Source organism: Streptomyces cirratus (genome assembly GCF_014650775.1).
Taxonomy (GTDB): Bacteria; Actinomycetota; Actinomycetes; order Streptomycetales; family Streptomycetaceae; genus Streptomyces; species Streptomyces cirratus.
The window spans coordinates 1-57,671 of sequence record NZ_BMVP01000019.1; the positions used below are offsets into that span (position 1 = coordinate 1).

Annotated in this window: 41 protein-coding genes (1 of these 41 running past the window's edge); 21 read left to right on the forward strand and 20 right to left on the reverse strand. The window is 71.1% G+C overall.

From position 1 onward, the window contains the following. Window positions 1–56: 56 nt before the first annotated feature. From IE207_RS29330 to IE207_RS29350, 5 genes are all read right to left on the reverse strand, one after another. The gene (locus tag IE207_RS29330; RefSeq protein WP_190187351.1) at window positions 57–1,472 is read right to left on the reverse strand and encodes a cytochrome P450; all 1,416 of its coding nucleotides are present in this window, start codon (window positions 1,470–1,472) and stop codon (window positions 57–59) included. A gap of 167 nt (window positions 1,473–1,639) precedes the next feature. After that, the gene (locus IE207_RS29335; RefSeq protein ID WP_190187352.1) at window positions 1,640–3,547 is read right to left on the reverse strand and encodes an ABC transporter ATP-binding protein; all 1,908 of its coding nucleotides are present in this window, start codon (window positions 3,545–3,547) and stop codon (window positions 1,640–1,642) included. Window positions 3,548–3,673: 126 nt separating this feature from the next. Further along, on the reverse strand, window positions 3,674–5,116 hold the full coding sequence (locus tag IE207_RS29340) for a hypothetical protein (RefSeq protein ID WP_190187353.1): 1,443 nt from the start codon (window positions 5,114–5,116) through the stop codon (window positions 3,674–3,676). 69 nt (window positions 5,117–5,185) lie between these two features. After that, window positions 5,186–6,715 carry a helix-turn-helix domain-containing protein gene (locus IE207_RS29345; RefSeq protein ID WP_190187354.1) on the reverse strand — a complete coding sequence of 510 codons (1,530 nt, stop codon included), beginning with the start codon at window positions 6,713–6,715 and terminating at the stop codon, window positions 5,186–5,188. A gap of 131 nt (window positions 6,716–6,846) precedes the next feature. Then, window positions 6,847–8,739 carry an amidohydrolase gene (locus IE207_RS29350; RefSeq protein WP_190187355.1) on the reverse strand — a complete coding sequence of 631 codons (1,893 nt, stop codon included), beginning with the start codon at window positions 8,737–8,739 and terminating at the stop codon, window positions 6,847–6,849. Window positions 8,740–8,908: 169 nt separating this feature from the next. Here IE207_RS29350 and IE207_RS29355 point away from each other — a divergent pair, with 169 nt between their 5' ends. From IE207_RS29355 to IE207_RS29405, 11 genes are all read left to right on the forward strand, one after another. Next, window positions 8,909–9,910: a LacI family DNA-binding transcriptional regulator gene (locus tag IE207_RS29355; RefSeq protein ID WP_190187356.1), complete on the forward strand. Its 1,002-nt coding sequence runs from the start codon at window positions 8,909–8,911 to the stop codon at window positions 9,908–9,910. Between the two features lie 154 nt (window positions 9,911–10,064). Beyond that, on the forward strand, window positions 10,065–12,779 hold the full coding sequence (gene acnA, locus IE207_RS29360; protein ID WP_308433682.1) for an aconitate hydratase AcnA: 2,715 nt from the start codon (window positions 10,065–10,067) through the stop codon (window positions 12,777–12,779). 297 nt (window positions 12,780–13,076) lie between these two features. Continuing rightward, a complete protein-coding gene (ngcE, locus tag IE207_RS29365) occupies window positions 13,077–14,501 on the forward strand; it encodes an N-acetylglucosamine/diacetylchitobiose ABC transporter substrate-binding protein (RefSeq protein ID WP_190187358.1) in 1,425 nt (474 codons plus the stop codon). Window positions 14,502–14,523: 22 nt separating this feature from the next. Continuing rightward, the gene (locus IE207_RS29370; RefSeq protein WP_190187359.1) at window positions 14,524–15,468 is read left to right on the forward strand and encodes a carbohydrate ABC transporter permease; all 945 of its coding nucleotides are present in this window, start codon (window positions 14,524–14,526) and stop codon (window positions 15,466–15,468) included. Between the two features lie 13 nt (window positions 15,469–15,481). Beyond that, complete coding sequence (locus IE207_RS29375) at window positions 15,482–16,408, forward strand: carbohydrate ABC transporter permease (RefSeq protein WP_190187360.1); 927 nt, start codon at window positions 15,482–15,484, stop codon at window positions 16,406–16,408. Between the two features lie 237 nt (window positions 16,409–16,645). Beyond that, complete coding sequence (locus tag IE207_RS29380) at window positions 16,646–17,860, forward strand: ROK family transcriptional regulator (protein WP_190187361.1); 1,215 nt, start codon at window positions 16,646–16,648, stop codon at window positions 17,858–17,860. A gap of 117 nt (window positions 17,861–17,977) precedes the next feature. Next, window positions 17,978–19,090, forward strand: a complete 1,113-nt coding sequence (locus IE207_RS29385) for a sugar ABC transporter substrate-binding protein (RefSeq protein WP_190187362.1) — start codon at window positions 17,978–17,980, stop codon at window positions 19,088–19,090. Between the two features lie 250 nt (window positions 19,091–19,340). After that, window positions 19,341–20,129 carry an ATP-binding cassette domain-containing protein gene (locus tag IE207_RS29390; protein WP_190187409.1) on the forward strand — a complete coding sequence of 263 codons (789 nt, stop codon included), beginning with the start codon at window positions 19,341–19,343 and terminating at the stop codon, window positions 20,127–20,129. A 26-nt stretch (window positions 20,130–20,155) separates the two neighbouring features. Further along, the gene (locus IE207_RS29395) at window positions 20,156–21,445 is read left to right on the forward strand and encodes a sugar ABC transporter permease (RefSeq protein WP_190187410.1); all 1,290 of its coding nucleotides are present in this window, start codon (window positions 20,156–20,158) and stop codon (window positions 21,443–21,445) included. A gap of 253 nt (window positions 21,446–21,698) precedes the next feature. Next, complete coding sequence (dxs, locus tag IE207_RS29400; RefSeq protein WP_190187363.1) at window positions 21,699–23,615, forward strand: 1-deoxy-D-xylulose-5-phosphate synthase; 1,917 nt, start codon at window positions 21,699–21,701, stop codon at window positions 23,613–23,615. Between the two features lie 107 nt (window positions 23,616–23,722). Continuing rightward, window positions 23,723–25,219: an amino acid permease gene (locus IE207_RS29405; protein ID WP_308433683.1), complete on the forward strand. Its 1,497-nt coding sequence runs from the start codon at window positions 23,723–23,725 to the stop codon at window positions 25,217–25,219. A gap of 32 nt (window positions 25,220–25,251) precedes the next feature. On the opposite strand, the gene IE207_RS29410 is transcribed toward IE207_RS29405, so the two are convergent. Further along, window positions 25,252–26,313: an LCP family protein gene (locus tag IE207_RS29410; protein ID WP_190187364.1), complete on the reverse strand. Its 1,062-nt coding sequence runs from the start codon at window positions 26,311–26,313 to the stop codon at window positions 25,252–25,254. Window positions 26,314–26,472: 159 nt separating this feature from the next. Between IE207_RS29410 and IE207_RS29415 the strand changes: the two genes are divergently transcribed. From IE207_RS29415 to IE207_RS29440, 6 genes are all read left to right on the forward strand, one after another. Then, the gene (locus IE207_RS29415) at window positions 26,473–28,071 is read left to right on the forward strand and encodes a hypothetical protein (RefSeq protein WP_190187365.1); all 1,599 of its coding nucleotides are present in this window, start codon (window positions 26,473–26,475) and stop codon (window positions 28,069–28,071) included. Between the two features lie 221 nt (window positions 28,072–28,292). Next, a complete protein-coding gene (locus IE207_RS29420) occupies window positions 28,293–29,474 on the forward strand; it encodes a CDP-alcohol phosphatidyltransferase family protein (protein WP_190187366.1) in 1,182 nt (393 codons plus the stop codon). Further along, the gene (locus IE207_RS29425) at window positions 29,471–33,910 is read left to right on the forward strand and encodes a bifunctional glycosyltransferase/CDP-glycerol:glycerophosphate glycerophosphotransferase (protein WP_190187367.1); all 4,440 of its coding nucleotides are present in this window, start codon (window positions 29,471–29,473) and stop codon (window positions 33,908–33,910) included. The genes IE207_RS29420 and IE207_RS29425 overlap by 4 nt, the downstream gene beginning before the upstream one ends. A gap of 21 nt (window positions 33,911–33,931) precedes the next feature. Beyond that, a complete protein-coding gene (locus IE207_RS29430; protein WP_190187368.1) occupies window positions 33,932–34,699 on the forward strand; it encodes a rhamnogalacturonan acetylesterase in 768 nt (255 codons plus the stop codon). Then, the gene (locus IE207_RS29435; RefSeq protein ID WP_190187369.1) at window positions 34,696–35,412 is read left to right on the forward strand and encodes an Ig-like domain-containing protein; all 717 of its coding nucleotides are present in this window, start codon (window positions 34,696–34,698) and stop codon (window positions 35,410–35,412) included. Before IE207_RS29430 ends, IE207_RS29435 begins: the two co-directional genes overlap by 4 nt. Continuing rightward, on the forward strand, window positions 35,405–36,667 hold the full coding sequence (locus tag IE207_RS29440) for a phosphodiester glycosidase family protein (protein ID WP_190187370.1): 1,263 nt from the start codon (window positions 35,405–35,407) through the stop codon (window positions 36,665–36,667). The genes IE207_RS29435 and IE207_RS29440 overlap by 8 nt, the downstream gene beginning before the upstream one ends. Window positions 36,668–36,759: 92 nt before the next feature. On the opposite strand, the gene IE207_RS29445 is transcribed toward IE207_RS29440, so the two are convergent. The 5 genes from IE207_RS29445 to IE207_RS29465 all read right to left on the reverse strand — a co-directional run bounded on the left by IE207_RS29445 (window position 36,760) and on the right by IE207_RS29465 (window position 43,307). Continuing rightward, complete coding sequence (locus IE207_RS29445) at window positions 36,760–38,889, reverse strand: 3-hydroxyacyl-CoA dehydrogenase NAD-binding domain-containing protein (protein WP_190187371.1); 2,130 nt, start codon at window positions 38,887–38,889, stop codon at window positions 36,760–36,762. After that, window positions 38,886–40,112 carry a thiolase family protein gene (locus IE207_RS29450; RefSeq protein WP_190187372.1) on the reverse strand — a complete coding sequence of 409 codons (1,227 nt, stop codon included), beginning with the start codon at window positions 40,110–40,112 and terminating at the stop codon, window positions 38,886–38,888. Before IE207_RS29450 ends, IE207_RS29445 begins: the two co-directional genes overlap by 4 nt. 206 nt (window positions 40,113–40,318) lie before the next feature. Continuing rightward, window positions 40,319–41,590 carry a ribonuclease D gene (locus IE207_RS29455; protein WP_190187373.1) on the reverse strand — a complete coding sequence of 424 codons (1,272 nt, stop codon included), beginning with the start codon at window positions 41,588–41,590 and terminating at the stop codon, window positions 40,319–40,321. 135 nt (window positions 41,591–41,725) lie between these two features. Beyond that, on the reverse strand, window positions 41,726–42,388 hold the full coding sequence (locus IE207_RS29460) for a helix-turn-helix transcriptional regulator (protein WP_007267191.1): 663 nt from the start codon (window positions 42,386–42,388) through the stop codon (window positions 41,726–41,728). Window positions 42,389–42,650: 262 nt separating this feature from the next. After that, window positions 42,651–43,307, reverse strand: a complete 657-nt coding sequence (locus tag IE207_RS29465) for a DUF3000 domain-containing protein (protein ID WP_190187374.1) — start codon at window positions 43,305–43,307, stop codon at window positions 42,651–42,653. Window positions 43,308–43,398: 91 nt separating this feature from the next. Between IE207_RS29465 and hemE the strand changes: the two genes are divergently transcribed. Continuing rightward, entirely contained in the window at window positions 43,399–44,463 is a 1,065-nt protein-coding gene (hemE, locus tag IE207_RS29470) for a uroporphyrinogen decarboxylase (protein WP_190187375.1), read from the forward strand. Between the two features lie 328 nt (window positions 44,464–44,791). Here the strand turns inward: hemE and IE207_RS29475 are convergent, their stop codons facing one another. Further along, window positions 44,792–46,174: an FAD-dependent oxidoreductase gene (locus IE207_RS29475; protein ID WP_190187376.1), complete on the reverse strand. Its 1,383-nt coding sequence runs from the start codon at window positions 46,172–46,174 to the stop codon at window positions 44,792–44,794. 160 nt (window positions 46,175–46,334) lie between these two features. Between IE207_RS29475 and hemG the strand changes: the two genes are divergently transcribed. After that, a complete protein-coding gene (hemG, locus tag IE207_RS29480) occupies window positions 46,335–47,795 on the forward strand; it encodes a protoporphyrinogen oxidase (protein ID WP_229874129.1) in 1,461 nt (486 codons plus the stop codon). Window positions 47,796–47,818: 23 nt separating this feature from the next. Further along, a complete protein-coding gene (gene hemQ, locus IE207_RS29485) occupies window positions 47,819–48,532 on the forward strand; it encodes a hydrogen peroxide-dependent heme synthase (RefSeq protein WP_190187377.1) in 714 nt (237 codons plus the stop codon). A gap of 113 nt (window positions 48,533–48,645) precedes the next feature. On the opposite strand, the gene IE207_RS29490 is transcribed toward hemQ, so the two are convergent. The 4 genes from IE207_RS29490 to IE207_RS29505 all read right to left on the reverse strand — a co-directional run bounded on the left by IE207_RS29490 (window position 48,646) and on the right by IE207_RS29505 (window position 53,732). After that, complete coding sequence (locus IE207_RS29490) at window positions 48,646–50,268, reverse strand: alpha/beta fold hydrolase (RefSeq protein WP_190187378.1); 1,623 nt, start codon at window positions 50,266–50,268, stop codon at window positions 48,646–48,648. Window positions 50,269–50,394: 126 nt separating this feature from the next. Next, window positions 50,395–51,462 carry a TIGR04222 domain-containing membrane protein gene (locus IE207_RS29495; RefSeq protein ID WP_190187379.1) on the reverse strand — a complete coding sequence of 356 codons (1,068 nt, stop codon included), beginning with the start codon at window positions 51,460–51,462 and terminating at the stop codon, window positions 50,395–50,397. Next, window positions 51,459–52,823: an MbnB/TglH/ChrH family RiPP precursor modification enzyme gene (locus IE207_RS29500; RefSeq protein ID WP_190187380.1), complete on the reverse strand. Its 1,365-nt coding sequence runs from the start codon at window positions 52,821–52,823 to the stop codon at window positions 51,459–51,461. The genes IE207_RS29495 and IE207_RS29500 overlap by 4 nt, the downstream gene beginning before the upstream one ends. A gap of 135 nt (window positions 52,824–52,958) precedes the next feature. Next, window positions 52,959–53,732 (reverse strand): aminoacyl-tRNA hydrolase, encoded by a 774-nt coding sequence (locus tag IE207_RS29505; protein WP_190187381.1) that lies wholly within the window; start codon window positions 53,730–53,732, stop codon window positions 52,959–52,961. A 71-nt stretch (window positions 53,733–53,803) separates the two neighbouring features. Here IE207_RS29505 and IE207_RS29510 point away from each other — a divergent pair, with 71 nt between their 5' ends. After that, window positions 53,804–54,478 (forward strand): AIM24 family protein, encoded by a 675-nt coding sequence (locus tag IE207_RS29510; protein ID WP_190187382.1) that lies wholly within the window; start codon window positions 53,804–53,806, stop codon window positions 54,476–54,478. A gap of 35 nt (window positions 54,479–54,513) precedes the next feature. On the opposite strand, the gene IE207_RS29515 is transcribed toward IE207_RS29510, so the two are convergent. From IE207_RS29515 to zapE, 4 genes are all read right to left on the reverse strand, one after another. Further along, window positions 54,514–55,407 (reverse strand): polysaccharide deacetylase family protein, encoded by an 894-nt coding sequence (locus IE207_RS29515; protein ID WP_190187383.1) that lies wholly within the window; start codon window positions 55,405–55,407, stop codon window positions 54,514–54,516. Between the two features lie 18 nt (window positions 55,408–55,425). Beyond that, window positions 55,426–56,310: a PPK2 family polyphosphate kinase gene (locus IE207_RS29520; RefSeq protein ID WP_190187384.1), complete on the reverse strand. Its 885-nt coding sequence runs from the start codon at window positions 56,308–56,310 to the stop codon at window positions 55,426–55,428. Window positions 56,311–56,529: 219 nt separating this feature from the next. After that, complete coding sequence (locus tag IE207_RS29525; protein ID WP_190187385.1) at window positions 56,530–56,955, reverse strand: OsmC family protein; 426 nt, start codon at window positions 56,953–56,955, stop codon at window positions 56,530–56,532. An 88-nt stretch (window positions 56,956–57,043) separates the two neighbouring features. Further along, window positions 57,044–57,671 carry the 3' portion of a cell division protein ZapE gene (zapE, locus tag IE207_RS29530; RefSeq protein WP_373304790.1) on the reverse strand. It continues 431 nt past the right edge of the window, so 628 of the gene's 1,059 nt are visible here — the last part of the coding sequence; its start codon lies beyond the right edge, outside the window; it ends in the stop codon at window positions 57,044–57,046.

Here is a 57,671-nt window from a genome sequence, read left to right on the forward strand (position 1 = left end):
GAAAGCATTACCAACCAGCACAACAAGCAACCCGGCGAACCTTCCCGGTCACAGCACTAGGGGGTGTCCGGCGCCCGTCGGCGCAGCCGGCAGCGGGCCGGGCCGTCCGCGCGCAGGGTGATGCCGACGCCGACTGGCACCTCGTGGTCAACGGCCTCGAACTCGTACTCCCGCAGCATCACCGCGAGCGCGATCACCGACTCCAGCATGGAGAAGTGCTGCCCGATGCAGGCGCGCGGTCCGCCGCCGAAGGGGAACCAGGCGTAGCGCGGGCGGGCGGCCTCCGCCTCGGGGGTGAACCGGTCCGGGTCGAAACGCTCGGCGTCGGGCCAGTAGGCCGGGTGGCGGTGCGTGACCCAGGGCGCGAGGATCACGTTGGCGCCGGCCGGGACGCTCAGTCCGCCGATCTGGCTCGCGGCCACGGCGCGGCGGCCGATCACCGGGGCCGCGGGGTAGAGCCGCATCGCCTCCTTGAGCACCTGGGTGAGGTACGGCAGCCGGTCGAGGTCGGCGGCCTCCGGCTCCCGGTCGCCCAGCACGCGGGAGATCTCCTCGTGGGCCCGCTGCTGCTGCTCGGGGTGACGGGCCAGCAGGTGCAGGGTGAAGGCCAGGGAGGTGGCGGTCGTCTCGTGACCGGCGAGCAGGAAGACCAGCACCTGGTCGCGCAGCTCGGCGGCGTCGAAGGCGGCGTCGTCGGCGCTCTGCGCGGCGGCGAGCAGCGTCAGCAGATCCTCGCCGGTCCGGCCGTCGGCACCGTCCTCGCCGTCCCGGCCGTCCCGCCGCTCGGCGATGATCCGGTCGCAGACCGCGTACAGCTCCTCCATCGCGGCCGCCGCCCGCCGGTTGCCCGGCGTGGGCCAGCTGCGCGGGATGTTGGCGGGGGAGTAGCCGCGCCGCAGCACGTACTCGGTGATGACGGGGAAGGACCGGTCGATGACGTCGACGGTGGCGTCCACATCGGTGCCGAACAGGATCCTGGCCACCGCGCGCAGGGCGAGGCGCATCATCTCGGCGGAGACGTCGACGACCCCGTCCGCGGCCTTCCCCCAGGCGTCGAGCGTCGCCCGGGTCTCGGAGACGACGGCGCTCGCGTAACCGTCCACCCGGCGGCGGGTGAACAGTGGCTGGACCAGTCGGCGCTGGCGCAGGTACTCCTCGTCCTGGCTGGTCAGCAGGCCGTTGCCGAGGGACTCCCGGACCTCCTGGTAGAAGGGGTTGTCCTTGCGGAAGTTGGCCGATTCCGATGCCAGCACCTGCTGCGCGCCCTCCGCGGAGAAGACGCAGTACAGCTCGGTACGCAGCCCGGGCGGCCCGGCGCTGACGCGCACGACGTCCCCGTGGCGCTGCTGGGCGCGCAGGTAGGTGCCGAGCGAATCCGAGGTCAGGTCGAACAACGACCCCAGCAACGGCGCCCCGGCCAGCACCGGGACCTCCGTACCCGCCCGTGTCCCCGTCGTACTGTCCACTGCCATGTCCGCCCCCCAGACCTCGTCCCGAACCCCCGAGTCTGCCCCTCCCCCCGCCCACCCGCCTCCCCCCACTGGCCGAATCCCGCCCCGTCCGGCGCCCGAAGACCATCAGTGCGGGCCGTCGGCCCTCCGGGCAGGCGCCGGTGCCCGAACTGCGAGCGGCGTCGCGCTCATGCGGTCTTCTCCTTCGCGGCGCGCTGGGCCGGGACGGTGCGGTCGTTTTGCAGCTCGAGGAGTTCGCGGAAGAGCCCGGTGGTCTTGGACAGCTCGTCGAAGGTGCCTTCCTGGACGACCCGGCCGTGGTCGAGAACGACGATGCGGTCCGCGACGGCGACATTGGCGAGGCGGTGAGTGACCAGGACCACGGCGCGGTCACGGGCGGCGTGACGCAAGTTGGTGAAGATGCGGTGCTCGGCGCGGGGGTCCAGGGCGGAGGTGGGTTCGTCGAGGACGAGGAGGGCGGCGGGGCGGTAGAAGGCGCGGGCCAGGGCGACGCGCTGCCACTGGCCGCCGGAGAGTTCGGCGCCGTTGAGCCACTCGCGGGCGAGGAGGGTGGACAGACCGGCGCGGAGTTCTCGTACGACTTCGTCGGCACCGGCCGCGGCGGCGGCTTCCCAGACGTCGTTCTCGTCGTCACTGCGGGGCTGCCCGAGGGTGATGTTGTCGCGGGCGGTCATCGGCCAGCAGGAGAAGTCCTGGGGTACGAGTGCGACGTGCTTCCAGGCCGCCTGGGGGTCGAGCGCGGTCGTGGGGTGGCCGTCCCAGGTGACGGTGCCGGTGGTGGGGAGGTGGAGGCGGGTCAGGAGCTTGGAGAGGGTGCTCTTGCCGGATCCGTTCTCGCCGACCAGGGCGACGATCTCGCCGGTGCGGACGGTGAAGTCGATGCCGTCGAGGGCGTTCTTGTCGGCGCCTTCGTAGCGGTACACGAGGTTGTGGGTGCGGATGTCCTTCGGGGGGCCGGGGATGACGTCGCCGGCGGCGAGGCGGTAGTCGCCGGTCTCCTCCAGGAACCTCGACCAGTCGTCCATGTACATGCCGGTGCGGAAGATCATGGCTGCGTTGCGGACGACGCCCTGGACGGAGCCGGTGACGGTGCGCAGCGCGAGGACGGCGGTTCCCGCCGCGGCGACGGTGAGGTGGCCGCTGGCGAGGAGGGCGACGAGGACGCCCCAGACGACCGCGGAGGCGAGGCCGCCGCCGAGGGCGCCGAGGAAGGCCATGCGGGCGCCTTCGGTGACGGCCTCGCGGTGGACGGCGGTGACCCGGTTGGTGAGTTTGCGGTACTTGCCGAGGAGGAACGGCGCCATCGTGCCGGCGCGGATCTGGTCGGCCGAGTGCCGGTCGGCGAGGTGCCAGCGCAGGACGCCGATCATGCGGCTGTGGCCGGTCATCTTGACGGCGGCGACGTAGGTGACGCGGGCGCTGTGCACCTGGGCGACGCCCTGGGGGAGGCTGGCGAGGACGAGGAACGGCAGGAGCAGGGGGTGGAGGGTTCCGAGGACGACCGCGCCGGCGAGGAGGGAGACGAGCGCGGCGAGGAGGTCCTGGCCCTCTTCGATGATGTCCTTGGAGACGACCGCGCCGCGTTCGGCGTTGTCCCAGCGGTCCTTGAAGCCGGGACTGTCGTAGGCGGCGAGTTCGCTGCCGGTGGCCGCGCCGAGAAGCATCAGCTCGTACTCCTGCTGGAGCAGGGGTGTGATGCGGGAGGTCAGCCACGTGATGGCGATGTAGAGGGTGGCCCGTACGCCGGCCGCTGCGGCGAGCACGGCGACGGAAGGCCACGCCTCCCACAGCCTGTCGGTGATGTTCCCGGAGGAGATGAGCGCGGTGATCGTGGAGGTGGTCGCGAAGAGGCCCATGGCCGCCGCGATGCCGGAAACGACCTGACAGACCAGGAGCCCGGCCACCGAGGCCCGGTCGACGCGCCAGGCGATCGACAGCGACCGCTTCATCAGGTGCGGCAGGCGCCGGGCCATGTGACGTAGCGTGATGTACTTCGCCGCCTCCCAGCGGGAGTCGCCGTCCCACGCGAAGTCGATCTCTTCGTCCGCCTGTTTTCCGCTGTCCTTACTGGTCATCGGATGCGCCTCCGTGAGTGGTGAGGAGCGTCAAGACTCGGTCCGGAACGGGCGGTTCGGAAGACCTGCGCCCGGCGATCACTCGAAGGTGTCACCGGGCGCAGTCATGCGTGGCAGGGGCCCCGACTAGGGGTTCTTCGGGGCCGACAGCGAGGCGTAGGGGACCGACGTGAGACCGGAGACGTACTGGTCGATCCCGTAGCGGTCCGACCCCTCGGCGTTCGCCGAGAGGCGGCCCTTGGAGTTGAACGGGGAGATCAGGAACGTGATGCCGCTCGTCGTCTTGTCGAACCAGCGGGCCGAACTCATGTAGCGGGGTCTGCGCGTCACGTTGATGATGTTGTTGTTGTGGCGAATCCGCGCATGGTGTAAGACGTATTCGTAGCAGGGGGCGGCCGAGCAGTCGAAGAACCTCTCCGACTTCTGACGCCACGAGTAGATCGGGTTGACGAACTCGGGGCCGATCTTTCCGCGGTCCCCTCTCATGAAGATGACGCTCATGGCCGCCGAGACGAGGTCGTACCGCGCGTCCGTGGGGATCTGGACCACTCGCTCCGTGGTGAAGTCCGTTCCTGCGGCCATCCAGGCGCCTTCCGGGATGACCGGTCCGGTGTCGATGACCCGCGCAGCCGTGGGCTGGACGTGGAGTTCCGTGTCCAGCCCGCTCTCCGTGTCCGCCCGCCACTTGTCCCGGTCGAGCTCGCTCTTCTTCGCGTCGAAGACGGATTCCCGCCCCCACACCCAATAGATGCTGTTGGCGACATAACCCGGAACGGCCCCCTCGTTCTTCACGTGGAGCTTCACCGGAAGATAGGTCAGGGGGAGTTCCGGATCCGGTCTCGGCGTCCCGAAGGTCGCCTCGGTCTTGACGTGGACGAGCGCGGCATGGGGCTGGTAGACGGCCGAGTAGGCGAAGTTGGCCGAGGCCAGCAGGGCGGTGGCGGTCACGCCCGCCGTGAAGCTCTTCGGATAGGGGATGCCCTTCCAGGCCCGTGCCCGCCAGATCGTCCACGCCGCCCACAGCGACCAGAGGGAGAGGGCGAGGAACACCGGCAGGTACGGCGTCCACTCCCTCTCCTGGAACCACACGGCCAGCAGCAGGCCCTGCGTCGCCACCGCGATGAGTACGCCCGCCACCACCGTCGCGCCCGAGTACCGCAGCGTCCGCTTCCCCCAGAAGTCGAACACCGCGACCGCCGCGACGGCCTGCACGGCTCCCGAGAGCACGAGCAGCACTCCGGTCAGACGTCCCGAGAAGGTCAGCGCCCCCAGCGCGTCCACGATGCCGATGTCGGCGAGCAGGAGCGCGCAGACGAGCAGCCCGGCGGCCAGCAGCGCGATCGTGGCGCGGCGGCGGCCCGCGCGGCCGGGCCAGGAGGTGCTGTCCGCCCCGCGCCAGGACACGGCGGCCCGGTCGTCCAGGTCCATGTCGCCCGGCAGCCCCGCGCGGCGCAGCTGCCTGCGCAGATCACGCTGCGACCAGGCGCTGCCCGCCGGTGCGCCGTCGATGGTGACCTGACGCAGACCGCGCTCGTCGGGCGCCTGCACCACCACCCTGCGCCTGGTCATGCCCCCAGGCTCACTTGTCCGCCGCAGGAGCGCACCCGGGGTTGCTCCGATCGCCCCTGCGGTCTGCCCTTAGATGTCGCGGAAGATCTCGATCTGTGCGCCGACCGAGTTGAGGCGTTCCGCCAGTTCCTCGTAGCCGCGGTTGATGACGTAGACGTTGCGCAGGACCGAGGTACCCTCGGCGGCCATCATGGCCAGGAGGACGACCACCGCCGGGCGGAGGGCGGGCGGGCACATCATTTCCGCCGCGCGCCAGCGGGTGGGGCCCTCGACCAGGACGCGGTGGGGGTCCAGGAGCTGGAGGCGGCCGCCGAGGCGGTTGAGGTCGGTCAGGTAGATGGCCCGGTTGTCGTACACCCAGTCGTGGATCAGGGTCTGGCCCTGGGCGGTGGCGGCGATGGCCGCGAAGAACGGGACGTTGTCGATGTTCAGCCCGGGGAACGGCATCGGGTGGATCTTGTCGATCGGGGCTTCGAGCTTCGACGGGCGGACCGTCAGGTCGACCAGGCGGGTGCGGCCGTTGTCGGCGGTGTACTCCGGGGAGCGGTCGTGGTCGAGGCCCATCTCCTCCAGGACCGCCAGCTCGATCTCCATGAACTCGATCGGCACCCGGCGGATGGTCAGCTCGGACTCGGTGACCACGGCCGCGGCCAGCAGGCTCATCGCCTCGACCGGGTCCTCGGAGGGGGAGTAGTCCACGTCGACGTCGATGTTCGGGACGCCGTGGACGGTGAGGGTGGTGGTGCCGATGCCCTCGACCTTGACGCCCAGGGTCTCCAGGAAGAAGCAGAGGTCCTGGACCATGTAGTTGGAGGAGGCGTTGCGGATGACGGAGACACCGTCGTGCCGGGCGGCGGCCAGCAGTGCGTTCTCGGTGACCGTGTCCCCGCGCTCGGTCAGGACGATCGGGCGGTCGGGGCAGACGCCGGCGGCGACCTGGGCGTGGTAGATGCCCTCGGTCGCGGTGATCTCCAGACCGAAGCGGCGCAGGGCGATCATGTGCGGCTCGATGGTGCGGGTGCCGAGGTCGCAGCCGCCGGCGTAGGGCAGCCGGAACTGGTCCATCCGGTGCAGCAGCGGACCCAGGAACATGATGATGCTGCGCGTCCGGCGCGCCGCGTCCGCGTCCATGGCGTCCATGTCCAGACGGGCCGGCGGGACGATCTCCAGGTCCACGCCGTCGTTGATCCAGCGGGTGCGGACACCGATGGAGTTCAGGACTTCCAGGAGGCGGTAGACCTCCTCGATGCGGGCGACGCGCCGCAGCACCGTTCGGCCCTTGTTGAGCAGCGAGGCGCAGAGCAGCGCGACGCACGCGTTCTTGCTCGTCTTGACGTCGATGGCACCGGAGAGGCGGCGGCCGCCGACGACCCGCAGGTGCATGGGTCCGGCGTAGCCCAGAGAGACGATTTCGCTGTCGAGGGCCTCGCCGATTCGGGCGATCATCTCAAGGCTGATGTTCTGGTTGCCGCGTTCGATCCGGTTGACGGCGCTCTGGCTGGTGCCGAGCGCGTCGGCGAGCTGACTCTGTGTCCAGCCCCGGTGCTGACGGGCGTCACGGATGAGCTTGCCGATGCGTACGAGGTAGTCGTCTGCCATGGGTGCACCGTATCTCAGATATGAGATGGGGGCCGAACGGGGTGTGGCGGACGGGTGTTGCCCACCGTGGCGCGGGAGGCCGGTCGGCTGACCCCGGGTCAGCCGACCGGCGCCGCGTGCCCGGTGCGCGCTCAGTGCCCGCAGGCGTGGTGCCGGCCGCCGTGGACCGCCGCGTACGAGGCCGGCCGCGGGGCCGACCGCGCCCGTTCGGCGCGGGCCGAAGCCGCCCGGCCCGACGTGGACTCCGCGTCGTGCACGACGCGCCCGCCGACCAGGGTCATGCGTACGCCCGTGTCGCTTATGTCGGACACCGGGCAGCGGGTCACGTCCCGGTCGAGCAGCACCAGGTCGGCCGCCTTGCCCGCCTCCACCGTGCCGGTCAGCTGCTCCTGGCGCAACTGCCAGGCGGTGCCCGCGGTGTGCATCCGCAAGGCCGAGTCCCGGCTCAGGCCCTCCAGCTCCCGGTACAGCCCGCCCTCGCCGAAGGCGCCCTGCCGGTCGATCGCCGTCCGCAGCTGGTTCCACACCTGTAGGACGTCCACCGGCCAGTCGGAGCCGCCCGTCAGCCGTGCGCCCGCCTTCTCGATGCTCCGTGCCGGGTACATCCAACGGTGGCGGCGGGGCCCGATGTAGGGCAGCAGCGCCTCCATCGTCCACGTGTCGCGTGAGGCCCACTGGAGCTGCATGCAGACGGCGACGCCGAGCCGCGCGAAACGGGGCAGATCGGCCGGATCCACTATCTGGAGGTGGGCGATCGCATTGCGCGCGTCCCGATGCCCCGTCACCCGTCTGGCGTACTCGTATCCGTCCAAAGCGGTACGGACCGCCCGGTCGCCCAGGCCGTGGGCGTGCATCTGCCAGCCGGCCGCGTTGAAGGCCGCGGTCAGCCGGCCGTAGTCCGCCGCCGAGGTGTACAGCTCCCCGCGGTTCGAGGTCGGTTTGCCCGCTCCGTCCAGGTACGGCTCCAGCAGCGCCGCCGTTTGCGCCGGGTACTCGATGACCCCGTCCAGGAACACCTTCACCATCCCGAACCGGAGTCCCCGTACCCCCTCGAACTCCCGCCGCAGCCCCCGGGCGTACGCCAGCGAGGCCGCCGGGTCCTTCGCCTGCTCCGCCTCCAGCCGGATGGCGGGCACGATCCGCTGCGGCAGCCTCCCCGCCGCCGACAGCGCCCGGTACAGCTCCAGCTCGTGCCGGCCGACCAGGGCGTCCATCATGGTCGTGACCCCGGAGGCCGCCGCCAGCTCCAGCACCTTCGCGCAGGCCGCCACCAGTTCGGCCGTGGACGGCTCCGGCAGGTGCCGCTTCACCAGGGCCTGGGCGTCGTCCTTGAGTACGCCCGTGGGCTTGCCGTCGGCCCCCTTGACCACCTTGCCGCCGACCGGGTCGGGGGTGGCCGCGGTGATCCCGGCGATGTCGAGGGCCCGCTGGTTGGCCCACAGGTTGTGCCCGTCCCCGCCGACCAGCACGACGGGGCGCCGCGTGCGCAGCGCGTCGAGCATCGTGTGGTGCGGACTGGTCCCCGTGGGCAGCAGCCCGACCGGGTTCCAGTCCTCGACGACCAGCCAGCCGTCGGGCTCCGAGGCCGGCCCGCCGGTGTCCGCGAGGAACCCGGTCAACAGGGCGGTGAGTTCCGCCACGGTGGTCTCCGCGCTCGCCAGCGAAGGGCGCAGCGACCGTTCCCCGGCGCCCAGCGGGTGGACGTGCCCGTCGTGGATGCCGCTCATCACGGTGTTGCCGCGGGCGTCGACCACCTCGGTGTCCCGGCCCACGTGCCTGCGTACGCAGGCGTTCGAACCGGTGGCCAGGATCTTGCCGTCCCGGCCAACCGCGACGGCCTCCACCGGCGCGCCGCCCGACCTGCCCGTGAACACGCGGGCGTTGTGGAGCACCAGGGCGGCGGAGCCCCGGCCCCCGGAAGGCCCGGAGGAGGCCGACGCGGCGCCCGCGCCCAGCAGCGTCGCGGCCGAAGCGGCTCCGGCGGAGGCGAGGAGTCCTCGTCGGGACAGGGGGGAAGGGGTCATGGCCACTCCAGACATCGGTAAGGCGGCTGCGGTGCGGTGCCGGCACGTGGCGTGGACACTGGGTGATTAACCCGTTAACCAGAACCCGCCCCGGGCAACGGATTCCGCACCCCGCCGCACTCGCCCGCCCGCACTCCCCGCCCCCGCACCCCGCCCGTACCATGACCCCGTGCCCGGCCCCGGACCGACCATCGCCGACATCGCGCGCGCCGCGGAGGTCTCCACCGCGACCGTCTCGCACGCCCTCAACGGCACCGGCCGGCTCGCCGACGGCACCCGCCGCCGCGTCCGCGAGGTGGCGGCCGGCCTCGGTTACGGCTCCCGGCGCGGGCCCCGCACCCGCACCCTCGGGCTGGCGGTGACCACGTACGCCGGCTCCGCCTGGGACTTCGTCGGCATCGCCTACTACTCCCGGCTGCTGACCGCCGCGACCTCCGCCGCCCACGCCCACGGCTACGCCCTGACCACCCTGCCCGCCGACCGCGGCGGCGAGCCGCTGTGGCACACCCTCGCCGTCGACGGGATGCTGCTGCTCGACAGCCCGGCCGGGGACCCCGTGCTGCGCGCCCTGCGAGCCCGCGGCCTGCCGTTGGTCTTCGACGGCCGCCCGGCGGACCCGTGGCCCTCGGACATATGGGTGGACAACGACCACGCGACCACCACCCGAGAGGTACTCGACCACCTCGCGACCTCCGGGGCCCGGCGCGTCGCGCTGCAGTCCGGATACGGCCGGGAGTTCTACACCGGGGCCGTCACCTCCGCCTACGAACAGTGGTGCGCGCGGCGCGGCGCGGACCCGCTGGTGATCCCCTTCGATCCGGATGACCGTGCAGGTCACGCCTTCGACGGGGCTTTCGGCGCGCCCGTCCGGCCCGACGCCGTCTACTGCGTGTACGACCCGGGCGGCCGGCAGGCGCTGGCCGCCGCCGCGCGCCACGGCATCCGCACGCCCCACGACCTCCTGCTGGTCTGCGCCAGCGAGGATCCGTCGTACGCCCGCAATGATCCGCCCGTGACCACCGTCACCCTGGAGCCGGAGCGGATCGCCGTCCGGGCGGTGTCCGCACTGGTGGCACTGATCGAATCCGGGCAAGCGGAACCGCCCGGCCAGCTGACGGTGCCGGCAGGACTGAGGGTGCGCGCCTCGTCCCTTCCCCCGGACATGTACTAGAGTTATCTCGACATCGAGATATCTGCCGAAGGCGTACCGCAGCCGCCCCCGCTAGTAAGGGTTACCTAACTTAGCCCTACCTTAGCGGAATGGCCATGGGGCGTGGCGGCAGGATGCGGTTATACGCGCGAAATCATGCATGAAGGAGACTGTCGTGTCGGCGAACAGCTTCGACGCCCGCAGCACGCTGCAGGTGGGCGACGAGTCGTACGAGATCTTCCGGCTGGACAAGGTCGAGGGCGCGGCCCGCCTTCCCTACAGCCTGAAGGTCCTGCTGGAGAACCTGCTCCGTACCGAGGACGGCGCGAACATCACCGCCGACCACATCCGGTCCCTCGGCAACTGGGACTCGCAGGCGCAGCCCAGCGAGGAGATCCAGTTCACGCCGGCCCGTGTGATCATGCAGGACTTCACCGGCGTCCCCTGCGTCGTCGACCTCGCCACCATGCGCGAGGCCGTGAAGGCCCTCGGCGGCGACGCGTCGAAGATCAACCCCCTGGCCCCGGCCGAGCTGGTCATCGACCACTCGGTCATCGCCGACAAGTTCGGCACCAACGACGCGTTCGCCCAGAACGTGGAGCTGGAGTACGGCCGCAACAAGGAGCGCTACCAGTTCCTGCGCTGGGGCCAGACCGCGTTCGACGAGTTCAAGGTCGTCCCCCCGGGCACCGGCATCGTCCACCAGGTCAACATCGAGCACCTGGCCCGCACGGTCATGGTCCGCGGCGGCCAGGCCTACCCCGACACCCTCGTCGGCACCGACTCGCACACCACCATGGTCAACGGCCTGGGCGTGCTGGGCTGGGGCGTCGGCGGCATCGAGGCCGAGGCCGCGATGCTCGGCCAGCCGGTCTCCATGCTGATCCCGCGCGTCGTCGGCTTCAAGCTGACCGGCGAGCTGCCGACCGGCACCACCGCCACCGACCTCGTGCTGACCATCACCGAGATGCTGCGCAAGCACGGCGTCGTCGGCAAGTTCGTCGAGTTCTACGGTGAGGGCGTCGCCGCCACCTCCCTCGCGAACCGCGCCACCATCGGCAACATGTCGCCGGAGTTCGGCTCGACCGCCGCGATCTTCCCGATCGACGACGAGACGCTGAAGTACCTGCGCCTGACCGGCCGCGACGCCCAGCAGGTCGCGCTCGTCGAGGCGTACGCCAAGGAGCAGGGTCTGTGGCTGGACCCGGCCGCCGAGCCCGACTTCTCCGAGAAGCTGGAGCTCGACCTCTCCACGGTCGTCCCCTCCATCGCCGGCCCGAAGCGCCCGCAGGACCGCATCGTCCTCGCGAACGCCGCCGAGCAGTTCGCCGTCGACGTGCGCAACTACGTCAGCGACGACGAGGAGGCCGGCAAGGAGTCCTTCCCGGCGTCCGACGCCCCGGCGTCCGCCGACGGTGTGCCGACCAAGCCGACCCTGGTCACGCTGGCCGACGGCACCTCGTTCGAGATCGACCACGGCGCCGTCACCGTCGCCGCGATCACCTCCTGCACCAACACCTCGAACCCCTACGTCATGGTCGCCGCGGCGCTCGTGGCGAAGAAGGCGGCCGAGAAGGGCCTGACCCGCAAGCCGTGGGTCAAGACCACCCTGGCCCCGGGCTCGAAGGTCGTCACCGACTACTTCGACAAGGCCGGCCTGACGCCGTACCTGGACAAGCTGGGCTTCAACCTGGTCGGCTACGGCTGCACCACCTGCATCGGCAACTCCGGTCCGCTGGACGAGGAGATCTCGAAGGCGATCAACGAGGCCGACCTCGCGGTCACCTCGGTGCTCTCGGGCAACCGCAACTTCGAGGGCCGCATCAACCCCGACGTCAAGATGAACTACCTGGCCTCCCCGCCGCTGGTCGTCGCGTACGCCATCGCGGGCTCCATGAAGGTGGACATCACCAAGGACGCGATCGGCATCGACACCGAGGGCAAGCCGGTCTACCTCCAGGACATCTGGCCCTCCGAGGCCGAGGTCAACGACGTCGTGGCGAACGCCATCGGCGAGGACATGTTCAACAAGTCCTACCAGGACGTCTTCGCGGGCGACGCCCAGTGGCAGGCGCTGTCCATCCCGACCGGCAACACGTTCGAGTGGGACCCGCAGTCCACCTACGTCCGCAAGCCCCCCTACTTCGAGGGCATGACGATGGAGACCACCCCGGTCTCCGACATCACCGGCGCCCGCGTGCTGGCGAAGCTGGGCGACTCGGTCACCACCGACCACATCTCCCCGGCCGGTGCGATCAAGGCCGACACCCCGGCCGGCAAGTACCTCACGGAGCACGGCGTCGAGCGCCGCGACTTCAACTCCTACGGTTCCCGCCGCGGAAACCACGAGGTCATGATCCGCGGTACGTTCGCCAACATCCGCCTGCGCAACCAGATCGCGCCGGGCACCGAGGGCGGCTTCACCCGCGACTTCACCGTCGAGGGCGCGCCGGTCTCCTTCATCTACGACGCCTCGCAGAACTACCAGGCCGCCGGCATCCCGCTGGTCATCCTGGCGGGCAAGGAGTACGGCTCGGGCTCGTCCCGCGACTGGGCGGCCAAGGGCACCGCGCTCCTCGGCGTCAAGGCCGTCATCGCCGAGTCCTACGAGCGCATCCACCGCTCGAACCTGATCGGCATGGGCGTGCTCCCGCTGCAGTTCCCCGAGGGCGCCTCGGCGGCCGCGCTGGGCCTCACCGGCGAGGAGACCTTCTCCTTCACCGGTGTGGAGGAGCTGAACAACGGCACCACCCCGCGCACCGTCAAGGTGACCACCGACACCGGTGTGGAGTTCGACGCGGTCGTGCGCATCGACACGCCCGGTGAGGCGGACTACTACCGCAACGGCGGCATCATGCAGTACGTGCTGCGCAACCTGATCCGCGGCTGAGTCCCCCAGCGGCACCCGAGGGCCGTATCCCCGTCAAGGGGGTACGGCCCTTCCGCTTTTTCCGGGCCCGGGACAGGTTTCGGGGAGGTCTCAACTCGGAAAAGCTGACAGACAACAGTGTGCATGATCTTGCTCACACGAGCGGAAGTGGACTATACCTGTGGCCGTCCGGATCACCGCGTTACGAGCGGCAACGGACCGGGGGACGGCGGGGGACCGGCGATGATGTCCGTATGCGCGGTGACCGTCGCGATTTCCGGCCTCCTTCACACTTCTGACGAAGGCGAGGACAAGAGCATGGGATCCACTGGTGAGGGCTTCGGCCGCCGTGACCTGATCAAGCGCTCCGCGGCACTGGGACTGATCTCGGTACCCACGATGAGCTTCCTGTCCGCCTGCGCCTCCGGCGGCGACACCACGACGAAGGGCCCCGCGAAGGGGGCCGTCTCCAAGGAGAACCCCTTCGGCGTGGCCAAGGGCGGCAAGATGGACGTCGTCGTCTTCAAGGGCGGCTTCGGCGACGACTACGCCAAGGCGTGGGAAGCCGCCTTCGACAAGAAGTGGGGCACCACCAGCACCCACCTCGGCACCCAGGAGATCACCGGCAAGCTCCAGCCGCGCTTCAACGGTGGCAACCCGCCGGACGTCATCGACGACTCGGGCGCCCAGCAGATCAAGGTCGACGTCCTCGCCAAGGGCGGCCAGCTCGCCGACCTCACCCAGGTCCTCGACGCGCCCTCCCTGGACGACCCGGCCAAGAAGGTCCGGGACATGCTGATCCCCGGCACCGTGGAACAGGGCACCCAGGGCGGCAAGTTCGTCGCCCTGTACTACGTCTACACCGTCTTCGGCTTCTGGTACTCCGGCAAGCTCTTCAAGGAGAAGGGCTGGAGCGAGCCCAAGACCTGGGACGAGTTCCTGGCGGTCTGCGCGAAGGCCAAGGAAGCCGGCATCGGCGGCCTCGCCCACCAGGGGAAGTACCCGTACTACATCAACGTCGTCATCATGGACCTGATCGCCAAGAAGGGCGGCCTGGACGCGATGAAGGCGATCGACAACCTCGAACCGAACGCCTTCGAGGGCAACCCCGCCGCCCTCGCGGCGGTCGAGGCGGTGTACGAGGTCGTCGAGAAGGGCCTGCTGATGCCGGGCACCAACGGCCTCACCCACACGGAGTCCCAGACGGCCTGGAACCAGTACAAGGCCGCCTTCATCCCCTCCGGCTCCTGGCTGGAGAACGAGCAGCTCAAGCAGACCCCGGAGGACTTCGACATGAAGTTCCTGCCGGTCCCGGTGCTCGCCGACAGCAAGCTGCCCTTCGAGGCCATCCGGGCGGGGGCGGGCGAACCCTTCATCGTTCCCGAGAAGGCCGCCAACAAGGCCGGAGGCCTGGAGTTCCTGCGCTCGATGCTGTCACGCGAATGGTCGACCGTCTTCGCCCAGCAGGCCAACTCCCTCACCGTCGTCAAGGACGGCGTGGACCCCGGCGTCAAGCTGCGCCCGGGCACGCAGTCCGCGGTGGCGGCGGTCAAGGCGGCCGGGACCAACACCTTCAACTACCTGTACCCCGACTGGTACAGCGAGATGGACACCGAGATCCAGAACGCGTCCAATGAGCTGATGGCCCAGCGGATCCAGCCAAAGGAATGGATCAAGCGGGCCCAGGCTGCGGTAGACAAGGCTGCCAAGGACCCGAACGCGAAGAACAACCGCCGCAGCTGACGTCACGGACGGGACGGACACCATGAGCCACGTTGCCCGCGGCACAGGACGGGGCGGTTTCATCACCGGCTTCCTGATCCTGCCGCTCGCGCTGTACCTGACCTTCGTCATCTGGCCCTACATCCAGACGTTCGGCTACTCCTTCACCAACTGGTCGGGTCAGTCGCCGACGTTCCAGTTCGTCGGCCTGGACAACTACGCGGCGCTGATGAAGGACGAGGTCTTCCGCGGCGCCCTGTGGCACAACCTGCTGCTCCTGGTGTTCGTCCCGGTGATCACCATCCTGCTCGCGCTGTTCTTCGCCTTCATGGTGAACGCGGGCGGCCGCAGCGGCGCCGGCGGGGTGCGGGGCGTGCGCGGATCGGGCCTCTACAAGATCGTCTACTTCTTCCCGCAGGTCCTCTCCCTCGCCATCCTCGCCGTGCTCTTCGGCGCCGTGTACCGCAGCGACGCGGGCGGCCTGCTCAACGGCTTCCTCACCAAGCTCGGCGTCGTCGACCCGGCCCACCCCGTCGAATGGCTGAACGAGCCGAACCTGGTGCTGTGGTGCCTGCTCATGGTGGTCGTCTGGCACGGAGTCGGCTTCTACCTGGTGCTCTTCTCCGCGGCCATGCAGTCCGTCCCCCGGGACATCTACGAGGCAGCGCTGCTGGACGGCGCCGGCCGGGCCCAGACCTTCTTCAAGGTCACCCTGCCCCTGCTGTGGGACTCGGTACAGACCGCCGCCGTGTACCTGGGCATCGCCGCGATGGACATGTTCGTCCTCGTGTCCACGATGACCTCGGGCCAGTTCGGCGGCGGCCCCGACCACCACAGCGAGGTCATGGCGACCGTGCTGATGCGCAACTTCCTCTACTTCGGCAAGAGCGGATACGCCTGCGCCATGGGCGTGGTCATGCTCGTCCTGACCATGATCCTCTCCATCGTCACGCTGCGCGCCACCCGCCGCGAGCGCATCGAGTTCTGAGCGGGAGACACCGATGACCACAGTGACCAAGGCCCCCGGAGAGGCCGCCGCCGAGCGGCCCGGCGGCGGCCGCCGCGCCAAGGAGGGCGGCAAGGGCCCCTCCGACGGCACGGTGCTCAACGTCTTCTCGCACGGCTTCCTGGCCGTCTGGGCGATACTGATCGTCCTGCCCCTGATCTGGCTCGCGCTCGGCTCCTTCAAGACCGACTCGCAGATCGGCGGCTCGGCCCTCAGCTGGCCCTCACACTGGCACTTCGACGCCTTTTCCCGCGCCTGGGACAAGGGCATCGGCGACTACTTCGCCCACACGCTGATCGTGCTGGTGTTCTCCGTCCCGCTGACCATGCTGCTCGGGTCGATGGCGGCGTACGTGCTGGCCCGCTACCCCTTCCCGGGGAACCGGGTCGTGTACTACTTCTTCGTCAGCGGGGCGATGTTCCCCGTCTTCCTGGCCCTCGTCCCGCTCTTCTTCATGGTCAAGCGCCTCGACATGCTCAACACGTACCAGGGCCTGATCCTCGTGTACGTGGCGTACTCGATGCCGTTCACCGTCTTCTTCATGCACTCGTTCTTCCGGACGCTGCCCACGGCGGTCCACGAGGCGGCGGTGATCGACGGGGCCTCCGACACCCGGATCTTCTTCCAGGTCATGCTGCCGATGGCCAAGCCCGGTCTGATCAGCGTGGGGATATTCAATGTCCTGGGCCAGTGGAACCAGTACATCCTGCCCTCCGTGCTGATGCAGCCCCAGAGCGGATCGGACCCCGAGCGCTACATGCTCACCCAGGGCCTGATCCAGCTCCAGTACCAGATGGGCTACGAGACGGACCTGCCGGTGCTGTTCGCCGGCGTGACGATCGCGATGATCCCGATGCTGGTGGTCTACCTCTCCTTCCAGCGCCAGATCCAGGCCGGCCTGACCTCCGCCACCCTCAAGTAGGGCTGCCGCCCCGCCGGCCCCCGCAGGGCCCGTGACACGAAATGAACGGCCTTCTATCAGCCAATATGGCCGATAGTGGCCGTTTCGTGCTGTGTCAGCCTCTTGACGTGTGAGGGGCCAAAGGCTCGACTTAAGGTTCACAAGTTGGAGAGACGCCGGTGTCTCGGAGCACCCAGCCCTGATCGCCGGCCGGGGGGCGACGGCCGGCCGTCGCTTATGGGCAGGAGTGGATGAGTCGTGCAGACTCCGGGATCGCAGTCGTCGCTGCATCGCGCGAACCTCGAACGCGTCGTGCGGGCCGTCCGGCTCGCGGGTTCACTGACGCAGGCGGAGATCGCCCGCGCCACCGGACTGTCGGCGGCCACGGTCTCCAACATCGTCCGTGAACTCAAGGAAGGCGGGACCGTCGAGGTCACCGACACCTCGGCGGGCGGCCGGCGGGCCCGCAGCGTCTCGCTCAGCGGGGACGCGGGCATCGTCATCGGCGTGGACTTCGGCCACACCCACCTGCGGGTGGCCGTGGGCAACCTCGCCCACCAGGTGCTCGCCGAGGACTCCGAGCCGCTGGACGTGGACGCCTCCTGGACCGAGGGCTTCGACCGCGCGGAGGCGCTGGTCGGGCGGCTGATCGCGGGCATAGGGGTGGGCCGCGACAAGGTCATCGGCGTCGGCCTCGGCGTCCCCGGCCCCATCGACGTCGAGTCCGGCACGCTCGGCTCCACCGCGATCCTGCCGGGCTGGGCCGGAATCAACCCGCGCCAGGAGCTGTCCAGCCGTTTGGGCGTACCGGTGTACGTGGACAACGACGCGAACCTGGGTGCGCTCGGCGAACTGGTCTGGGGGAGCGGCCGGGGGGTCAAGGACCTCGCCTACATCAAGGTCGCCAGCGGTGTCGGCTCCGGTCTGGTGATCAACGGTCAGATCTACCGGGGACCCGGCGGCACGGCGGGCGAGATCGGGCACATCACCCTCGACGAATCGGGCCCGGTCTGCCGCTGCGGCAACCGCGGCTGCCTGGAGACGTTCACCGCCGCCCGGTACGTCCTGCCCCTCCTACAGGGCACCCACGGACCGGAGTTGACGATGGACCGGGTCGTGGAGCTGGCCCGCGGGGGCGACCCCGGCTGCCGTCGGGTCATCACGGACGTCGGCCGTCACATCGGCAGCGGCGTGGCCAGCCTGTGCAACCTGCTGAACCCCAGCCGGGTGGTGCTCGGCGGCTCGCTCGCCGAAGCCGGTGAACTGGTCCTCGCCCCCATCCGTGAATCAGTGGGGAGGTACGCCATCCCCAGCGCGGCACGGCAGCTCTCGGTGCTCACGGGTTCCCTGGGCGGGCGCGCGGAAGTGCTCGGCGCCCTGGCTCTCGTGCTGAGCGAGATGGGTGATTCGACGCTTTTGGCAGAAAATGGAATCGGAGTACGGGCTCCCGCCCTGATGTCTTCAGTTAGATAACGGATGGCACCGTTGTCATCTCGTTAAGGATTCACTCCTTGACGGCAAACTGCGGCCGGGGTTGACTCGCATCCACCTCGGCCGCACTGTCGCGGCCTCGTCAGGGAGGTTCAACCAATGAACACTCGTATGCGCAGAGCCGCTGTTGCCGTTGCCGCCGGCGCGATGGCCGTTTCCCTCGCCGCATGTGGGAGCGCGAAGGAGTCCGGCGACAAGGCGAAGGAGTCGGGCCCGGCCAAGGGCGACGCGATAACCGTCGGCCTGCTCCTTCCGGAAAACCAGACGGCCCGTTACGAGAAGTTCGACAAGCCGCTCATCGAGAAGAAGGTCGCCGACCTCACCGGCGGCAAGGCCAAGGTCGTCTACGCCAACGCCAAGCAGGACGCGACCACGCAGAACTCGCAGGTCGACACGATGATCACCAACAAGGTGGACGTCCTGATCGTCGACGCGGTCGACGCCAAGGCCATCGCCGGCTCGGTCAAGAAGGCCAAGGACGCCGGCATCCCGGTCGTCGCCTACGACCGCCTCGCCGAAGGCCCGATCGACGCCTACACCTCCTTCGACAACGAAGAGGTCGGCAAGGTCCAGGGCAAGGCCCTGCTCGACGCGCTGGGCGACAAGGCCAAGGACGGCCAGATCGTCATGATGAACGGCTCCGTCACCGACCCGAACGCCGCCCTGTTCAAGAAGGGCGCGCACTCCGTCCTCGACGGCAAGGTGAACATCGGCAAGGAGTACGACACCAAGGAGTGGAAGCCGGAGAACGCCAACACCAACATGGCGGGCGCGCTCTCGGCGCTCGGCAAGGACAAGGTGATCGGCGTCTACTCCGCCAACGACGGCATGGCCGGCGGCATCATCACCGCCCTCAAGGCGGCCGGTCTGTCCCCCCTCCCGCCCGTGACCGGCCAGGACGCGGAGCTCGCGGGCGTGCAGCGCATCGTCGCGGGTGAGCAGTTCATGAGCGTCTACAAGCCGTACGCGCCGGAGGCCGCGGCCGCCGCCCAGATGGCCGTCGCCCTCGCCAAGCACGAGAAGATCGCCGACATCGTCAACCAGAACGTCGACAGCCCGACCACCAAGGGCGTCCCGTCCGTGCTGATCCCGGTCGTCTCGCTCACCAAGGCCAACATCAAGGACACCGTCGTCAAGGACGGCGTCTACACGCTCGACGAGATCTGCACCGACAAGTACGCGGCCGCCTGCACGAGCATCGGCTTGAAGTAAGCGGGCCGAAGGCCTGAGGCAAGCGGGCCGGAGTGAACCGGCCCGAGCAGTCGGCCTGAGGTGAAGGCCCCCGTCGCCCGAAAGGGACGACCCCACGCCTGTCCGGCGCCCCGCCCCCTTTCCCCGCCATCCGCGGGGCGCCGGTACAGAAACGTTTCGTCCGTAATTTTCTGAGGGCTCCGGCCCCCATTGCCCCATTCGCGTTCCTGCTCTTTTGCACGACATCCCCGCCGGTCAGGCGGCGAAGGAGATGGTTCATGTGTCCGCTGCGCCCGTGTTGGCGTTGCGAGGGGTCTCGAAGCGGTTCGGCGCCGTTCAGGCCCTGACCGACGTAGAACTCGAGATCCACTCCGGTGAGGTGGTCGCCCTCGTCGGTGACAACGGCGCCGGCAAGTCCACGCTGGTCAAGACGATCGCCGGCGTGCACCCCATCGATGACGGGGTCATCGAGTGGGAGGGACGCCCGGTCTCCATCACCAAGCCCCACGACGCCCAGAACCTGGGCATCGCGACGGTCTACCAGGACCTCGCGCTGTGCGACAACATCGACGTCGTCGGCAACCTCTTCCTCGGCCGCGAGCTCAAGCGCCGCGGCATCCTCGACGAGGTGGAGATGGAGCGCCGCGCCCGCGAGCTCCTGACCACCCTGTCCATCCGGATCCCCAGTGTCCGGATCCCGATCGCCTCGCTGTCCGGCGGTCAGCGCCAGACCGTGGCGATCGCCCGTTCGATGCTCGGCGAGCCCAAGCTCGTCATCCTCGACGAGCCCACGGCGGCCCTCGGCGTCGAGCAGACCGCCCAGGTCCTCGACCTGGTGGAGCGACTGCGCGAGCGCGGCCACGCCGTCATCCTCATCAGCCACAACATGGCCGACGTGAAGGCCGTCGCCGACAAGGTGGCGGTGCTGCGGCTGGGCCGCAACAACGGCGTCTTCAGCGTCGCCGACACCTCGCAGGAAGAGATCATCTCCGCCATCACCGGGGCCACGGACAACGCCGTGACCCGCCGGGCGGCCCGCACCGGGGAGGCCCGCAAGTGAGCACCCAGAACCCTGCCGCCGATCCGCTGGGCAAGGGCCCCGCGGACCGGACGGAGCACGTCGACCCGGTCAACCCGGCCGCCGCATCGGACGCCATCCCGGCCGTCGACCCCCGCCTGCTCGTCCGCGAGCAGGGCCTCTCCGGCTACCTCAGCGAGTTCGGCCGCAAGATGAAGGCCGGTGACCTGGGCTCCATCCCGGTCGTCCTCGGCCTGATCATCATCTGGGGCATCTTCCAGGGGCTGAACGCGAACTTCCTCTCCCCGGAGAACCTCACCAACATCGCCATCACGATGGTCGCCACCGGCATGATGGCCGTCGGCATCATCTTCGTGCTGCTGCTCGGCGAGATCGACCTCTCGGTCGGTTCGGTCAGCGGCGTCTCGGGTGCGATCGTCGCCGTCCTCGCCGTCACCCACGGCGTGAACGAATGGCTCGCGATCCTCGCCGCCGTCGCGGGCGGTGCGCTGATCGGCGCCCTCCACGGCTTCTTCTTCGCCCGGATCGGCGCCCCGGCCTTCGCCGTCACCCTGTCCGGCCTGCTGTTCTGGTCCGGCGCGATGCTGCAGATCCTCGGCAGCAACGGCACCATCAACCTCGACTCCGAGGGCGTCGTCGGGAAGCTGACGACGTACTTCTTCTCCGACGTGGCCGCCGGCTACGGACTCGCGGCGGTCGCGGTGGCGGCGTACTTCCTCGCCACCTTCTTCGACAACCGCCGCCGCCAGGCCGCGGGCGTCCCCTCCCGGCCGCTCGGCGAGATCGTGCTGCGCACCTGCGTGCTCGCGGTGTTCACCTTCGGTCCGGCCGTGGTGTTCAACCAGTACAAGGGCCTGCCCCTCGCCGTGGTGCTGTTCCTGGTCGTCCTCGTCGGCACGGACTTCGTGCTGCGCCGCACGACCTTCGGGCGCAACGTCTTCGCGCTCGGCGGCAGCGTCGAGGCCTCCCGCCGCGCGGGCATCAACGTCACCGGCATCCGCATCGCGGTCTTCGCCATCGCGGGCACCTTCGCCGCCGTCGGCGGGCTCTTCTGGGCCTCCAAGATCGCGGCCGCCAACCAGAGCGCCGGCGCCGGCGACCTGCTGATGAACGTGATCGCGGCGGCCGTCATCGGCGGCACCAGCCTCTTCGGCGGCCGCGGCCGGACCTGGAACGCCCTCCTCGGCGTCATGGTCATCACCTCGATCCAGTACGGTCTGGCGCTGGAAGGCATCGCGACGCCGATCCAGTACATGATCACCGGTGCGGTCCTGCTGGCCACCGTGGTCATCGACTCGGTCACCCGCAAGACCCAGAAGACGGCGGGACGCGCCTGACGGCGGTGCCGCAGGGTGTGACCCGGCGGTAAGAACCGTCACAGTGCCCGGTGCCACTTCGCGTGGTGCCGGGCACACGTGCGTACATATGTGCGCACGCCTGTGCGGGTATGCGCCCGTTTGGGATGTGTGATTTCCCGGGGGTGTGTACAGGTATGACAAAGGCGTGGCCGTCCCGGTACCGCCCGATGATGCTCGTCGCGAGCGGAACATTAGACTCGACAGACCAGCAAGCAACTGCAAGGAGGCACGGGTGCTGCTGCCCCGCATCAAGGGACCGCGCGATCTGGACCGGCTCAGCCAGGAGGAGCTCTCCCAGCTCGCCGACGAGATCAGGTCCTTCCTCGTCGACGCCGTCTCCAAGACCGGCGGGCACCTCGGCCCCAACCTCGGCGTGGTCGAACTGACGATCGCCTTGCACCGGGTCTTCGACTCGCCGAAGGACAAGGTCCTCTTCGACACCGGCCACCAGGCCTACGTCCACAAGCTGCTCACGGGCCGCCAGGACTTCGGCGGCCTGCGCACCAAGGGCGGCCTGTCCGGCTACCCCTCGCGCGCCGAGTCCGAGCACGACGTGATCGAGAACTCCCACGCCTCCACGGTGCTGGGCTGGGCCGACGGCCTCGCCAAGGCCAACGAGGTGCTCCGGCGCCAGGACCACCACGTCGCCGCCGTCATCGGCGACGGCGCGCTGACCGGCGGCATGGCCTGGGAGGCGCTGAACAACATCGCCGCAGCCAAGGACCGCCCCCTCGTCATCGTCGTCAACGACAACGAGCGCTCCTACGGACCCACCATCGGCGGCCTCGCCAACCACCTGGCCACCCTGCGCACCACCGACGGCTACGAGCGCTTCCTGGCCCGCGGCAAGGAGCTCCTGGAGCGCACCCCGGTCGTCGGCAAGCCCCTCTTCGAGACCCTGCACGGGGCCAAGAAGGGCCTCAAGGACTTCATCGCCCCGCAGGGCATGTTCGAGGACCTGGGCCTCAAGTACATCGGCCCCATCGACGGCCACGACATCGAGGCCCTGGAATCGGCACTCCAGCGCGCCAAGCGGTTCAGCGGCCCGGTCATCGTGCACTGCCTCACCCAGAAGGGCCGCGGCTACACCCCGGCGCTGGAACACGAGGCGGACCGCTTCCACGCGGTCGGCGTGATCCACCCGGACACCGGCCTGCCCGTGAAGACCGCCGCCGCCAGCTGGACCTCCGTCTTCGCCGACGAGATGGTCAAGCTCGGCCACGAGCGCGAAGACATCGTCGGCATCACCGCCGCCATGCTCCACCCGGTCGGCCTCAACAAGTTCGCCGAGGCCTTCCCGGACCGCATCTTCGACGTCGGCATCGCCGAGCAGCACGCCGCGACCTCCGCGGCCGGCCTCGCCACCGGCGGGGTCCACCCCGTCTTCGCGGTGTACGCCACGTTCCTCAACCGCGCCTTCGACCAGGTCCTGATGGACGTGGCCCTGCACAAGTGCGGCGTCACCTTCGTCCTGGACCGCGCGGGCGTCACCGGTGACGACGGCGCCTCCCACAACGGCATGTGGGACATGTCCATCCTCCAGGTCGTCCCGGGCCTGCGCCTCGCGGCCCCGCGCGACGCCGAGCAGCTGCGCGCCCAGCTCCGCGAGGCCGTCGACGTCAAGGACGCGCCGACCGTGGTGCGCTACTCCAAGGGCGTCGTCGGCCCGGCCGTCCCGGCCGTCGGCCGGATCGGCGGCATGGACGTGCTGCGCACCCCCGCGCCGGAAGTCACCCGGCCGGACGTACTCCTCGTATCGGTGGGCGCGCTCGCCCCGATGTGCCTGGAGATCGCAGCCCTGCTCGACAAGCAGGGCATCTCCACCACCGTGGTCGACCCCCGCTGGGTCAAGCCCGTGGACGAGGCGCTGGCCCCGCTCGCCGAGCAGCACCGCGTCGTCGTCACCGTCGAGGACAACGGCCGTACCGGCGGTGTGGGCGCCGCCGTCTCGCAGGCCCTGCGCGACGCGGGTGTCGACGTACCGCTGCGCGACTTCGGCATCCCGCAGCGCTTCCTCGACCACGCGCTGCGCAAGGAGATCCTGGCCGAGATCGGGCTCACCGCGCCCGACATCGCCCGGCAGGTCACGGGCCTGGTGGCCAAGTTGGACGGCCGCTACGACAGCGAGCCGGCCGCCACCGTCGACTGACGGAGCGGCCGCGCGCGGTTGCGGGTGACGGGCCGGGAGATCACCCTTGAAGGGGTGGGCCTCCCGGCCCGTTCTCGTGTGCCTCGTTACCCGCCGGAGGTGCGTCGGTGAGCAGGAACCTGAAAAGCCCCTTCCGGACCAAGACGGTGGAGCAGTCCATCCGTGACACGGAAGAGCCGGAACACGCGCTCCGCAAGTCGCTCTCCGCCTGGGACCTGACGGTCTTCGGGGTCGGCGTCATCATCGGCACCGGCATCTTCGTCCTCACGGGCATCGCGGCGCGGAACAACGCCGGACCCGCCACCGCCCTCGCCTTCGTCGCGGCGGGCATCGTCTGCGCCCTGGCGGCACTGTGCTACGCGGAGTTCGCCTCCACCGTGCCGGTGGCCGGTTCGGCGTACACCTTCTCCTACGCCTCGATCGGCGAGTTGCCCGCCTGGATCATCGGCTGGGACCTCGTACTGGAGTTCGCCCTCGGCACCGCCGTCGTGGCGGTCGGCTGGTCCGGGTACGTGCGTCACCTGTTGAGCACGAACCTCGGCTGGGACCTGCCCGCCGCGCTGTCGGGGCCGGACGGGGGAGGCACCTTCGACCTGTTGGCCTTCCTGCTGGTCCTGGTACTGACCGCGATCCTCGTCGTGGGGACGAAGCTGTCGGCCCGGATCACCGCGATCGTCGTCGCCATCAAGGTGACGGTGGTGCTGCTCGTCATCGTCGCCGGGCTGTTCTTCATCAAGGCGGACAACTACAAGCCGTTCATCCCGCCGGCCCAGGCACAGCCCCCGGGGAGCGGTTGGAAGGCGCCCCTGGTCCAGCTGATCTTCGGCTACGCCCCCACCAACTTCGGCGTGATGGGCATCTTCACCGCGGCCTCTCTCGTCTTCTTCGCCTTCATCGGCTTCGACGTCGTGGCGACTGCGGCGGAGGAGACCAAGAACCCCCAGCGGGACATGCCGCGCGGCATCATCGGTTCGCTGATCATCTGCACGGTGCTCTACGTCGCCGTGACGCTGGTGGTCACCGGCATGGAGAAGTACACGCAGATGTCGGCCACCGCCCCGCTCGCCGAAGCCTTCAAGTCCGTGAACCAGCCCTTCTTCTCGGGCGCCATCAGCCTCGGGGCCTCCGTCGGCCTGATCACGGTGTGCATGATCCTGCTACTCGGCCAGACCCGTGTGTTCTTCGCGATGAGCCGTGACGGACTGCTGCCCCGCTTCTTCTCCGTCACCCACCCGCGGTACCGCACGCCCTACCGGGCGACCATCACGCTCGGCGTGATCATCGCCGTCGTCGCGGGCTTCACGAGCCTGGAGAAGCTCGCCGAACTGGTCAACATCGGTACGCTGTTCGCGTTCGTGGTCGTCGCGCTCGGCGTGATCGTCCTGCGCCGCACCCGTCCGGACCTGCACCGGTCGTTCCGGACGCCGTGGGTGCCGCTGGTGCCGATCCTGTCGATCGCCGCGTCCGTCTGGCTGATGCTCAACCTGCCCGCGGAGACCTGGCTGCGGTTCGGCATCTGGATGGTCGTCGGCTTCGTCGTCTACTTCCTGTACAGCCGGCACAACAGCCGCCTCGCCCGCGCCGGCCAGGACGCGGAGTTCTAGTCGGCACGGGGGCCTGCGGGCGCGGCGCCGGTTCAGCCCTTGGCGGGGGAGTCCTTCGCCGCAGCGGGGATCTTCTGGTCCGCGCGCAGCGCGTCCCACAGCTGGGTGGCCTGCGGCTGGGCGACGATCACCCGGTTCGGGTCGACCTTGTCGTAGGCCACCGGCAGCATGATGGTCTCCATCGTGGCCGGGTCGACGCCCTTCATGCTCTGCGCGAAGTCGGCGAGGGAGGTCAGCGAGGCGAGCTGGGAGTCGGTGGTGAGCGACTTGGTGCCGGCGTCGGCGAGCTTGTAGAGACGCGCCGGGTTGCCGAGGGCGTCCTGGTTCTTCAACTCGGCCAGCATCGCCAGCATGAACTTCTGCTGCAGGCCTATGCGTCCGAGGTCGCTGCCGTCGCCGTAGCCGTAGCGGGTACGGACGAACTTGAGCGAGTCGGTGCCGTTCAGCCGGTGCGTTCCGGCGTCCAGCTTGAGGCCGCCCTTGGCTCCGCTCATCGGCTTGTCGAGGGTGACGGTGACCCCGCCGAGGGCGTCGACCAGCTCCTTGAAGCCGGCGAAGTCCACCTCGACGAAGTGGTCCACGCGGATCCCGGAGAGCTGTTCGACGGTCTTGACCACGCAGGCCGGACCGGCCACCGAGTAGACGGAGTTGAACATGACCCGGTTCGCGGGCGGCACCGTGGCGCCGTCCGCGTTCTTGCACTCGGGCCGGCTGATCAGGGTGTCGCGGGGGATGCTGACCGCGGTGGCCTTGGACCGGCCCTCGGGTATGTGGACGAGCATCGCGGTGTCGGAGCGGGCTCCGCTGACGTCGCCGTGGTCCAGGTCCGCGTTGGCGCCGGCCCGTGAATCGGAGCCCAGGACCAGGACGTTCTGGGCGTTCTCGACCACCTTGGGCGGACGGTTGTCGCCGATCGCCCGGTCCAGGTCGACGCTGTCGATGTTGCCGTTGAGGTGGCTGTAGGCCCACCAGCCGGCGCCCGCGGTGCCCAGGATCAGTACGGCGGCCACGAGCAGGACGATCTTCAACACTCGGCGCTTGCGCGGGCGCGCCCCCCGGTCCGCGGTCCGGCGGGTGGCGGTGTCTTGGGTCATACTGCTCGAATCCTCGGGGGGCCTGGGCCGGACGTCCGGATGCCGCTGCACTATAAGCAGATTTCTGAGTCGAACGGGAGAGCGCTTATCGTCCTCCTGGTCGGTCGTGAAGCGGAAATCCCGGAGTCCGCGAGGCGCCAGGTAGGAGGAGAGGAAGCCGTGGCCCGAGCAACCAGACGCCGTGCCCGACGCGGTGAGACGTCCCGCGAACCGCTGCCGGGTACCGACTCGCGGCCGGGTCGCGCGGCGCCGGTGGCGATCGTCGTGGCCGGCCCTGCGGATGCCGTTCCCTTCATCCGCTCCGAACCGGTCGGCTCCGTGATCGAGGTCGTCTGCCTCGACGGCGGCGGCGACGCCGAGCACCGCGCGTTGGAAGCGGCCGTCACCCAGGCGCGCAGACGCGGCTGCGTCTTCCCCGGAGAACCGTTCTTCCTCGATGCCGAGGCGGGCAACCTCACCGGCCAGATCCTCGACACCCTCCACGACATCGGGCCGCTGCGCGTGCGGACCCTCGATCCGGATCCCGTTCACGACGACATCGACCGGGAACGCAAGCTGCCCATCGTCAACGAGCCGCAGGCGCGCGGCCAGGTGGCCCGCAGTGCGCTCAGGGCCGCCCGCCGCTACCAGTTGGCCGTCGGCACCCCGGTCTTCGTCGACTGCCGCAGGGCCGGAGCCGAGAACGGCCTGCCTGCCGAGGCGTGCACCCGCTACCCGCTGCCCACCCGGTGGCTGATGGCCGGGACGGACGGCCGCCTGTCCGCCTACCTGCCCACGGCTGCCGGCGTGGTCCGCTGGACCGAGGGCGCCACCGAGTCGGAGGGGTGGCGGGGCCCGGAGCTGCTCGAGGGCCCGGAACTGATGCCCGGGCTGACCGTGCTCCGGGGTCCCGAGGGCTACGCGCACCTGATCGGGCTGAGCCGGACCAAGCGCAAGGAGGGCGGGTTCGCGGTCGAGGTGGTCTGTGCGACCCAGTACCAGACGGGCCGTCCGGTCGGGCCCTGGACATCGATCGGCAACCCCAATGGCGCGAGCTGGCAGAAGGCCCGCGAAGTCGGCTTTCCGGCGGCCACCTTCGACGCTGCGGGCTCCCTGCACCTCTTCGTCCGCAATTTCGGGCACAGCGTCAGCGCGCGGAGGCAGTCCCCCAAGGGCGCCCTCAGCGGCTGGGAAACGCTCGGGGGAATGCGGACCGCCGACGAACTGGCCGCCTTCCCGGCCGCCGACGGCGGGGTGCACATGGTGGCGAGGGCGCGCGACGCCCGGGCCGCGGTGCACTGGTACCGGCGGGACGCGGCCTCGGGATGGGCGGAGGACCGCCGGATACCGGTGAGCCCGTACCCGGGGAGCCTCTCCGCGGCCCCCGAGGCCGGTGCGGTCCGCTTCCGTTACGCCGGCAGCAACGAGGTCTGCGTCTGGTGGCCGGGTGCGCAGGCGCCGATCGGCCTCGGCGGGCCGGACGGGGTCGGTCCGGTCGACGGGGTGACGGGCGCCGACATCCAGGGGTGGGGCTGCACGGTCCTCGTGCGCGGCGGCGCCGGGGGAGTGGCGGCCATCGGCGCACACCCGGACGGGCGGCCCGACACGGGCGTGTGGTGGGCGGAGTCCGGAGAGCCCTCTTTGGTTCCGCCGGCGGCCGCGTTCGACAGCCGGGGCCGTGTGGTGATCACCACAGTCGGAGCTGACGGGAGACTGCGTGTGGCCCGGCAGCAACTGGGACCTTCCGGCCTGGAGTTCACTCGCTGGGAGGTTCAATAAGGGACGTTCTGGTGGTTCGCACGGGGTGTGGTGTCAGTAGTTGTCATCTTGCGCTCTGGCTGGTGTCACACGTGACTTGTTATGGTCGTTCAGCGCCCTTTATCTAAAACATAGGTGAACGTTTGGCGTCACGGTGGCGGCGCCTGCTGTCGCCCGTGCTCGTGGTTCGAGCGTTGGCGTCCCTGTAGGCCAGGTTCGACGCCGTCGACGACTGAGGGGTTATGTCCAAGCTGTCACTAAAGGCCGTCCAGAAGCTGACCTGCAAAAAGCGGGACGCCTGGTGGACGGTCCTTCTGGTCGACCCGGTGGCGACCCGCCTCGTCTGTCTGTTCGCCCGTTGGAACTTCGTGACGCCCAACCGTGTGACCTGGGCGGCGCTCTACGTGGGCCTCGGCTCGGCCTGGTTCTTCCTCCAGGGCGACTGGCTCTCCCTGTGCATCGGCGCGGGCCTCTACCACGTCAGCTTCATCCTCGACTGCATCGACGGCAAGCTCGCCCGCCTCAAGGGCAACGGCACCATCTTCGGCGGCTGGCTCGATTACGTCTTCGACCGCATTCGCGTGCTCTTCTGCGCGCTGGCCCTCATGGGCGGCCAGTTCCTGATCCACGACGAGGAGATCTACCTCCTCGCGGCCCTCGCCGTCATCTTCCTCGACATGCTCCGCTACGTGGACGCCCTCCAGATCTACAAGATGCGCATGTCCATGCGGAACAAGATCGAGGCGGTCACCCTCGCCCGCCAGGCGGAGCAGGGGCTCGAAGAGGAGGAGCGGAAGGTCGTCTTCATCGAAGACCTGCTGCGGGAGAACCCCCTGGGCGAGGCCGACGCCCTCAAGCGGGAGAAGGCCGAGGTCGACCAGGCCGAGGTCATCGACCTGCACCAGCAGTTCCGCGAGCGCTTCCCCTGGTACGCACGGGTCCGCCACGCCCTGGTGCAGAGCCGCATCCGGCCGCACCTCATCAGCGGCATCGAGTTCCAGATGTTCATCTTCATCATCGGCCCGGTCATCGGCCACGTCCTGTGGACCACCGCCGTGTCGGCCGTGCTGATGGGCGCCTTCGAGCTCGTCATCATGTTCAAGTTCTGGCTCTCCACCCGCGACTTCACGCGCACGATGGAACGGCTCGACCCGGGCAACACCCCCTCGCGCGCCGGTTCCATCGCCCCCCACCTGCACGCCGGACGCCACCGTCGCCGCGGCGAGGACGACGCGCGCGCGATGCGCGCCGACCAGATGTTCCCCGCGCCCGAGCCGTACGAGGACCCCGGCTTCCAGCCGTACCCGCGGCCCTACACGGACGAGTACACGGGCGGCGTCACCGACACCATGCAGCTGCACAAGATCCCGTCCCAGCCGTCGCCGCGACCTGACTACGCCGAACCGGAGCGCCACCCCAGATGAGCTTCCCGGTCGACACGTCGCAGTACCGCGTCACCATCGTCATCCCGGCCTTCAACGCGAGCGCCACGCTCGCCCGGGCGCTCCAGTCGGCGCTGGCCCAGACGCACCGCGGCATCGAGGTGCTCGTCGTCGACGACTGCTCCACCGACAGCACCCTCGGGGTCGCCCGCCAGTTCGCCGGCCAGGACGGCCGGGTCCGCGTCATCGAGCGACCGCACAACAGCGGCGGCTGCGGCGCCCCCCGCAACAACGGCATCGAAGCCGCCTCCGGCCAGTTCGTGATGTTCCTCGACGCGGACGACGAGCTTCCGCTCAAGGCCGTCGAGACGCTGCTCTCCTCCGCCCTCAGGACGGGGTCCGAGGTCACCGCCGGCCGTGTCGTGCGCATCAACCTCGCCACCGACGAGATCACCGTCTGGCAGCCGCAGCTGTACCCCGCCGAGCAGACGGGGGCCGGCCTGAGCGCCATGCCGGAGCTCTTCGAGGACCCGATCGCGGCCGGCAAACTGTACCGCCGGGACTTCCTCGACAGCTTCGGCATCCGCTTCCCCGAGGGCGTCTTCTTCGAGGACACGTACTTCTCCACCGTCGCGAACTTCCACGCCCGGTCCCTGACCATCCTCCCCACCCCCGTCTACCGGTGGATGTGGGAGCGGGAGTCGGACCAGCCCTCGATCACCAACCGGCGGGGCGAACTGCGCAGCATCCGCGACCGCATCCTGGTCCACCAGTACACCGACAGCTTCCTGCACAGCGTCGGCCGCCCGGACCTGCTGGCCCGCAAGGCTGCCAAGTTCCTCTCGCACGACCTGCGGCTCTACACCCCCGAGCTGCGCACCGGCGACCGCGCCTACCACAACGGTTTCCTGGCCGCCGTAGCCCCGTACCTGCGCACGCTCGAACCCGCCGCCTTCGAGCTGTGCGGACCCATGGAGCGGGTGCGTGCCTTCGGTCTGATGCACGGCCGGGTCGACATCGCGGTCTCGGCCTCCGACTACATGCGCCGCCGCAGCGTCATCAGCTCCGACATCGTCGAGCGGGACGGCCGGGTGTTCTGGTCGGAGTCGCTGCTCGGCCACCCCGACGCCGAGCGGTTCCTCGAGGTCACCGAGTTGGAGCTGACCGGCCGCAAGCTCGCCGACGCCCGCCTGTACAACCAGGCGGTGTCGGTCGAGCTGGTCGACGGCGAACTGCACATCTCGGGCGCGATACGCAACCAGTTCGGCCGGTTCCGCCCCGACGACAAGGTGGAGCTCATCGCGGTGCTGCGGCGCCGCAGCACCAAGACGGACCACCGCTTCCCCGTCGGCGGCGTGGAGATCGACGCGGACTGGATCCGCTACCACAGCACCGTGGACCTCGCCTCCGCCGTGGACAAGGCCGACCAGGCGGGCCACTGGAACTTCTTCGTCCAGCTCCGCCACGACGGCGAACGCGCCTCCACCGCCCTGAACATCAGCGGTCTCGACGTCACCGGCCTGCGCCACCCCGGCAAGGCCGGAGTCCTCGAGGTCTACGAGACCGTCAGCGGCAACCTGGGCCTGCGCCCGGAGACCGAGCGACGGCAGGCCACCACGTCCGAGCGGGGCACCCCCTGGCTGTGGTGGCAGGACGTCGCCCCGGCCGTCCCCGTCGCACCGCCCGAGCAGTACGAGGCCGCGATCGTGGTCCAGTGCCACAACGACGAGTACCACCTGCGCGAGTTCCTCTCCTCGCTCGTCGCGCAGCGCGCCTTCCCCGGCACCCAGGTGGTGTTCGTCGACGACGGGTCGAGCGACAGCACCCCGCAGCAATTGGCGGCCTTCACCGCCTACTACCGCAACGCCGTCGTCGTCACCCAGCACCGCCTCGGCGTGCGCACCGCCTTCGACCACGGACTGCGGTACGTCGCGGCCCCCTACGTGATGTTCGCGCGCGCCCGGGACATCCTCGGCGAGGACTCCGTCGGCAGGCTGCTCACGGCGGCCCGCCGGGTCCGCGGTGCCGACGTGGTCGTGGGCCAGGCGGACAACTTCCCCGGCCCGTGGCGCGGCGCGGACGAGCCGTGGCAGCGGTACTTCAGTGCCAAGCAGCCCGTCCGCAGACTGTCCGACGCACCGTACCTCGTCTTCTCCACGCTGCTCGGCGGGAAGCTCTTCAAGACCTCCCACGTCCGTGCGCACGGCTTCCGCTGCGGCCCGGGCCCCGGCCCCGAGGACGACTGGTTCACCGTCCCGGCCGTGCTGTACGCGAAGTCGCTGACCGTCGCACCGGACGCGCGCTTCTTCGAACGCGAGGAGCAGAAGCAGGACTCGCTCTTCGACCACCCCTGGAACGACCCCGTCAAGGCGGTGGACCGGGTCCGCCTGGCCGCGTACGTCCTGGACTCGGTCCACGGTGCCCCGGCCCGCGTCGTGCGCCTGGCCCAGCGCTTCGTGGTCCGTACGACCCAGCCCTACGTCCGCAACATGCACAGGATCATGAGCAGACCGGAGCTCGCCGCGGTCCTGCCCCTGCTGAGATCCGTCTACGGCCAGATCCCCGACGACGTGATCCTCCAGTACGCCACGCACCCCCAGTCCAAGGTCCAGCACCACGCGATCGTCACGGGCAACCTCGACCTCTTCGCCGACCCGCTGGGCAAACCCGACTACCTGCCCACCCTCTTCCTCGACGAAGAGGGGATGTACCGCAGGCTCGCGAGCGACCCGGTGGCGACCAAGCTGCTGCGCGTCCAGCGGGCCGGCGCCGTCCTGGAGACGTTCGCCTGGAACGACGACGGGATGCACTTCGAAGGGCTCCTCGTCTTCTCCGGCGTGGACATCGACACCGCCTTCACCAACCGCATCCAGCTGGTGCTGTCCGACGGGGAGCGGGAGGTGACCATTCCCGTGGAGCAGGTCTACCGGCGCGACCGCTGGCGTACCCGCAAGAACCAGGACTGGCTCTCCGGCTGGCGCGCCACGGTCCGCCCGTCGGCGCTCGACACGCTGCGCAACGCGGAGCTGACCTTGACCATCCGCGTGCTCAACGGCGAACTCCACCACGACATCCACCTTGCGGCCCGGCAGATGCTGCACCGCTTCAAGGGGGTGCACACCTCGGGACGGCAGCGCTTCGTCCTGTCGATCGACGAGGACGAACAGGTCACCGTCCGCTGGGTACGCGGCTTCCTGGCCCGGCGCAAGGACAAGCTGCGCCGGCTGGGCCGGGAAGTGCGCAACTCGCTCCCGGGCCGCCCCGGCTGGCGCACCCGCCTGATGTACTGGCTGACCTACCCGTACCTGCACGGCCGGGGCATATGGATCATCGGCGAGCGCGAGGACACCGCGCAGGACAACAGCTACCACCTGTTCAAGTGGATCCGGCAGAACCGGCCCAAGTGCAAGATCTACTACTCCATCAACGGAGACTCCCCCGACTGGGACAAGGTCGCCCGCTACGGGCAGGTCATCGACCGGCTGTCGTGGAAGCACCGCGCGTACCTGCTCCACGCGGAACGCCTGATCAACGCCTACGACCTGGAGGCCTACCTCGGCTTCCCGGGCCTGCACAAGCGCGCCTTCCTGCGGGGCTACGGCGACCTGCTGCGCTACAAGCGGGTGTTCCTCCAGCACGGTGTCGTCTACAACGACGTCGTCGCCTCGATCCACGGCCAGGCCACCAATGTCGACATGGTGCTGACCACGGGGCGCAGCGAGCGGTCCTACTACGCCGAGCACTGCGGCTACGGATACGAGCGCGTCGCGGCGACCGGCCTGCCCCGCTTCGACGCCCTGGAGCCGGTGCCCGGGCTGCGACGGGTGCTGGTCATGCCGACCTGGCGCCGGGACATCGTGGCACCGTCCTACAACAGGGCTGCCAAGCCCGAGATACCGTTCCCCGCGTCCGAGTACTACCGGTTCTTCTCCTCGCTACTGCGCAACGAGCGGCTGCTGAAGGCGCTCCAGTACTACGGCGTCGAGCTGGAGTTCATGCCGCACTACGAGATCCGGCCCTACCTCGGCCACTTCAAGATCGACCACCCGTCGATCACCGTGTCCTCGACCGGCCGGGACGTGCAACTCGCGATGCGCGAGTGCTCGATGCTGGTCACCGACTACTCGTCCGTCTTCTTCGACGTGGCCTACATGGGCAAGCCCATCGTCTACACGAACTTCGACGACGAGTCCTTCTACAGCAAGCACTACAAGCGCGGCTACTTCGACCTGGCGCGCGACGGCTTCGGTCCGGCCTGTCGTACCGTCGACCACGCGGTCGACGAGATCATCGCGGTCTTCGAGCGGAACTTCGAGGTGGAGCCCCGGTACCTGCAGCGCGCCGCCGAGTTCTTCGTCCTGCGCGACACCTCGAACTGCGAGCGTGCCTACCAGGTGATCGAAACGATGGATGCGAACGCCGTGGGTGACCAGCGGGCGCAGTTGTACCTCGGAGCACGCGGCTTCGGGGAGTTCTGAGAGGTACGTGACAGTCGCACCATGACGTCGGTATTCCTGGCGGGCGAATCCACTGTGTGCGGTCGCCAGCGCAGCAGGGCCCCCATGGCCGGTTGGGGCCAGCCCCTGCCCCTGTTCCTCCAGGGGCCCGAGGTGATCAATTGCGCCCGGGCCGGGGCGAGCAGCACGAGCTTCGTGCAGCGCGGGCGCCTGGGGTGGATCCTGGAGCACATCGCCCCCGGCGATCTGCTGCTGATCTCCTTCGGCCTCAACGACATGAAGCCGGGGGAGGACCTGTTCGCCGCGCCCTTCGACGGGTTCCAGTCCAATCTGCGGCACTACGTGGACGAGGCGCGGGACCGCGGCGCGCACCCGGTGCTCGTCACTCCGCACGAGCGGCGGGTGTTCGACCGTTTCGGCAACATGCGCCGACCGCTGCACCTGTACCCGGCCGCGATGCGCGAGGTGGCGGTGCGGCTGTCCGTGCCGCTGATCGACCTGAACGAGTGGAGTGTCGCCTGGTGGCGGCAGGCCGGCCCGGAGGGAACCAGGGCGATATTCCTCCACCTGGCACCGGGGGAGCACCCCAACTACCCCGAGGGCGTGGCGGACAACACCCACCTGCGGGCCGCCGGCGCGATCGAGTGTGCCCGCTTCGTCGCGAGCGAGATGCGGGCACGGCTCCTGCTGCCGGCCGCCTGCTTCCGGAATCTGGAAACGGCCTTCGACCCCGACCAGGCCGTGGAGTTCCCCGACGACGCAGCCTTCGCGTACCTGACCAAGACCCGGACCACGGGAGGCAGGCGATGAGCGGCTGGTACCCGCTGGTCCGTGCCTGGGTCGCGCAGGGCCCGTACGGGGGTGTGCTCGACCTGGCGGCCACCGCCGATCCGGGGCTCGCGCTCGTACCCGGGCAGCGGTTCCAGCTCGTCATGACGGTGACGCCCAGTGGCGGGGCCTACCGGACCTACGGCTACCTCCTGGGCGAGGACCTGGGCGACGCGGTGGTCCTGGAGGACATGCAACAGCTGCGCCGGCTGCCCAACGGCCGCTACGCCGCCTTCGCCCCGGAGACCCAGGCGATCACCGCCACCTGCGTGGTCAGGGTGCGGGACGACGCCCCGGACGGCTCCGTCGTGATGCCGCGCGTCGTGGTCGGCCTCATGACCGCCCAGGGCGAGAAACTCGTCCCGTCCGCGGGCATCGAGGACCGCGGCTTCCACGTGCGCCGCCGGGTGATCCCCGGCCGGCCCCTGTTCCTCGCCCCGGGCGGACACCTCACCCTGCCCGGAGGAACCGCCGACGGGCTGAGACTGAGCGCGGTCTCCCCCGCCCGTCGCGGAACGCTCAGCTGCGCCCGCGACGGGTCGGTCACCTACCAGGCGCCCGCGTCCTTCCAGGGATACGACCGGTTCACCTGCACCTACGAGGACCTCGCGGGGCACACCCATCCGTCCGAGGTGATCATCCACATCGGTGACCTCGGCATGTCCCCAGGGGCGCTGAATGTCTTCCATGGCTAGAAGGACCGCCCTGGCGGTCGTGCTGACGACGGCCCTCGCCGTGACGGGCTGTTCGGGCCCGGCGGGCACCCCGGCCGGCCGGGACTCCGCGGACGAGCAGGCTCGCGACGTCTCCTTGCCCCGGGGCGTCTCGTACAGCGCGATCGTCCGCGAACTCGACGGACGCTCGCCCTCGCACATCCACGTGCTGACCATCGCCCCCACCACCCGGGCCCGGGTGGTGGGCCTGCACGGCGGCGGCCTCGCCCGCGCCGAGACGGTACGGAAGATGGCCGCGTCGGCCGGGGCGCTGGCAGCCGTCAACGCCTCCTACTTCGACATCCACACCGGCAAGTACTACGGCGGCTACGAAGGCGATCCGCTGGGCCTCTACGCCGAGGGCGGCAAGCTGCTCAGCGAGGCGACGAACGGCCGGCCGGCCCTGCTCCTCGGCTACACCGGCGGCCGGCTCGATGCCCGCGTCGACGAGATCACCACCGACGACCAGGTGACGTCGGACGACGGTGAAAGCCAGGAACTGGACGGTTTGAACCGGGTCCCGGGCCGCGTACTGGGTTGCGGAGGGGTCGGCGGCGACCGGCTGTCCGACACCGAAGAACCGATGCAGGAGCCGTACGGCGGGCTGTGCACGGACACCAGCGAGCTCGTGGCTTTCACGCAGGAGTGGGGCGCCCGGACTCCGCCCGGCCCCCCGGGCAGCCTGGAGGCGGTGCTCGACGCCGACGGGCGGGTGGTGAGCGTACGCAAACCGGCCGGGGGGAACCTGCCCAAGAACGGCAGCACGCTCTACGGGATCGGGTCCGGCGTCGACTGGCTGCGCGCCCACGCACCCAAGGGCAGTGTGATCACGCGCTCGGTGCGGATGAAGGACCCGACGGGGCAGGTGGTGCCCGGGCCCGTCGAGACGGCGGTCGGTGGACGCTACCGGCTGCTGCGTGACGGGGCGTCGGCGCTCGGGGAGGACGCCGCGCTCACCAGGAGGGCCCCGCGCACGGCGGCCGGAGTCACCGCGGACGGCACCCTCCTCCTGGTGACGATCGACGGCCGGGAATCCGGAGTGAGCGCCGGGGCAACGCTCGGCGAGGCCGCCGACCTCATGGCCTCGCTCGGCGCCGAGAACGCCGTCGGCCTCGACGGCGGCGGATCCACGACCGTGGTCGTGGGCGGGAAACTACGCAACAGGCCCCGGGAGACCGAAGGGCAACCGGTCACGGAACGGCCCGTGGCCAACGCACTGGCGCTCTTGGACCACTGAGAGCCCGGCGCCGACCACCGACAACGGCCGATGCCGCACCACTCCCCGCCGGGGTGGTGCGGCATCGGCCGTTTCGCGCGACGGGTGACCCGTTACGCCGGGACGCTCGCCAGGCCGGGGGCGAGGAACTTCTTGCCGTTCACCCGCTCGGAGACGCCCTCGCGGTCCAGGTACGGCGTGATGCCGCCCAAGTGGAAGGGCCAGCCGGCGCCCGTGATGAGGCAGAGGTCGATGTCCTGGGCCTCGGCCACGACACCCTCCTCCAGCATCAGGCCGATCTCCTGCGCCACCGCGTCCAGGACGCGGTCGCGCACCTGCTCCTCGGTCAGGACCGAGTCGCCCTGCACCAGGAGGGCGGCGACCTCGGGGTCCAGCTCCGGCTTGCCGGAATCGTAGACGTAGAAGCCGCGCTTGCCGGCCTCGACGACCCTCTTGAGGTTCGGGGAGACGGTGAAGCGCTCCGGGAAGGAGCGGTTCAGGGTCTCGGAGACGTGCAGACCGATCGCCGGGCCCACGAGCTCCAGCAGCACCAGCGGCGACATGGGCAGGCCGAGCGGCTCGATGGCCTTCTCCGCGGTCTCCACCGGGGTGCCCTCGTCGATGACGTTCTGGATCTCGCCCATGAAGCGGGTCAGGATGCGGTTCACGACGAACGCCGGGGCGTCCTTGGTGAGGACCGCGGTCTTCTTGAGCTTCTTGGCGACACCGAAGGCCGTGGCCAGCGAGGCGTCGTCGGTCTGCTCACCGCGGACGATCTCCAGCAGCGGGAGGATCGCGACCGGGTTGAAGAAGTGGAAACCGACCACGCGCTCCGGGTGCTGGAGCTTGGAGGCCATCTCCGACACCGACAGCGAGGAGGTGTTGGTGGCGAGGATCGCGTGCGCCGGGGCGACCGCCTCGACCTCCGCGAACACCTTCTGCTTGACGGACATCTCCTCGAACACGGCCTCGATGATGAAGTCCGCGTCCGCGAAGCCCTCGGCCTTGTCCAGGACACCGCTCACCAGGGCGGTCAGGCGGTTCGCCTTGTCCTGGTTGATGCGGCCCTTGCCGAGCAGCTTCTGGATCTCGGCGTGGACGTAGCCCACGCCCTTGTCCACACGCTCCTGGTCGATGTCGGTGAGGACCACCGGAACCTCCAGGCGGCGCAGGAACAGCAGCGCCAGCTGCGAGGCCATCAGGCCCGCGCCGACCACGCCGACCTTGGTGACCGGACGGGCCAGCGACTTGTCCGGAGCGCCGGCCGGGCGCTTGGCGCGCTTCTGCACCAGGTTGAAGGCGTAGATGCCCGAGCGCAGTTCGCCGCCCATGATGAGGTCGGCAAGAGCCTTGTCCTCGGCGTCGAAACCGGCCTGGAGGTCGCCGTCCTTGGCGGCCGCGATGATCTCCAGCGCGCGGTAGGCGGCCGGGGCGGCGCCGTGCACCTTGGAGTCCGCGATGAAGCGGCCCTTGGCGACGGCCGCGTCCCAGGCCTCGCCGCGCTCGATCTCGGCGCGGACGACCTCGGTGGTGCCGTTCAGGACGTTCGCGGTCCACAGGAGCGACTGCTCCAGGAAGTCCGCGCCCTCGAACAGGGCGTCGGCGATGCCCAGTTCGAAGACCTGCTTGCCCTTGAGCTGGCGGTTCTGGTTCAGCGAGTTCTCGATGATCACCGAGACCGCGCGCTCCGCGCCGATCAGGTTCGGCAGCAGTGCGCAGCCGCCCCAGCCCGGAACCAGGCCGAGGAAGACCTCGGGCAGGGAGAAGGCCGGGATGGCCTTCGAGACGGTGCGGTAGGTGCAGTGCAGACCGACCTCGACGCCGCCGCCCATCGCCGCACCGTTGTAGTACGCGAAGGTGGGGACGGCCAGGGCCGACAGCCGCTTGAAGACGTCGTGGCCGCCCTTGCCGATGGCGAGCGCCTCGTCGTGGTTCTTGAGGAGCTCGACACCCTTGAGGTCGGCGCCGACCGCGAAGATGAACGGCTTGCCGGTGATGCCCGCGCCGACGATGGAGCCGGCCGTGGCCTCCTGCTCGACCTGGTCGATCGCCGCGTTCAGGTTGGCGAGGGACTGCGGGCCGAAGGTGGTCGGCTTGGTGTGGTCGAAGCCGTTGTCCAGCGTGATGAGCGCGAAGCGCCCGGCACCGAACGGCAGGTCCAGGTGGCGTACGTGCGCCTGGGTCACGACCTCGTCCGGGAACAGCTCGGCCGCGCCCTTGAGGAGCTCAGTGGTGGTGCTCACTTGGCGTCTCCCTCGGAGGTGAAGTGCGGGTTCTCCCAGATGACCGTCGCGCCCATGCCGAAGCCGACGCACATGGTCGTCAGGCCGTAGCGGACGTGCGGCTGCTCCTCGAACTGGCGGGCCAGCTGCGTCATCAGGCGCACGCCGGAGGAGGCGAGCGGGTGGCCGAACGCGATCGCGCCGCCGTACTGGTTGACGCGGGCGTCGTCGTCGGCGATGCCGTAGTGCTCCAGGAAGGCGAGCACCTGGACCGCGAACGCCTCGTTGATCTCGAACAGGCCGATGTCGGAGATCGACAGACCGGCCTGGGCGAGGGCCTTCTCGGTGGCCGGGATCGGGCCGTAGCCCATGACCTCCGGCTCGACACCCGCGAAGGAGTACGAGACCAGGCGCATCTTGACCGGGAGGTTGTTCTCCCGGGCGAAGTCCTCGGACGCGATGATCGCGGCGGTGGCACCGTCGTTGAGACCGGCGGCGTTGCCCGCGGTGACCCGGCCGTGCGTACGGAACGGGGTCTTGAGCCCGGCCAGGTTCTCCAGCGTGGTGCCCGGGCGCATCGGCTCGTCGGAGGTGACCAGGCCCCAGCCCGTCTCGCCCGCGGCCTCGTTGGTGTTGCGCACCGAGATCGGGACCAGGTCCTGCTGGATCTTGCCGTCGGCGTACGCCTTGGCGGCCTTCTCCTGCGAGCGCACGGCGTACTCGTCGGCGCGGAGCTTGGTGATCGTCGGGTACCGGTCGTGCAGGTTCTCGGCGGTCATGCCCATGAACAGGGCGGACTCGTCGACCAGCTTCTCGGAGACGAAGCGCGGGTTCGGGTCGACGCCCTCACCCATGGGGTGGCGGCCCATGTGCTCGACACCGCCGGCGAGGGCGACGTCGTAGGCACCGAAGGCCACGCCGCCCGCGACGGCGGTCACGGCGGTCAGCGCGCCGGCGCACATGCGGTCGATCGAGTAGCCCGGGACCGACTGCGGGAGGCCCGCGAGGATGCCGGCCGTGCGGCCCAGCGTCAGGCCCTGGTCGCCGATCTGCGTGGTCGCGGCGATGGCGACCTCGTCGATCTTCGCGGGGTCCAGGTCCGGGTTGCGGCGCAGCAGCTCCCGGATCGCCTTCACGACGAGGTCGTCGGCGCGGGTCTCGTGGTAGATGCCCTTCGGGCCCGCCTTGCCGAACGGGGTGCGGACGCCGTCGACGAAGACGACGTCCCTGACGGTACGAGGCACGTTGGCTCTCCTCCAGGTGCGGGGTGGCACTGCTGCGCGTGGCGGCGCTCACTGAGCGGGCGCTCACCCGGCCCATGCTACTTGTGAGTAACCCATGTGGACAGCCCCGGGCCGCGGAGCGGCGAAGGTCACACCGCCCCGCCCGGTCCGGCGCGGAGCGGGCACGCGAAAGCCCCCGGCGCGGGGCCGGGGGCTTCGGTGGGTGATCAGGCGGTGGCGGCGAGGGCCTCGACCAGGGACGGGGTGACCTGCTCGACCTGCCACGGGCGGGCGCCGTAGCCCGCCAGGGCCTCGGCGACCGTCTCCGGCTCCAGCCGCTGCGGGGGCTCCCAGCACAGCCGGCGGACCGTGTCCGGGGCGATCAGGTTCTCCTGCGGCAGGTTCAGCCCCTCCGCCAGCGCGGAGACGGCGGCGCGGGCCGCCGACAGCCGCGCGGCGGCGGCCGGGTCCTTGTCCGCCCAGGAACGCGGCGGCGGCGGGCCGGCCGGGGTCGCCCCCGGCTGCGGCAGCTCGCTCTCGGGCAGCGCCCGCGCCCGGTCCACCGCGGCCATCCACTGCTCCAGCTGCCGGCGCCCCATCCGCTGTCCGAAGCCGGGCAGCGCGGACAGCGCGGTGGCGTTGGCCGGCAGCGCCAGGGCGGCCTCGACGATCGCCGCGTCCCCCAGTACCTTGCCGGGCGACACGTCGCGCCGCTGGGCGATCCGGTCGCGGGACTCCCACAGCTCCCGTACGACGGCCATCTGCCGACGCCGGCGCACCTTGTGCATGCCGGACGTCCGGCGCCACGGGTCCTTGCGCGGCGGGGCGGGCGGCGCGGAGGCGATCGCCTCGAACTCCTGGTGGGCCCATTCCAGCTTGCCCTGCCGGTCCAGTTCCTTCTCCAGCGCGTCGCGCAGGTCCACCAGCAGCTCCACGTCGAGCGCGGCGTAGCGCAGCCACGGTTCGGGGAGCGGGCGGGTGGACCAGTCGACCGCGGAGTGGCCCTTCTCCAGCACGTAGCCCAGCACGCCCTCGACCATCGCGCCCAGCCCGACCCGGGGGAAGCCGGCCAGCCGGCCCGCCAGCTCGGTGTCGAACAGGGAGGTGGGGGTCATGCCTATTTCACGCAGGCACGGCAGGTCCTGGGTGGCGGCGTGCAGGATCCACTCGGTACCGCTCAGGGCGTCGCCCAGCGCGGACAGGTCGGGGCATCCCACCGGGTCGATCAGCGCCGATCCGGCGCCTTCGCGGCGCAGCTGCACGAGGTAGGCGCGCTGGCCGTAGCGGTATCCGGAGGCGCGTTCCGCGTCCACGGCGACGGGGCCGGTGCCCGCGGCGAAGGCCGCGACCACCCGGGCCAGGGCATCGTCGTCGGCGACCACCGGGGGGATCCCCTCGCGGGGCTCCAGCAAGGGAATCGGCGCCTTGTCGACGTCGTCCGGGGGGCCGCCCCCGGTGGTGGTGCGCAGGTCTGCTGCGGTCTCTTGGGCGTCGGTCACCGCTCAAGGGTATCCGTGGATGTGACGCGCCCGTCGCCGGAACGTTCCGTCGACGGGCGCGGGAGTGGAGCGGGGTGTGGCGCGGACGTTTCCCGGGGGTTCCCCGGGACGTCGCCCAGGAGCCTCCGGGCGGGGTCAGTGGATGATCCCGGTCCGCAGGGCGACGGCGACCATCCCGGCCCGGTCGCCGGTGCCCAGCTTGCGGGCGATCCGGGCGAGGTGGGACTTGACGGTCAGGGCGGACAGGCCCATCGATACGCCGATGGCCTTGTTGGACTGGCCCTCCGCGACGAGGCGCAGGACCTCGACCTCGCGGCCGGAGAGCTCGCGGTAGCCGCCCGGGTGGCTCGGGGCACCCGGGGGGCGGCGGTGCATACGGGCGGCCGCGGCGCCGATGGGGGCGGCGCCGGGACGGGTGGGGAGCCCGATGTTGGTCCGGGTGCCGGTGACGACGTAGCCCTTGACTCCGCCCGCGAGGGCGTTGCGTACGGCGCCGATGTCGTCGGCGGCGGACAGGGCCAGGCCGTTCGGCCAGCCGGCGGCGCGGGTCTCGGAGAGCAGGGTGAGACCGGAACCGTCGGGCAGGTGTACGTCGGCCACGCAGATGTCGCGCGGGCTGCCGACGCGGGGGCGGGCCTCCGCGATGGACGACGCCTCGATCACATCACGTACTCCGAGGGCCCACAGATGACGGGTCACGGTGGAACGGACGCGCGGGTCGGCCACGACGACCATGGCCGTCGGCTTGTTCGGGCGGTAGGCGACCAGGCTTGCGGGCTGCTCGAGAAGAACGGACACCTAGGCCTCCTGGGGGAGTGGCGGGGCGTCCGGCTCGGGGAAGGAAGCCGGTGCGCACCGTGCTGATGGTCACTGACTCCTTCGGCACGTCACCCGCCCGGCTTTAGGGAATGATCACGATTTGGTGAGTAACAATTCGGGCAATTCGGACGCATGATCGATCAAGCGATGATCAGAAGGCCGCAACGGGCGCCCTGTTCTGACACCGGTTCGACGCCGAGGCGGCCGCCGGGAGCCTCGCGTGCGGCCGTACGGCCCTTCCTTACGGGTGGTGCGGGCCGCGCCGCTGTGGCAGGGAGACAACGCCCGTGCCCGAGTCCGTCGGACCCACCGGCGGCAGCCCGGCGATCTGGCACAGCAGCTCGCACCAGGCCGACAGGTGCGCCGCGGTGTCCGGTACCCCGCCCACCCCCTCGCGGGGCGTCCAGGAGGCCCTGATCTCGATCTGGGTGGCGGGACGCCGCTCCGCGAGACCGCCGAAGTAGTGCGAGCTCGCCATGGTCACGGTGCCGCTCGCCTCCCCGTACGTCAGCCCGCGCGCGTCCAGCGCCCCCGTCAGCCAGGACCAGGAGACCTCCGGCAGGAGCGGGTCCGCGGCCATCTCCTGCTCCAGTTCCGCCCGTACGAGCGTCACCAGCCGGAAGGTGCCCTGCCAGGCGTCGTGCCCCGCCGGATCGTGGAGCAGGATCAGCCGGCCGTCGGCCAGGTCGTCCTCGCCGTCGACGACCGCCGCCTCCAGGGCGTAGGCGTGCGGGGCCAGCTTCCGGGGCGGCTTCGTCGGGTCGATCTCGATGCCCGTCCGCAGCCGCGCCTTCCTCAAGCCGTCGACCGCCCGCCGGAACGGGAGCGGGACGGAGCTCTCCTCCGCGCTGTCCATACCGTCAGCGCCATCTGAAAATCGTCCCTGAGCCGCAGCCATGCGGGGAAGACTAGGCGGAACGAGCGCCCGTGCGGCGCAGGGACACCCGCACCGGGCCGGGCACTTCTTCATACGTGCGAAGATTCGGGTCGTGAGCGCCATTGACCGCCCGACGGGCCAGCCGAGTCAGACGTACGATTCCGCCTTCCTGAAGGCGTGCCGGCGCGAGCCGGTGCCGCACACCCCGGTGTGGTTCATGCGGCAGGCCGGGCGCTCCCTCCCCGAGTACCGCAAGGTGCGCGAGGGCACGGCCATGCTGGAGTCCTGCATGCGCCCCGACCTGGTCACCGAGATCACGCTCCAGCCGGTGCGGCGCCACGGCGTGGACGCGGCGATCTTCTTCTCCGACATCGTGGTGCCGCTCAAGGCCATCGGCGTCGACCTGGACATCAAGCCGGGCGTGGGCCCGGTCGTCGCCCAGCCGATCCGCCGCCGCGAGGACCTCGCACAGCTGCGCGACCTCACCCCCGAGGACGTCTCGTACGTCACCGAGGCGATCGGCATGCTCACGGGTGAACTCGGCTCCACGCCGTTGATCGGGTTCGCCGGCGCGCCTTTCACCCTCGCGAGCTACCTGGTCGAGGGCGGCCCGTCGAAGAACCACGAGCACACCAAGGCCCTGATGTACGGGGACCCGCAGCTCTGGGCGGACCTGCTGGACCGGCTGGCGGAGATCACCGCCTCGTTCCTCAAGGTCCAGATCGAGGCCGGGGCCTCCGCGGTCCAGCTCTTCGACTCCTGGGTCGGCGCGCTGGCCCCGGCGGACTACCGCCGCTCGGTGATGCCCGCTTCGGCGAAGGTCCTGCAGTCCGTCGCCTCGTACGGAGTCCCGCGCATCCACTTCGGCGTGGGCACGGGCGAGCTGCTCGGCCTGATGGGCGAGGCCGGGGCGGACGTCGTGGGCGTCGACTACCGGGTCGCGCTCGACGAGGCCGCCCGCCGGGTCGGCCCCGGCAAGGCGCTCCAGGGCAACCTGGACCCGGCGGTGCTGTTCTCCACCGAGGACGCGGTGCGGGGCAAGGCGGACGAGGTCCTCGCGGCCGCGGCCGGCCTGGAGGGTCACGTCTTCAACCTCGGCCACGGCGTCCTGCCGACCACGGACCCCGACGCCCTGACCCGCCTCGTGGACTACGTCCACACCCGCACGCAGCGCTAGGGCGCGTTTCGAAAGTCCCGCCTGCCCCGCGACGCCCGGCACGCACGCTCGCCGCGTTGTCGGGATCGCCCGCGTACGGCCCGGTACGAGGGCGACCCTCCGCCTTGCGATCGCACGCACCGGACGCCGCGGGGCCCGCCCTTCGGGCGGCCGGCGCTACTTTCGAAACACGCCCTAGAGGGGTCCGGGCGGGCGGAGGGACCGCTGCACGGAGCCGGCCCCGCCCTTCCTCCGTTCACCGGGCTCCGCCCGGACCCGGTCCTCAAACGCCGGACGGGCTGGAAAGACCGGCCCGCCGGCGTTTGAGGCGCCGGCCCCGCAGGGCCGCCTACGCGTCCGCCGCCCGCACCGCGCTGACCGCGCGGCGGGCCGCCACCAGGATCGGGTCCCACACGGGTGAGAACGGCGGGGCGTAGCCCAGGTCCAGCGACACCACCTGCTCCACCGTCATACCGGCCGTCAAGGCCACCGCCGCGATGTCCACCCGCTTAGCGGACCCGGCGCCGCCGACGATCTGCACCCCGAGCAGCCGCCCCGTCCGCCGCTCCGCCAGCATCTTGACCGTCGTCTTCGCCGCGCCCGGGTAGTAGCCCGCCGTCGTGGTCGACTCGATCGTCGCCGTCACGAAGCGCAGCCCCGCCGCCAGCGCGTCCTTCTCGCGCAGCCCCGTCCGCGCGATCTCCAGCTCGCACACCTTGCTCACCGCCGTGCCCACCACGCCCGGGAACGTCGCGTAGCCGCCGCCGACGCCCGCGCCGATCACCTGGCCGTGCTTGTTGGCGTGCGTGCCCAGCGGGATGTGCCGGTTGCGGCCCGCCACCAGGTCCAGGACCTCCACGCAGTCGCCGCCCGACCAGATGTCCTCGTGGCCCCGGACCCGCATCGACAGGTCCGTCAGCAGCCCGCCCGACTCGCCGAGCGGCAGCCCCGCCGCCCGGGCCAGGGCGGTACGGGGCTCGACGCCGATGCCCAGCACGACCACGTCCGCCGGGTACTCGTCACCCGCCGCCGTGGCCACCGCCACGGCCCGGCCCTCCTCGTCCGTGAGGATCTTCGTCACCTCGGCCCCGGCCACCGTACGGATGCCCATGCGGTTCATCGCACCGTGCACCAGCGCGCCCATGTCCGGGTCCAGGGTGGCCATCGGCTGCTCGCCGCGGTGCAGCACCGTCACCTCGAAGCCGCGCCCCACCAGCGCCTCCGCCATCTCCACGCCGATGTAACCCGCGCCGACCACGACCGCCCTGCGGCCCCGCGTCCGCTCCAGGGTGTCCATCAGGCGCTGCCCGTCGTCCAGGGTCTGCACCCCGTGCACCCGGTGCGCGCCGATGCCGGGCAGCCGCGGGCGGACCGGGCGGGCGCCCGTCGCCAGCACGAGCTTGTCGTACCCGGTCCAGTCCTCGGCGCCCGATTCGAGGTCCCGGGCGCGCACCCGCCGCCCCGCGAGGTCGAGCTCCACGACCTCGGTGCGCATGCGCAGGTCGATGTCGCGAGCCCGGTGCTCCTCGGGGGTCCGGGCGATCAACTCGTCCCGCTCCGCGACCCGTCCACCGATCCAGTACGGGATGCCGCACGCCGAGTACGAGGTGAAGTGCCCGCGCTCGAAGGCGGTGATCGCGAGCTCCTCCGGACCCTTCAACCGCCGGGCCTGGGAAGCGGCGGCCATCCCCGCCGCATCGCCGCCGACCACCACCAGCCGTTCCGCTGCCATCGTCCGCACCGTCCTCCGCCTGCGCCACCGTCACGTGCAGGACACGCTACGGGCGAACGGCCGAATGCGTGTTCCGTTCCCGTTCCCGGCCCCCTCCCGGCCGCTGCCGGCGACGAGGACCCGGGCCCGGCCGCGTTGATCGGTCTGAGACGATGTGTCCATGCACGAAGCGGACATGCGTACGGACCGGCCGGCCACCTCCGGCCACGTCGTCGTCATCGGCGGCGGCATCGCCGGCCTGGCGGCCGCCCACCGGCTGCTCGGCGACGGGGTCCGCGTCACGCTCCTGGAGGCCGGCCCGCGCCTCGGCGGCAAGCTGCACGCCGGCGAACTGGCCGGTGTCCCCGTCGACCTCGGCGCGGAATCCATGCTCGCCCGCCGCCCCGAAGCCGTGGCCCTGACCCGGGCCGTGGGGCTCGGCGACGCGCTCCGGTCGCCCGCCACCGCCACCGCGCACTTGTGGACCCGCGGCGCGCTACGGCCCATGCCGCACGGCCATGTCATGGGCGTCCCGGGCGACTTGGACCCCCTCGCCGCCTCCGGCGTGCTCTCCGCCGAGGGCCTGGCCCGGATCGAGGCCGAGCCGACGCTGCCGCCCGCCGAGATCGGTGAGGACGTCGCCGTCGGCGAGTACGTCGCAGCGCGCCTCGGCCGCGAGGTGGTCGACCGGCTCGTGGAACCGCTGCTCGGCGGGGTCTACGCGGGCGACGCCTACCGGATCTCGATGCGGGCCGCCGTGCCGCAGCTCTACGAGGCCGCCCGTACGCACGCGCTGCTGGGCGAGGGCGTACGGGAACTGCGGCGCCGGGCGGAGGCACTGCCCCAGGCGGGCGGTCCGGTCTTCGCCGGGATCGAGGGCGGCGTCGGGCGGCTCCCGCTCGCGGTGGCCGAGGCCTGCCGGGCCGCCGGAGCGGACTTGCACACCGGTCGTCCCGTGCGAGAGGTCATCCGTACGCCCGAAGGCTGGCGCGTGGTCGCCGGATCCGAGGTCATAGAGGCCGACGGCGTGGTCCTGGCCACCCCGGCCGGACCCGCCGCCCGGCTGCTCGACGCGCTCGCGCCCACGGCCGCCGCGGAGCTGCGCGCCGTCGAGTACGCCTCGGTGGCACTGGTGACCATGGCCTTCCGGCGCTCCGAACTGCCGACCGCGATCACCGACGGCGGGGCCAGCGGGTTCCTCGTACCGCCCGTCGACGGCCGCACCATCAAGGCCTCCACCTTCTCCAGCAACAAGTGGGCCTGGTCGGGCGCCGATCCGGACCTCTTCCTGCTGCGCACGTCCGTGGGCCGCCACGGCGACGAGGCCGCGTTGGGGCACGAGGACGCCGAGCTGGTCGAGGTCTCCCTCGGCGACCTCGGCGAGGCCGTGGGCCTCGCGGCCCGCCCGGTCGCCTCCACCGTCACCCGCTGGGACGGCGGCCTGCCCCAGTACCCCGTCGGCCACCTCGCCCGCGTCGCCCGCATCCGCGCCGCCGTCGCCGCCCTGCCGGGCTTCGCGGTGTGCGGCGCGCTCTACGACGGCGTGGGGATCCCGGCGTGCGTCGCGAGCGCGGGCAAGGCCGCCGACGTGGTGCTCGGCGCGCTCGGGGGCACGTTCGGCACCCCTGGCACAGACCACTGATCAGCACACGGGACAATAGGCACATGACTGCACCAGAGAAGATTCCCAACGCGGGGAAGAAGGCGAAGGACCTGAACGAGGTCATTCGCTACACCCTGTGGTCCGTCTTCAAGCTGAAGGACGTTCTCCCGGAGGACCGCACCGGCTTCGCCGACGAGGTCCAGGAACTCTTCGATCAGCTGGCCGCCAAGGACATCACCGTCCGCGGCACCTATGACGTCTCCGGCCTGCGCGCCGACGCTGACATCATGATCTGGTGGCACGCGGAGACGGCGGACGAGCTGCAGACCGCTTACAACCTCTTCCGCCGCACCAAGCTGGGCCGCTCCCTGGAGCCGGTCTGGTCGAACATGGCCCTGCACCGCCCGGCCGAGTTCAACAAGTCCCACATCCCGGCGTTCCTGGCCGACGAGAACCCGCGCGACTACGTCAGCGTGTACCCCTTCGTGCGCTCGTACGACTGGTACCTGCTGCCCGACGACGACCGCCGCCGCATGCTCGCCGACCACGGCAAGATGGCCCGCGGCTACCCCGACGTGCGGGCCAACACCGTCGCCTCGTTCTCGCTCGGCGACTACGAGTGGCTGCTGGCCTTCGAGGCCGACGAACTGTGGCGCATCGTCGACCTCATGCGCCACCTGCGCGCCTCCGAGGCCCGTATGCACGTCCGTGAAGAGGTGCCCTTCTACACCGGACGCCGCAAGTCCGTCGCCGATCTGGTGGCCGGGCTCGCCTGATACCTCCCCTGGGGGGAAGGACCGGAGGAGTCCGCTCCACGACAGGAGCGGCCATCCGGTGATCGGGAGGCCCCGCCCCCGAATCGACGCAGCCGGAGATCCCGCCCGGAAGTTCAGACGACCGGCGGCAGCAGCGCCCTGGGAGCATTCCCCCGGGTGCCGGCCGCCCGCTCGTCCAGCGACACCGGTGCGGGCTCCGGATGCGGCGCACACGTGGCACGCCACCTCGGGGTGCCACCCGTCAGCAAGTACCGCTCCACCTGACGGTCGACGCAGGCGTTGCGACCGCCGGCCACCCCGTGGTGGCCCGCCCCCGCCTCCGTGACCAGCGCGGCCGACGGGCCGAGGCGCCGTTGGAGCTCCAGCGCGCCCGGATAGGGCGTCGCCCCGTCCCGCTCCGCCGCCACGATCAGGGTGCGGGGGAGCGCCGGCAACCCGGCTCCGACGTCCACGGGCCGCTGCCGCTCGCGCACCGGCCAGGACGCGCAGGGCAGGTTGAGGAACGCGTTGGCCCAGGTCTCGAACGGCGCCCGGCGCGCCACCTCGGAGTTGTCCCGGTCCCACGTCTCCCAGTCGGCCGGCCAGGGGGCGTCGTTGCACAGCACCGCCGTGTAGACGGCCGTCGCGTTCTCGGCGGCGGCGGCGCGCTCCGGGTCCGGTGCGGCCTGCTCCGTCAGCGGGCCCGGGTCGCCGCGCAGGTAGGCGGCCAGTGCCCGGGCCCGGTCCGGCCAGACGTCGTCGTAGTACGCGGTCTGGAGGAAGGCGGCGTGGAGTTCGCCCGTCCCGACCACGCCGCCCGCGGGGCTACGGGCCAGTGCGTCCCGGACGCGTTCGTAGGCGCCGAGGACGGCTTCCGGGGTGGCGCCGAGGCCGTACGTGGTGTGGTGGCGGGCGGCCCAGGCGCGGAAGTCGTACCAGCGGCGTTCGAAGCCGGGGCCCTGGTCGAGGTTGTTCCGGTACCAGACGCGGTCCGGGTCGGGGTCGACGGCCGAGTCGAAGACCATCCGGCGCAGGTGGCCCGGGTAGAGGGTGGCGTAGACGGCCCCCAGGTAGGTGCCGTACGAGGCGCCCAGGAAGTTCAGCTTCGCCTCGCCGAGCGCGGCGCGGAGCACGTACAGGTCCCGGACGTTGTTCAGGGTCGTGTAGTACGGCAGGGCGGAGCCGGCCCGGCGGGCGCAGCCGAGGGCGTAGGCCCGGGCGGCAGCGGCCCGTTGCCCCTTGTACGCGGGGGAGGGGTCGGCCGGGACGGCCTGGGTGGGTGCTTTCGCGCGGGCGGCCGGGTCCTGGCAGGACAGCGGGTCGGAGCGGCCGACCCCGCGGGGGGCGTACCCGACGAGGTCGTAGGCGGCGGCGAGGTGCTCCCAGGCGGGCAGGGCGCCGTAGAGCGGGAAGGCCATCCCGGAGGCGCCGGGGCCGCCCGGGTTGTAGAGGAGGGCGCCCTGGCGGGCCGCTCCGCCGCGGCCGGTGGCCGGGGCCCGGCTGACGGTGAGGGAGATCCGGGGGCCGTCGGGGCGGGCGTAGTCGAGCGGGACGCGCAACGTCGCGCAGCGGACGGGGTCCGGCAGTGCCTCGGCGTCGGGGCAGGGCCCGAAGTGGAGCGGCGGCGGGTTGCGGGCGACGAGTTCGGCCCCGGCGGCCTCGGCGTCCCCATCGGCCGCCCGGGCCGGGACGGGACCGGCCAGGGCGAGGGAGAGGACCGCCGCGGCGATCGCGCGGCGTGCGGGCTTCCTGCGCATGGGCGGCCCTCTCCTCTCATCGGGTGGTCCGATCAGATGCCTCCCGGGCGTCGCTGTACAGCACCCCGCCCCGGGTGTCGCCCCGGCTCCGCCCTTTTGACGTACCGCGCCCGACCTGACGGGTGGTCAGGAACTGCTGGAGCAACTGGAGCCGGAGGAGGACGAGCAGCTGGAACCGGAGGAGGACGAGCAGCTGGAACCCGAGGAGGACGAGCAGCTGGAACCCGAGGAGGACGAGCAGCCGGAGCCCGAGGAGCCGGAGCAGCCGGAGCCCGTGGAGCAGCTGGAACCGGAGGAGCCGCAGCCGGAACCGGCGCTCCCGCACGAGGAGCCCGCGCCCCCGCCATCGGCCGCCGCGCACCACACCAGCGGCGCGAACGGGGCGGCCGAATCGGACGAGCCGGAGTCGCCGGCCCGCCGCGCACCCGACTGCGCCGCGGCCAGGCGGCTCCCGCGGGCGGCCGGCACCAGCTGCTGGCGCAGGTACGGGTCCCGCAGACCGCGCAGCCCGAACAGAGCCGTCTGGACGCGCGGGCTCCGGTCGCCCGCGTACCGGGCCCGCATCGCGTCGAGCGCCTCCCGCCCAGCCGGCGTGATCCGCCGCCGGGCCCGTCGGGCGCCGGTGACGCCGCACCCGATCCCGACCAGGAGAACGGGCAACACCTTGAACACGAAAGGCACTTGGAACCCGTGCTCCGGCGCCCACACCACGAAGGTGAGCACCACGGACACCGGCACCATCAGCGCGCACACCACCGCCTGGGCCCGCCCCCAGCGACGCCGCCCGCGCCCCGACCCCGGCACCGTGATCAGCCCGCGATCGGCCAGGGCGTCCCCGGTCTCCTGCACGGCCGGGTCGACCATGGCCGCGTACCGCACCTGGTACAGCCATCCCGACGGAGCCTGCCGCAGGGCCTGGAGCACGGCGCGCTCGCCGACGTCGGCGGCCCGCACCCCGGGCCGGGCGTACACGATGCCGGGTCCGCCGACCACCAGCCGGCCGTCGCAGAGCAGGGAGACGAGCGCACTGTCCACGACCGTCCCCGGCCCGCCCGCCAGGAACGCGGCCTCGGACAGGTCGTGCAGGTACGCCGCCGAGCCGGACGCCGCCGAGCGCCGGCCGCGCCCGCCGGACAGGAGCAGCACGCTCGAGGCCGTCACGGCGAGCCAGAGCGCCACGGCGAACGCGTTCACGCCGCCTTCCCCACGAGCGCCCGCGCCCAGCGCGTGAGCCGGCCCGGCGGCCGCGCCCCGGCCCGCTCCCGCCACCAGGCGGTGAGACGGCGGCGGGCGGCCGGGTCGGCCGGGAGGTTCCGGATCAGCAGGTGCTCGGCGAAGTCCAGGGCGTCCCGCCGGTACCCGCCGGTCATGGGGCGGCCGCGGGCGTAGCCGAGGAACGCGGTGCGGTACGCGTCCCCGCCGCCCAGGATCGCGGGCAACTCCGGCGCCAGCTTCGCCACCACCGAAGCACGCTTGGCGGCCAGCGCCCGGGCCTGGACCCGGATCCGCTGCCGGTCGAAGCCCTCCGGTACGGGAGTGCCCGCGACGAGCGCCGACAGCAGGGCGGCCTGCTGGAGCCCGAGCCGGGTCCGGGCACCGTCCAGTCCGCCCCCGCTCCCGCCCGCGCCGTCGCCCGCGCCCACCTCGGCCCCGGGCGGCTCGTTCCCGGGCGGCTCGTTCCCGTCCGGCGCGGCCGCTGTGGCTGTGGCCCGCGGGGCCTTCCGGGCGGGCTCGTCGGGACCGGCGGCCAGTACCCCCCGGATGGCCCGGAGTTCGTTTTCCAGCTCGCCCTCCGGCGGGAAGTCGTCGTCCCGCTCCAGCAGGACCCCGGCCGGCTCCACCCGCGCCCGCAGCTGCGCCAGCACGTCCAGCACCACCCCCGGCACGGGGTGCGCGTGCGTGTCGTGCCACACCCCGCCGCGCTGCACGCCCCCGGCGACGTGCACGTACGCCAACGCCTCCAGGGGGATCGCGTCCAGCACCGCCGCCGGGTCCTCGCCCCGGTTCACCCGGTTGGTGTGCAGGTTCGCCACGTCGATGAGCAGCCGCACCCCGGTCCGCTCCACCAGCTCCGTCAGGAACCGCGCCTCCGTCAGCTCGTCCCCGGGCCACGGGAACAGTGCGGCGATGTTCTCCAGCGCCAGCGGCACGGGCAGCGCGTCCTGCGCGATCCGGACGTTCTCGCAGAGCACGTCCAGCGCCTCGCGGGTGCGCGGCACCGGCAGCAGGTGCCCGGCCTCCAGCACCGGCGAGGAGGTGCGTACGTACGCGATGTGCTCGGTGACCAGCGGCGCCCCCAGCGCCGACGCCCGCTCCCCGAGCGCGGCCAGCTTCCCGGCGTCCGGGCGGTCGGCGCCGCCGAGGCCCAGGGAGACCCCGTGGGGCACGACGCGGACGCCGCGCTCCAGCAGCCGCGTCAGCGGGGCCGGCAGATGGCCGGGGCAGATGTTCTCCGCCACCACCTCGACCCAGTCCAGGCCCGGCAGCCGTTCCACCGCTTCCGCGATCTCCGGCCGCCAGCCGATGCCCACCCCCAGGTGTGTCACGGGCTTCATGTCCCCCCGCCCCCCTTCCATCGGTCCGTAGGCCGATGTGATGGCCCCGGGGGAGCCGCGTCAACCCGCCGTGGGGGACGTTCAGAGCAACATTTGAGGTTCCGGCCGGGGCCGGGCCGACGGCCGGGACTCCTCCTACAGCCGCGCCCGCAGCGCCGGGTGGTCAGAGACGACCGTGCAGGAGCCCGGGGCGATCTCCGTGAACCCCGCGTCCCGCACCACCGGCAGCCCGCTCCCGCTCAGCTGCGCCCACCGCTCGCGCGGAGCCGTCCGTACGGCCAGCCGGAAACCGGAGTCCCGCCACGCGCCGCGCTCCGCCGCGGTCAGCTCCCACCACGCCAGCTGCGCCGCGTGTCCGGCCTGGGCCATCGCCTTGCCGGCGGACATGTCCAGGTCGGGGTTGAGCCACAGCACGGGTACGCCGGGCGCCGCCGGAGCGACCGGCTCCGGGTCGTCGAGGTCGGTGCCCGACACCTGGAGCTTGGCCAGCTCCTTGGGCCAGCCGTCGAGGGGCACCGGCGGGAAGACCCGTACCTCACACTCGGCGCCCGACGGGCCCGCGCCGTGGACCGTGACCCCGGGCAAGGTCTCGGCCTTGCGCCACTCCGCCCCGCGGGCCCGGCGGACCACCTTGCGGATCCGGGCGTCCTGCCAGTCCCGGACGGCGTCGGCCCATTCGCCCTCGCCGTGCGAGCGCTCGTCCGTCAGCAGCACCAGCACCGCGCGGGCCGCCGTCTCCAGCGCGTCGGTCCTGGCCGGCGGCGCGCTCTTCTCGATCCGCACGACCAGCGGCAGCACGAACTGGGGGGCCTCGTCGCGGGCGGCGTGCTCCTTGCGGAACGGACTGTCGGCCCCTACGGCCGGTGCGGGGGCGGTGTCCTGGCGGGCCTGCGTGTCCTCGGTGCTCATCCGGCCCAGTCTGCCAGCCTCCGACTTGAGGAGGATGCCGCAGGGGTGGCGTCCGGGCGAGGATCGAGCCCATGAAGAGTGATCTTTTCGCGTCCGAGAACCTGGTCCAGCCGTCCGCCGTAGCGGGCATGACCCTCCAGAACGCGAAGTCCGTCAAATACACCGTCAACGGGGAGATGCTGGCCCGGCAGGGCTCGATGGTCGCCTTCCGAGGCAACCTCCAGTTCGAGCGCAAGGGGCAGGGCATAGGCGGCATGCTCAAGCGGGCCGTGACCGGCGAGGGCCTGCCCCTGATGTCGGTCCGCGGCCAGGGTGAGGCCTGGTTCGCCCACCAGGCCGCGAACTGCTTCATCGTCGAGTTCGAGCCCGGCGACGCCCTGACCATCAACGGGCGCAACGTCCTGTGCTTCGATCCGTCGCTGTCCTACGAGATCAAGATGGTCAAGGGTGCCGGCATGACCGGCGGCGGCCTGTTCAACAGCCTGTTCACCGGGACCGGCAAGCTCGCGGTGATCTGTGACGGCAACCCGATCATCATCCCCGTCACCGCGCAGGCGCCCGTCTACGTGGACACAGACGCGGTGGTCGGATGGAGCGCGGCCCTGGAGACCGGGCTGCACCGCTCCCAGTCGGTCGGGTCGATGATCCGCGGTGGCTCGGGGGAGGCCGTACAGCTCAAGCTGAGCGGCGAGGGCTTCGTCATCGTCCGCCCCAGCGAGGTCACCGAGGCGCCCGCGGCGCACTGAACGCCCGCGGCAGCTCCTTCCAGGGCGGTCCGGCGCTACTTCCCGATCAGGTCGGAGACCTTCACGAAGCGGTAGCCGCGCTTGCGCAGCTCCGGGACGATGTTGCGGACGGCCTGCTCGGTGACCGGCGCCGCGCTGCGGGTGCAGTGCATGACCACCACCGAGCCCGGCTTCACCCCGGCCAGCACCTGCTCCGCCACCGCGTCGGGGTCCTTGGCGAAGGCGTCGCCGCTGACCACGTCCCACTGCACGGCCGTCACCTTGGCCGGGGACAGCGCCCGCAGCGCCTGGTCGTCGTAACAGCCGCCGGGGAAACGGAAGTAGGGGACGGTGTTGACCGCGCCCGCCTTCCGGAAGGCGGCGAAGGCCCGGTCCACGTCGGCCTTGGCGGCGGCGCCGTCGAGCGCGGGCAGCCCGTAGCAGGGGGACTTGAAGGCGTGGTGGCTGTACGAGTGGTTGGCGATCTCGAAGTTCGGGTCGTTGCCGATGGCCTTCGCCTGGTCCGGGTACTCCTCCGCCCAGCGGCCCGTCATGAAGATGGTGGCGGGCACCTTGAGGGCGCGCAGGGAGGAGATCAGCTGCGGGTTGTCGAAACGTTCCCCCGAGGCGGCGCGCGGCCCCTGGTCGGAGGTCATGTCCGCGTCGAAGGTCAGTGCGACGGTCTTGTCGCTGTGCTGCTTCGCCCGCTCGAAGACGGGTGTCAGGCCGTTCGGGCCGGGCGGCAGGACGGGCACCGGGGCCGGCGCGCCCGCCTGCGGGGAGCCCGAGGGGGCGGCGGAGGGGGAGGCGGGGGCGGGGGCCGGCGGGGAACCCGGACGGGCTTCGTTGGCGGGCTTCGGCGAGGAGCCGGTGCCGCCCCCGCAACCGGCGAGGGCGGCACCGAGAACGGCCGCGGCCGCGGCTTTGCGCACTGCTACGGAGAGGGTCACGCCAGGCAAAATATCCGACTATGTGGCAAGTAGACGCGCGCGGCACTCGTCTACGTCGAAATCAGCACCCGGATAGCGCGGGCCGATGTCCTCCAGGTGCTCCAGCAGGAGCTTTCCGACGGCCCAGTTGCGGTACCACTTGCGGTCGGCGGGCACGGCGTACCAGGGCGCGGCGTCCGTGGAGCAGCGCTCCAGAGCCAGCTCGTAGGCGCGCTGGTACGCGGGCCACAGCGCCCGCTCCTCGATGTCGCCCGCGTTGAACTTCCAGTGCTTGGACGGGTTGTCGAGCCGGGCCAGCAGCCGGGCGCGCTGCTCCTCGTAGGAGATGTGGAGGAAGACCTTCACGACGGTGACGCCGTCCTCGGCGAGTGCCTCCTCGAAGCGGTTGATCTCGTCGTAGCGCCCGTTCAGCTCGCGGCGGGGAACCAGTTCGCGGACGCGCGCGATCAGGACGTCCTCGTAGTGGGAGCGGTCGAAGATGCCGATTTCGCCGGGCCGGGGCAGGGCCCTTTCGACGCGCCACAGGAAGGGGTGGCCGCGTTCCTCGGGGGTGGGCGCCTTGAAGGCCTGGATGCGGCAGCCCGAGGGGTTGAAGAGGCCGATCACGTGCTTGACGGTGCCGCCTTTGCCGCTGGTGTCCATGCCCTGGAGGACGAGCAGGAGCCGGCGCCGGTCACCCGCGGTGCTCGCCGCGTACAGCCGCTCCTGGAGCGAGGCGAGCGCCCCGGCCGTCTTCGCGGCGGTGTCGGCCACGGCGTCCGCCTTGCGGGAGGGGCCGCCGGGGGTCGAGGACGGGTCGACGGCCGCGAGGTCGACCCGGCCGGGCGGTACGCGCAGCACCTCGCGCAGGGAGGGCGGGGACCCGGCTCGGTCCTTGCCGTGCGTGCCGTCCTTCTTCGCCATCGCCGTCCACCCCGATCAGTCGACTCGTCCGATCATCCGACATCGGGGGCGACGTCGCACGGTGGGGCGGATCAGCGGATCAGCGGTTCCGGGGTTGAGGAGTTCCAGGGTCAGCGGTGCCAGGGGTCAGCGGTTCCGAGGTCCCGTCACCGCGAACGGCCGGAGCGGCCCGGCCGGCCGGGCCGCTCCGGCCGTCCGGCCACTCCGGGAGGCGGCGGCTCAGATCAGCTCGGCGCTCAAGGTGATCGTCGTACCCGTCAGGGCCTGGCTGACCGGGCAGTTCTTCTTCGCGTCCTCGGCGGCGGCCTTGAAGGCGTCGGCGTCCAGTCCCGGCACCTCGGCGCGGACCGTCAGGTGGATCCCGGTGATGCCCTCACCCGGCTGGAACGTGACGTCGGCCTTGGTCTCCACCCGGGTGGGCGGGGTCCCGGCACCGTCGAGGCCGTGCGAGAGGGCCATCGAGTAGCAGCTGGAGTGCGCGGCGGCGATCAGCTCTTCCGGGCTGGTCTTGCCGTTCGCGGCCTCGGCGCGCGAGGGCCAGGAGACGTCGAACGAACCCCGGCCCGAGGAGTCGAGGGTGACGACGCCGGAGCCCTTGAGGAGGTTGCCCTCCCAGTCGGTGTGCGCGGTACGCGTGGTGGCCATGGTGGATCCCTTCGCAGAAGTGGGAAACGACCGGACCGGCCCCGCGCATGACGATCGGTCACGCGTGGACGGCCCGGCGCCGTCCAACCTACTGGGCCACCAGCCCCTTCGCGTCGCGTGCCAGGGCGGTGAGCCGGGATATGGCGCGGAAGTACTTCTTCCGATAGCCCCCGTTGAGCATTTCTTCACTGAACAGACGGTCGAACGGCACGCCCGAGGCGAGGACCGGTATCTCGCGGTCGTACAGCCGGTCGGCCAGCACCACCAGCCGCAGCGCCGTCGACTGGTCCGGGACCGGGCCGACATCGGTCAGGCACACCGCGGATATCCCGTCCGTCAGCGCTCCGTAGCGGCTCGGGTGCACCTTCGCGAGGTGTTCCAGCAGGCCCGGGAAGTCGTCGAGGCTCGCGCCCGCAGTGGCGTAGGCGGCCTTGGTCACCTGCTCGTCCGAGAACGGCGCCGGCGCCTCCGGGAGCCCGCGGTGCCGGTAGTCCTGGCCGTCGATCCGCAGGGGCCGGAAGTGCGCGGACAGGCCCTGGATCTCCCGCAGGAAGTCCGCCGCGGCGAAGCGGCCCTCGCCGAGCTTGCCGGGCAGGGTGTTGGAGGTCGCGGCCAGCGCCACGCCCTGCTCCACGAGCCGGCTCAGCAGCGAGGACACCAGCACGGTGTCGCCCGGATCGTCCAGTTCGAATTCGTCGATGCACAGCAGCCGGTGC

Excerpts from the sequence above, each read along its gene's own strand:
- IE207_RS29375 (WP_190187360.1), top strand. The coding sequence starts at position 15,482 with ATGACCACAGTGACCAAGGCCCCCGGAGAGGCCGCCGCCGAGCGGCCC.
- IE207_RS29410 (WP_190187364.1), bottom strand. The coding sequence starts at position 26,313 with ATGACCCAAGACACCGCCACCCGCCGGACCGCGGACCGGGGGGCGCGC.
- IE207_RS29500 (WP_190187380.1), bottom strand. The coding sequence starts at position 52,823 with ATGAAGCCCGTGACACACCTGGGGGTGGGCATCGGCTGGCGGCCGGAG.
- IE207_RS29370 (WP_190187359.1), top strand. The coding sequence starts at position 14,524 with ATGAGCCACGTTGCCCGCGGCACAGGACGGGGCGGTTTCATCACCGGC.
- ngcE (WP_190187358.1), top strand. The coding sequence starts at position 13,077 with ATGGGATCCACTGGTGAGGGCTTCGGCCGCCGTGACCTGATCAAGCGC.
- IE207_RS29475 (WP_190187376.1), bottom strand. The coding sequence starts at position 46,174 with ATGGCAGCGGAACGGCTGGTGGTGGTCGGCGGCGATGCGGCGGGGATG.
- IE207_RS29490 (WP_190187378.1), bottom strand. The coding sequence starts at position 50,268 with ATGCGCAGGAAGCCCGCACGCCGCGCGATCGCCGCGGCGGTCCTCTCC.
- IE207_RS29520 (WP_190187384.1), bottom strand. The coding sequence starts at position 56,310 with ATGGCGAAGAAGGACGGCACGCACGGCAAGGACCGAGCCGGGTCCCCG.
- IE207_RS29345 (WP_190187354.1), bottom strand. The coding sequence starts at position 6,715 with ATGGCAGACGACTACCTCGTACGCATCGGCAAGCTCATCCGTGACGCC.
- IE207_RS29420 (WP_190187366.1), top strand. The coding sequence starts at position 28,293 with ATGTCCAAGCTGTCACTAAAGGCCGTCCAGAAGCTGACCTGCAAAAAG.
- IE207_RS29350 (WP_190187355.1), bottom strand. The coding sequence starts at position 8,739 with ATGACCCCTTCCCCCCTGTCCCGACGAGGACTCCTCGCCTCCGCCGGA.
- IE207_RS29385 (WP_190187362.1), top strand. The coding sequence starts at position 17,978 with ATGAACACTCGTATGCGCAGAGCCGCTGTTGCCGTTGCCGCCGGCGCG.
- IE207_RS29425 (WP_190187367.1), top strand. The coding sequence starts at position 29,471 with ATGAGCTTCCCGGTCGACACGTCGCAGTACCGCGTCACCATCGTCATC.
- IE207_RS29430 (WP_190187368.1), top strand. The coding sequence starts at position 33,932 with ATGACGTCGGTATTCCTGGCGGGCGAATCCACTGTGTGCGGTCGCCAG.
- hemQ (WP_190187377.1), top strand. The coding sequence starts at position 47,819 with ATGACTGCACCAGAGAAGATTCCCAACGCGGGGAAGAAGGCGAAGGAC.
- IE207_RS29505 (WP_190187381.1), bottom strand. The coding sequence starts at position 53,732 with ATGAGCACCGAGGACACGCAGGCCCGCCAGGACACCGCCCCCGCACCG.
- IE207_RS29510 (WP_190187382.1), top strand. The coding sequence starts at position 53,804 with ATGAAGAGTGATCTTTTCGCGTCCGAGAACCTGGTCCAGCCGTCCGCC.
- hemG (WP_229874129.1), top strand. The coding sequence starts at position 46,335 with ATGCACGAAGCGGACATGCGTACGGACCGGCCGGCCACCTCCGGCCAC.
- IE207_RS29335 (WP_190187352.1), bottom strand. The coding sequence starts at position 3,547 with ATGACCAGTAAGGACAGCGGAAAACAGGCGGACGAAGAGATCGACTTC.
- IE207_RS29465 (WP_190187374.1), bottom strand. The coding sequence starts at position 43,307 with ATGGCTGCGGCTCAGGGACGATTTTCAGATGGCGCTGACGGTATGGAC.
- IE207_RS29390 (WP_190187409.1), top strand. The coding sequence starts at position 19,341 with ATGGTTCATGTGTCCGCTGCGCCCGTGTTGGCGTTGCGAGGGGTCTCG.
- IE207_RS29435 (WP_190187369.1), top strand. The coding sequence starts at position 34,696 with ATGAGCGGCTGGTACCCGCTGGTCCGTGCCTGGGTCGCGCAGGGCCCG.
- IE207_RS29330 (WP_190187351.1), bottom strand. The coding sequence starts at position 1,472 with ATGGCAGTGGACAGTACGACGGGGACACGGGCGGGTACGGAGGTCCCG.
- IE207_RS29525 (WP_190187385.1), bottom strand. The coding sequence starts at position 56,955 with ATGGCCACCACGCGTACCGCGCACACCGACTGGGAGGGCAACCTCCTC.
- IE207_RS29340 (WP_190187353.1), bottom strand. The coding sequence starts at position 5,116 with ATGACCAGGCGCAGGGTGGTGGTGCAGGCGCCCGACGAGCGCGGTCTG.
- IE207_RS29440 (WP_190187370.1), top strand. The coding sequence starts at position 35,405 with ATGGCTAGAAGGACCGCCCTGGCGGTCGTGCTGACGACGGCCCTCGCC.